Origin of the sequence: Chryseobacterium sp. G0162, from assembly GCF_003815715.1 — a bacterium.
Lineage (GTDB): Bacteria > Bacteroidota > Bacteroidia > Flavobacteriales > Weeksellaceae > Chryseobacterium.
In genome coordinates this window covers 1,834,042-1,887,500 of the sequence record NZ_CP033922.1, presented here as the reverse complement: position 1 = coordinate 1,887,500, position 53,459 = coordinate 1,834,042, and the positions used below count along the sequence as shown (strand labels likewise).

Genomic DNA, 53,459 nt, shown 5'->3' with positions numbered 1-53,459 from the left:
GTTGATAGGCTATAGGTGTAAAGACAGTAATGTCATAGCCGAGTAGTACTAATTACCCGTAGATTTATAGCCTGATATGGCGCACGAAAGTGCAGCAAGGTTAGCTCTTTGTGAAAGTTTTTATCGCTTAAAACAGATATCAGAGATTAGATCTCAGATATCAGACAAATTCGTCTGACATCTGATGTCTTGCATCTGACATCTTATATACAACCTTTAGGGTGGTTTTAGCGGTGGGGCTCACCTGTTCCCATTCCGAACACAGAAGTTAAGCCCACCAGCGCCGATGGTACTGCTAACGCGGGAGAGTAGGCCGCCGCCAGTTTTTATTTTATTTTTAAAAGTCTCATACAATTATGTATGAGACTTTTTTTTGCTCTATACTCCACAGCAAAACAAGAATCGATAAGTAATGGGTAATAAGCAATGAATGATGAGTAATGGGTAATCAGGACCATTATTAACGAATTGCTTTTAACAGTTCATTCTTTTCTATCATGTTGCATTTTATTCTTTCTGTCGAATATATTCCTGATACCATTACTTCTGATTATCTTACCGTATTTATTATCCTGTAAGGAGTTTTACCCATAACGTAAAAAGAGTTATAATACTTTTATTTTTAATAGTAAACATAGTAGTATAATAATTATGGATAATGCTCTTTTGGATCCCTGCAGAATGACAAAGGGAGAAAGTTGCTGATAAACTGAAGTATTATACTAATACTCATCATTTATTACTCATTATAGATTACTCATGATTCATGATAGAAGGCTTTCCATCAAAATTCAGTGTGATCTTCTTAAAATTCTTTGAAAAGTCTTCAATCATTGTCAGTTGATATTGTCTTTATTTTCTGTTAGCCTATAATACTTCTATTTAGAATTATTATAACGACTAGTTTCAGATATTTTCAATCACTCATTATTCACTATCCTTCATAGATATCATATTATCTCCAAATAATTTTTTACAAAATCACGTGTTTCCAGGTTCCAGGTATCCACCATATTATAAATCTGCATTTCGAATTTTAAATGTATAATGCGATATATGGTTTTATTCAGGTTTTCTTTTGGCAACTCCAGATTATCTATCCACATTGTGGATAAGTATAAACTTACATTTAAATACAAATAAACCAGTAAGTTAAACGGTATACTTATTCACAATTGCTTTATGGGTGTAAACTTTATGTTAAATAAACTTGCGTGAAATGGATGAAGTTTCTATCTTTGCCCCACTGAAAAACGAAAGGGATTCAGTAAGCGCAGAAGAGCTTTTAAATAAGCATAAACATTATACTTTACGAAAGAGACAGACGAAAAAAAAACTTTTAATTTTTAGGATTTAAAAGTTGCGAGTTAAAATAAAGTTTGTATCTTTGCAGTCCCAATTAAGGGAGCGCAGGAGTAGAGGGATTGAGGGTTAGGAAAGAGATTAAGGTTACTTAAAAAACTTTAAAATTTTCTTTCAAAACATTTGGTCGAATCAAAATAAAGTTTTACTTTTGCACTCGCAAATACGGAGCGACACTGACAGAAAGATTGCTTCGTTGAAAAGCGAAAGATATAAAGATCATTGACATACAATATAACAACCAAGTAAGGAAAAACTAAAGCGTTAAAAAACTTTGAGTGAGTCAGACAAACATACAATGGAGAGTTTGATCCTGGCTCAGGATGAACGCTAGCGGGAGGCCTAACACATGCAAGCTGAGCGGTAGAGATCTTTCGGGATCTTGAGAGCGGCGTACGGGTGCGGAACACGTGTGCAACCTGCCTTTATCAGGGGGATAGCCTTTCGAAAGGAAGATTAATACCCCATAATATAAGAGACGGCATCGTTTTTTATTGAAAACTCCGGTGGATAGAGATGGGCACGCGCAAGATTAGATAGTTGGTGAGGTAACGGCTCACCAAGTCTGCGATCTTTAGGGGGCCTGAGAGGGTGATCCCCCACACTGGTACTGAGACACGGACCAGACTCCTACGGGAGGCAGCAGTGAGGAATATTGGACAATGGGTTAGCGCCTGATCCAGCCATCCCGCGTGAAGGACGACGGCCCTATGGGTTGTAAACTTCTTTTGTATAGGGATAAACCTACTCTCGTGAGAGTAGCTGAAGGTACTATACGAATAAGCACCGGCTAACTCCGTGCCAGCAGCCGCGGTAATACGGAGGGTGCAAGCGTTATCCGGATTTATTGGGTTTAAAGGGTCCGTAGGCGGATCTGTAAGTCAGTGGTGAAATCTCACAGCTTAACTGTGAAACTGCCATTGATACTGCAGGTCTTGAGTGTTATTGAAGTAGCTGGAATAAGTAGTGTAGCGGTGAAATGCATAGATATTACTTAGAACACCAATTGCGAAGGCAGGTTACTAAGCAACAACTGACGCTGATGGACGAAAGCGTGGGGAGCGAACAGGATTAGATACCCTGGTAGTCCACGCCGTAAACGATGCTAACTCGTTTTTGGTTTTTCGGAATCAGAGACTAAGCGAAAGTGATAAGTTAGCCACCTGGGGAGTACGTTCGCAAGAATGAAACTCAAAGGAATTGACGGGGGCCCGCACAAGCGGTGGATTATGTGGTTTAATTCGATGATACGCGAGGAACCTTACCAAGGCTTAAATGGGAAATGACAGGTTTAGAAATAGACTTTTCTTCGGACATTTTTCAAGGTGCTGCATGGTTGTCGTCAGCTCGTGCCGTGAGGTGTTAGGTTAAGTCCTGCAACGAGCGCAACCCCTGTCACTAGTTGCCATCATTAAGTTGGGGACTCTAGTGAGACTGCCTACGCAAGTAGAGAGGAAGGTGGGGATGACGTCAAATCATCACGGCCCTTACGCCTTGGGCCACACACGTAATACAATGGCCGGTACAGAGGGCAGCTACACAGCGATGTGATGCAAATCTCGAAAGCCGGTCTCAGTTCGGATTGGAGTCTGCAACTCGACTCTATGAAGCTGGAATCGCTAGTAATCGCGCATCAGCCATGGCGCGGTGAATACGTTCCCGGGCCTTGTACACACCGCCCGTCAAGCCATGGAAGTCTGGGGTACCTGAAGTCGGTGACCGTAATAGGAGCTGCCTAGGGTAAAACAGGTAACTAGGGCTAAGTCGTAACAAGGTAGCCGTACCGGAAGGTGCGGCTGGAACATCTCATTTTAGAGCGTCGTTAGACGATAAAAAAAATAGTATCGCAAGATACAGAACTTACTTAAAGTTCAAGCTTTAGTTTTTTGTTTGGTTGATTATATTAAAAATACAAAACCCACTAGAAATTAGTAAAGGGATAGAGAGATTTTAGATTATAAATTATAGATTTTAGATTTAAAGAATCATTTAAAATTTTCAATTTAAAATTTAAAATTAATAATGAAGTCTCGTAGCTCAGCTGGTTAGAGCGCTACACTGATAATGTAGAGGTCGGCAGTTCGAGCCTGCCCGAGACTACTAATTATAAGACGGGAAGATATAAGACATCAGATGTCAGACAATAAAGTCTGTAATCTGAGATCTAAAATCTGAAGTCTACTAGAGGGGGAATTAGCTCAGCTGGCTAGAGCGCCTGCCTTGCACGCAGGAGGTCAAGGGTTCGACTCCCTTATTCTCCACATCGATGGTTTAATTTTAAAAAAGCAAATAGAGCCAAAAACAATATTTGCGAATTAGATCAGAAATAGATAAAGATCATTGACATTAACGGTAAAGACATCACAAAGAGATAACCGAGCACTTTCGAGTGCCGAGTTTATAAAAATATCGATAGACGAGAGTTTATCAAAAAATACTGAACTAATTTAATATTAGGAAAGAAATCGTTAAGGGCGTATGGCGGATGCCTAGGCTTTCAGAGGCGACGAAGGACGTGGTAAGCTGCGAAAAGCTGCGGGGATTGGCACACACGAATTGATCCGCAGATGTCCGAATGGGGCAACCCGGCTGGTTGAAGACCAGTCACCTCGTAAGAGGAGCAAACCCGGAGAACTGAAACATCTAAGTACCCGGAGGAAAAGAAATCGAAGAGATTCCGTAAGTAGTGGCGAGCGAAAGCGGATTAGCCCAAAAGCTTTTATATGTTTAATAGAATGTTCTGGAAAGAACAGCCGCAGCGGGTGATAGCCCCGTATATGAAAGGCATATTTAAGTGATAAATGAGTAGGGCGGGACACGTGAAATCCTGTCTGAATATGGGGGGACCATCCTCCAAGGCTAAATACTCCTGAAAGACCGATAGTGAACAAGTACTGTGAAGGAAAGGTGAAAAGCACTTCGAATAGAAGGGTGAAATAGAACCTGAAACCGTACGCCTACAAGCGGTCGGAGCAGCATTAAGCTGTGACGGCGTGCCTTTTGCATAATGAGCCTACGAGTTAATTTTACTAGCGAGGTTAAGGTATTAAGTACCGGAGCCGGAGCGAAAGCGAGTCTGAATAGGGCGCATAGTTAGTAGGATTAGACGCGAAACCTTGTGATCTACCCATGGGCAGGTTGAAGCTCTGGTAACACAGAGTGGAGGACCGAACCGGTTGACGTTGAAAAGTCTTCGGATGACCTGTGGGTAGGGGTGAAAGGCCAATCAAACTGGGAGATAGCTCGTACTCTCCGAAATGCATTTAGGTGCAGCGTCGTATATAAGTTTATTAGAGGTAGAGCTACTGATTGGATGCGGGGGTTTCATCGCCTACCAATTCCTGACAAACTCCGAATGCTAATAAATGTTCTACGGCAGTGAGGGCATGGGTGCTAAGGTCCATGTCCGAGAGGGAAAGAACCCAGACCAACAGCTAAGGTCCCCAAATATATGTTAAGTTGAAGCAACGCGGTTGGACTGCATTGACAGCTAGGATGTTGGCTTGGAAGCAGCCATTCATTTAAAGAGTGCGTAACAGCTCACTAGTCGAGCGGTCCGGCATGGATAATAATCGGGCATAAACATATTACCGAAGCTATGGATTTGTATTTTAGAATACATCTGGTAGGAGAGCATTCTATTTGCGCCGAAGCAGTACTGTGAGGTATTGTGGAGCGGATAGAAAAGAAAATGTAGGCATAAGTAACGATAAAGCGGGCGAGAAACCCGCTCACCGAAAGACTAAGGTTTCCTCAGCCATGCTAATCAGCTGAGGGTTAGTCGGGACCTAACGCGAACCCGAAAGGGGTAGTGGATGGACAATGGGTTAATATTCCCATACTTGCTCACACTAAAAAGGGGACGGAGTGCCGTACTTACTGGAGACTGACGGAATAGTCAAGGCCTAGCCTTCGGGCGAAGCTGCTGTAGGGAAAGTGCTTCCAAGAAAAGCCGAAGTGAAGCAACCCGTACCAAAACCGACACAGGTAGTCGAGGAGAGAATCCTAAGGTGCTAGAGTGAATCATGGTTAAGGAACTAGGCAAAATAGTCTCGTAACTTCGGGAGAAGAGACGCCATCAGCAATGGTGGCCGCAGTAAAGAGGCCCAGGCGACTGTTTATCAAAAACACAGGACTCTGCAAAATCGAAAGATGCAGTATAGGGTCTGACACCTGCCCGGTGCTGGAAGGTTAAGGAAGGTGCTTAGGGTTAAACCGAAGGCATTGACTGAAGCCCCAGTAAACGGCGGCCGTAACTATAACGGTCCTAAGGTAGCGAAATTCCTTGTCGGGTAAGTTCCGACCTGCACGAATGGTGTAACGATCTGGGCACTGTCTCAACCATGAGCTCTGTGAAATTGTAGTATCGGTGAAGATGCCGATTACCCGCAATGGGACGAAAAGACCCTGTGAACCTTTACTATAACTTCGTATTGACTTTGAGTAAGTAATGTGTAGGATAGGTGGGAGGCTATGAAGTGGGCACGCTAGTGTCTGTGGAGCCGACGTTGAAATACCACCCTTTACTTACTTGGAGCCTAACTTCTTTTAGAAGGACATTGCGTGGTGGGTAGTTTGACTGGGGTGGTCGCCTCCAAAAGAGTAACGGAGGCTTTCAAAGGTACCCTCAGCACGCTTGGTAACCGTGCGTAGAGTGTAATGGCATAAGGGTGCTTGACTGTGAGACCAACAAGTCGATCAGGTGCGAAAGCAGGACATAGTGATCCGGTGGTTCCGTATGGAAGGGCCATCGCTCATAGGATAAAAGGTACTCCGGGGATAACAGGCTAGTCTCCCCCAAGAGCTCACATCGACGGGGAGGTTCGGCACCTCGATGTCGGCTCGTCACATCCTGGGGCTGGAGAAGGTCCCAAGGGTTGGGCTGTTCGCCCATTAAAGTGGCACGCGAGCTGGGTTCAGAACGTCGTGAGACAGTTCGGTCTCTATCTATTGCGGGCGTTAGATGTTTGAGAGGGCTTGATTCTAGTACGAGAGGACCGAATTGAACAAACCTCTGGTGTATCAGTTGTACCGCCAGGTGCACTGCTGAGTAGCTACGTTTGGAAGAGATAAGCACTGAAAGCATATAAGTGCGAAACTCGCCTCAAGATGAGACATCTTTTAAGGGTCGTGGGAGATGACCACGTTGATAGGCTATAGGTGTAAAGACAGTAATGTCATAGCCGAGTAGTACTAATTACCCGTAGATTTATAGCCTGATATGGCGCACGAAAGTGCAGCAAGGTTAGCTCTTTGTGAAAGTTTTTATCGCTTAAAACAGATATCAGAGATTAGATCTCAGATATCAGACAAATTCGTCTGACATCTGATGTCTTGCATCTGACATCTTATATACAACCTTTAGGGTGGTTTTAGCGGTGGGGCTCACCTGTTCCCATTCCGAACACAGAAGTTAAGCCCACCAGCGCCGATGGTACTGCTAACGCGGGAGAGTAGGCCGCCGCCAGTTTTTATTTTATTTTTAAAAGTCTCATACAATTATGTATGAGACTTTTTTTTGCTCTATACCCAAATCCCAACAATAAATGAAATAAACAATTAGTGATAAGTAATGAGTAATAAGCAATGAGTAATATCCCCACTTCTATTGAATATTGGCTGTATAGAATACAAATAGTATTTAGTTTTACTCAATATATTGGTCATTATAGATTGTCCCATTATTGATTATTCATACCTCTTTCCTAGCCCTGATAGGAACGGTTACCCCACAGCATGAGTTGGCCCTTGGGTTAGGCGTAGGGTAAGGCATAGGCATAGGTGCGAGGAGTATGAGTGGAGAGCAGGATTAAGCTCCTGAAATACCTTAGAGTATTTACTAATTTCATACTAGATTCTACTTATTTGTAATTAACATTCTTTTATCATTTTGGTTTATTTGTTGTAAACTTTGTTTAAATGATTGTTTTTTTTTGTTTTTCTAATGGGTAAATTGTGTAACTTAGTCATATTAAAATGATTACGAATCTAAAATATACAATCTATGAAAAAACATTTATTCCCTCTATTTCTACTGTTGTTAGGTGTGAATGCACATGCTCAGCAGGATTTTTTTGCTATTACAGGAAAAGATACCGAAGCTATTAATTTCAGTGATTTCCGTGTAATGGATGTAATGAACGGGACTTCGGGTGAGAAGATTTTTACATCTGATTCCTCTACAAAAGTTATTTCACAAACAAGAAGAGGGCAAGTAACTGAGGATAAAAATTCCTTCAATAATTCCCAAGCAGTGACAATGGCAGCATTGGCTTATGATGCATCTAATAATAATCTGGTGTATATGCCTATGTTTTCGTCTAATATTTATGTTTTGAATCCTCAGACTAAAGAAATTACCTTAGTAGAAAATAATGTTGTCAGAGTAACATCATGTGATATTAATTCTCATATTACGAGAATGGCTACGGGCTATGATGGAAATATTTATGCTATTAATAATTCAGGAACACAGCTTTTACAAATTAGTAGAAAGGGAGGACAATATGTAGTTAATGATCTGGGAATCATAAAGGATGATCCTTCTAACGGTAAAAATTCATTTACCAGAATAGAAACAGGATTTGGAGGAGATATGGTTACTGATTCGGATAATAATTTCTATATTTTTGCTGCTTCAGGAAATGTTTTCAAGGTATCTCCTAAAGAATTAAAGGCGAAATTTGTTGGTAAGATTGCGGGGATTCCGGATAACTATTCTGTGAATGGTTCTGCAGTAAATGCGCAGGGAAAGGTAGTGATAGCAAGTGCTAAAGGAGCTCCTTTATATGAAGTGGATCTTGCTAATTTACAGGCCAAACAGCTACCTGGTGAAGAGAATCTACATATTTATGATTTGGCCAGTAAATATTTTGTGAATGACAGGGTTTCTTCAAATAATAAAGCATTAACGAACCTGGATATTTATCCTACCAGAGTAGATGAACAGTTTGTAAATGTTCATGTTAATAATAAGAATGTAAAAGGAAACATCAAAATGAATGTTTTTGATATGTCCGGTAAAAATGTAATGAGTCAAAGTTTGTCTGTGAAAGATGGGGCAATGGATCAGAAGGTTTATTTTAGAGGATTGATTAACGGAGCTTATATTATAAGTTTATCTGATGAATCAGGAAAAGTAATACTAAATAAGAAAATTCTTATCACTGAATAATTCACCCCAAAAGGTATCTATAAAATTAGACTTATTATAAAAACCTTTTCAATCTTCTTGAGAAGGTTTTTTAATGATTATTTGATATTCAACAAGTTTTATTTTTCGATATTAAAATGTACTTTTATAAAAAAATATAGATGAAGCTATACTTTAATGTAGGATATATTGTAAAAGCTGGAGAAAATCTGCAGTTGGTCATTCGTGAAGAAGGTGCTGCGGCTCATATCCATACGATGTTTTGTGCAGAGAATGGTTTGTGGAAATGTGAAGTTGATTATTTTTCAAAATCCATTTCCTATCAATACAGAGTTGTTAATGAAAAAGGAAATGTTTTAAGAGACGAGTTTGTTCAGCATCATCTTAATTTCCCGCATAACTATAAGGAGTTTATCATTTTTGATGAATGGAATAATAAAAACTTTCCAGAGAATTATTTAAATAATAAAATTCTTCACAACAAGTTACATGACTTTAGTCCGGAGAAATCCACAATCTTAAAAAAACATACTCATCTATTCAGACTGGAGGCTCCTATTTATAATAAGGATTGGAGAATCGTATTGTTTGGAAACACAGCTTCTTTAGGAAACTGGGATTATAATAGAGTTGTACCTTTGTATCAGACTGATTTTGGTTTGTGGGAAGTTTCTGTTGAAATTCCCGAGAATGAATTCATCCAGTTTAAATATTGTATTTATGATACGAAAGAAAATAGGGTAATAGATGTAGAAACCGGTGAAAACAGATTCACAATTGCTAATCCGCTGCCAGATGTTTTACAGATTGTATCCAACCATTATTTCAGGTTTAAAGGGTATCAGATGTATCACGATGCGGGAGTTGCCGTTCCTGTATTTTCTTTAAGAAGTGATGAAGGATTTGGAGTAGGAGAGTTCTCAGACATCAAAAAACTGGCAGACTGGACAAAGGAAACGGACCTTGGAATTATCCAGATTCTTCCTATTAATGATACTACAGCGAATTATTCGTGGACGGATTCTTATCCTTATGCAGCAGTGTCTGTATATGCTCTGCATCCCCAATATATTTCCTTAGAAAAACTTGATTTCTCTTTACCGAAAGAATTAGTTAAAGAGTATAACACTGATAAAGAGGCTTTAAACATTCTTGATCTTATCGATTATGAAAAAATGATCGAAGGGAAATGGAAATATCTGAAAGCTATTTTCCATGCAGAAAAAGAAAAGATTTATAAGGACAGAAACTTTAAGAAATTTATCAAAGATAATGAACACTGGTTGGTTCCTTATTCTGCATTCTGTGTTTTAAGGGATAAATACAAAACTCCTAATTTCAATGAGTGGAAAACTCATAAAAAATATATTGCTGGAAAAATCTCACAGTTTTTTACAACAAAAAGTAAAGACTATGATCTTTCAATGCTTCATGCATGGGTACAATACCAACTTCATGTACAACTGAAAGATGCTGTAGATTATACGCACAGTCTTGGAGTTTCTTTAAAAGGAGATCTTCCAATTGGAATTTACAGATATTCTGTTGAAGCATGGACGGAGCCTGAACTATTTGGTATGGATTTCCAGGCAGGAGCTCCACCGGATCAGTTTACAGAGCTTGGGCAAAACTGGGAATTCCCTACATATAATTGGGAAGCCATGAAGGCTGATGATTACAGATGGTGGAAAAACAGATTCAAGGCTTTGGAGCAGTATTTTGATGCTATGAGAATCGATCACATTTTAGGTTTCTTTAGAATATGGAGAATGCCTATTTCTGCCGTACAGGGAATTTTAGGATATTTTTATCCTGCTGTTCCTATCGTTGCGGATGAATTTAAGGCCTGGCAGATTCCATTTGAATTTGACAGGTACTGTAAGCCATTTATCAACAATGAAATTTTATGGAAATATTTTGCAGGAGATAGTGGAAAAGCTCTTGTATTTATGGATCGTAAAGAAGATGGAACCTATTTCTTTAAAGAAGAGTTTGATACCCAAAGAAAGCTGGTAGATTTCTTTAAGAAGAAACCACATGGTCCCCTGGAGGAAAAATTGATTTCTCTTTGTGCTAATGTTTTGTTTTTACCGGAAGAAAGAAAAGGAGTAACAGTATATCATCCAAGGTTTAATGTGTATAATACAGAGTCTTATCAATATCTTCCGGAATCTGAACAGAAAAGTATTTATGATCTGTACCACGACTATTTTTTCAGAAGACAGGATCATCTATGGTACGAAAAAGCAATGGAGAAACTCCCTGTTATCCTGAATGCTACAAAAATGCTGATTTGTGGTGAAGATTTAGGTATGGTTCCTGCCTGTGTGCCGATTGTAATGGATGAACTGGCTATTATTGCTCTGAAAGTTCAGCGTATGCCAGCAGAGAATATTCCATTCTACGATCCAAGATATGCTAGTTATATGAATGTGGTTACTGCTTCTTCCCATGACAGCTCTACCTTGAGGCAATGGTGGAAAGAAGATAAGGCTTTGACTCAAAAATATTTTAATCAACAATTAGTTCAATACGGAAAAGCTCCTGAAGAATTATCTCCAGAACTGGCTGAGATCATTATGAAGCAGCACTTATATAACGAATCTATGTTGGCTATTTTCCCGATTCAGGAATTTATGGCTACGGATGCAAGACTTACCAATCCTAAAATGGATAATGAAAGGATTAATAATCCTGCCGTATTTCCACATTATTGGCGTTATAGAATGCATATAAAGCTGGAAGACCTCAAGAACCAGAAAATGTTCAATGAAAAAATAGCCTACTGGATAAAAGATAGTGGCAGGATGTAAATTTAACTATTGATTTTCAATTAGTTATATGTATTTTAAAAAGAAGTTTAATCTTAGGATTTAACTTCTTTTTTTTATTTGCATCAAAAAGATAGAATTAAGATATTCTGCTATATATTAACCAATTAACGACTATAAAGATGAAAAAAATATTTTTGGGATTAACTTTTGGGTTGGGCGTTTTGACGTCTGCTCAACAGTATCCGAATAATGGTTGGGGTGATGATGGTTATTATCAGAATGGAAATGGCTATTACGGCGATGAAGATGACAGAAATTATTTCCCTGATGATTATTATTATAACTATCCTCAGGACTATTATCCAGGTGATTATTACCAAAGCTATTATAATGACTACAGAAACAGTATTATTAATATCGATTGGAACGGGTTCTTTGTTCAAAACAGATTAACCCGTTGGCAGGTAGATCAGATCATGAGACTGAATAATCTGTATGCGAGTTTTACAGCCTGGGATAATTTCTACAGATATAATCCGGACAGATGGTATTACGATAGATTCTATGCATTGGAAAGAATTATGGGGCCAAGGGTTTTCGTTGTTTTCCAGAATAATTATTACAGAGGAGCAAATCCAATTGTTTACTTCCAGAATTACAGAAGGACTTATTATGTTCCGAGATATGCTGTAATGCCAAGGTATCGAAATGTGAACATTAATATTTACAGAGTAGATCGCTCAAGGTTCAGAAGAGTTGATAATCCTACGTTTGATATTGTAAGAGGAAGCAGTAGACCTGATAATGGTTTCAGAAACTCAGGAGGATCCAACGGAGGCTTCAGAAATAATAATTCAGGAGGTTTTAGAGGAAACTCAGATAACGGAGGTTTCAGGAATAATAATTCAGGAGGCTTTAGAGAAAACTCAGATAACGGAGGTTTCAGAAATAATAATTCTGGTAGTTCCAGAGGAAACTCTGACAACAATGGAGGATTCAGAGGAAATTCTGATAAAGGCGGTTTTAGAAATAACTCCGGTGGATTTAGAGGAAATAATGAAGCAAAACGGGAAGCAGCTCCTGCACCATCAAGAGAAAATAATGGTGGATTCAGAGGAAACGGCGGTGGTTTCAGACAACAAAAATCTGAAAATTCTTCACCAAGTCGTGGTAACAGTGGAGGCTTTAGAGGAAGCTTGGTAAGGAATTAATTTTCATATATTATATTTAAGTGGTGTGAAGGGCAGGTTTTTATAATCTGTCCTTTTTTTTTGCATTATTATTAATTTATTTTAGTTAAAATTTAACATTATTTATGAATATGTTAATTTAACTTATGGTTTAATAGTGAATCAAAAAGGTATAATAACAATTAATTAAATTTTAAAAAGATGAAAAAATTAGTTTTAGCAATAGCATTTATCGGAATGGGTAGTTTTGCAATGGCACAACAGACAACTCCACAGGACAGGGAAGCAAAAAGAGCAGAAATGCAGCAGAAAATGCAACAAAAAGAACAGGAGCATCTTGCACAGATGCAAAAAGATCTTAACCTTAATGCTTCACAGGTAACGCAGGTAAAAGCATTACATGAAAAAAGAAAAGCAGAAATGAAAGCCGATTTTGCAAAAAATAAAGAGGCAAGACAGGCTAAAATGGAGGAAATGAAGGCCAAAAGAACACAAATGGATGCTGATATGAAGAAGATCCTAACTCCTGAACAATATGATAAATGGCAGGCTGACAGAAAAGCTAAAATGGAGCAGAAAAGAATGGCAATGAAGGATAGAAAGATGATGAAAAAGCCGATGAATACAGCTACTCCTGATGTAAAATAACCGTTTATAATTTTAATTTTTTAATGTGTAAAGGATGGAATTTTTTCCATCCTTTTTGTATTAATTTTCTGTAAAACTTTTGATTTCGGGCTTTTATTCCCTATTTTTGACTATAAATTTAATACTTATGGTTAGCGAAAAAATTGCAAAATTAATTAACGAACAAATTGCTCACGAACAATACGCCGCTCAATATTATCTTTCAATGTCTGCATGGTTTTCAGGAAAGGACCTGGATGGAATTGCAAATTACTTCAGAGTACAAAGCAAAGAAGAATTAATGCATGCCGATAAAATGTTTGATTATCTGAATGACGTTGGGGGAGAAATTATCATCGGAGAGATTCCAAAACCTCCACATGAGTTCGAAAACGCAACAGATATTTTTGAAAAGGCGTTGGCACATGAGAAAATTGTAACTAAAAGTATTTTCAATATTGTAAAAAATGCCAATGAAGAGGGTGATTTTGCGACAACATCATTCCTACAGTGGTTCATTAACGAACAGGTAGAAGAAGAAGCGAGTGCTTCTCAGTATGTAACAAAAATCAAAATGGTATGTGATAATCCATCTGCTTTATATCTTTTTGATCAGGAATTATCACAGAGAGTATTTACTCCTAATACAACTGCTTAAATCCCGAAAAGTTTTTAACAATATAAAACCGCTATTCTTTATGATAGCGGTTTTTATTTTTTAGTATAATGAAAGGCAAGTAGCTTTTATTGCATGACTACTGTTGATACTATATAATGAAAACAGGGAAGCAATACTCAGCAGATATAAAAGAGATAATAGAATCAATTTTTTACCATTCCCTTTTTCATGTCGGATCGAAAAGATCTGTACCAGTAAGAGTAAAGGATATACGAACGTAATGACTGCAAAGAAAGCGAAGAGCCAGGTCATAATTAAAGAGAATATACTTTGGAAATTAATGGTTTCAAGACTTCTGTTAAAATAAACATGAGCTGCCTTATCCCAATAATAAATAGCAGCTAAAGCAATGAAAATACTGAGGCTTATCCATTGAATATTGAATACAATCTTCCAGTTTTTAATGATACAATTTTTTAACATAAGCCTTTTGTGCTGTTTCTGATTTATAGAGGCTTATTTTTTCTGCCTTAATCTCTGTATTCTGATAGCTGTAATAAAAGCTATAGCTCCTATTATAAGACTAGAAAAAAAAGATTTTACTATACTTTCTGTAGGCATATACCTAAGACCATCCTTGGTTACAGGAGGATCAATATAATCTAGAATATTAAATATGACAATTCCGGATAAGGCCATCATAATGACGCTTATTAAAAATGAGATAAAATAAATTTTCATGGTTATATCATTAATACTTGTGTTAGTTTTTAAGGGTAAAGATTATTTTACATTTTCCAGCAGTTTTTTTATAGGGTGAAAGATACAGCTTAATCTATTGTTCCGGATATTTTAACGTATATTTTTAATGATATTTTATTGTAATTCAAAGAGATATTTGAAATAGAAGTAAATTTACAGATAAATGATCTGTGTTTTCAGAACTTTTTTACCCAACCTTTCAAGAATATTTTTGTATCCCTGTACCTGTTCTTCATCCTTGCCTTTCTCTTCACCGGTTTTAAAATCCACAATGATATAGCCTTCTTCACTTTTGAGAATACGGTCAGGTCTTGAAATATGGCTTTCCCCATTTTCAGAGATCATGATATCTTTTTCATTGATAACTTCCCACTTTTCATCAAAGAATTCAGAATATGTTTTTACAATTTCCTGTAAAGTGATCTGTATTTCGTTCTTCTCTTCTAGGGTAATCTGGCCTTCCAGAGCATAGCCATCCAATACTTTCGTAATATCTTTTTTAGTATTGATCTTAGATAAAAGTTCATGTACAAAAAGCCCGATCCTTACTTTCTCGTTTCGTACCTGATAATTTTTTGACGGAGTAGCAATTTTGATGGAAGTACTTTTTTCATTTACATTTTTCAGATTCTGAATATTCTGAGTTTTAAAAGAAGATGTCTTTGTCTTAGAATACTTTTTAAGCATTTCAGGTTTTACTTCATACAGATCAAATGAATCTGAATTTTCAGTGTTCTTGGTCTGAATAAATTCTAACAATTCGAGATTATTCGAAGTTTTATTAGCTTTTTGAAGATAGAAAAATAACTGCTCAACAGGTCTAGTGGTTGCTACATACTGTAAACACAACCTGTCAATCAAATTTTTATACGAATTCTTTTTATTGAATTTTTGAATTTCCTCATCATAAACTTCCAGGTTTTTACTGAACTGGTTAATGTTCACTGACTTTAAAGCATCACTCTCATTCGTTTCAAACCAATTGGTAAATTCACTATCCCGGTTTTTATTCATCATAGGAATGAAAACAATAGGGAACTCCAGCCCTTTAGATTTATGGATCGTCATAATCTGAATGGCATCAATATTTTCCGAAGCCTGAATGGTATAAGAAGATGCTTCTTCATCCCAGTATTTTAAAAACTCTTTGGTACTTGCCCCCGCATTTTGAGTAAAGTTGAAAAGCATTTCCAAAAAGTTCAACAGGAAGTCTGTTTCCTTATTTTCTACTGAAAACTCATTGATGTAATACTCAATAAAATTGTACAAATTGAATCTTGGAAAATGATCCTGCTTCAACTGTAGCGAATATTTCTGCTGGATAAACTGAAGTATTTCCTCATGACCTTCAATATCCAGAATTTCCTTCATTTCAAGCGTGAAATCTGCCATGTGAATTTTTCCTAATGTATTCAGATAATACATCATCATAATAAGACAAGGCTTATTTTTCGGATTGATTTCCCATCTTAAAAACTCAATGACCGCTTTCAAAGTATTAGAAAGCTCCAGGGTAAGACCTTTATCAGAAATGGTTTTAATATTGGTTTCCTCACCATGATAGGTTACTTTTAAGCTTCCCAGTTTTTGAGAATAGCTGAAAATATCAAAATTTCCTCGGCATAGAATTGTAATATCTGAGAACTTAAATCCATTATCCAGACATTCCTGAATATCTTTCCGCATGCTCTCTGAGGTATCATCATAAAACTCTTCGTTGGTAAGATTTTCGATCAGATTTACTTTTACCCGCCCGTCAATCTTCGATTTTGGTGTTTGTTCGGCATCCGTCCCGAAAATATTTTGATGCTCCTCTTCCAGTTCCAGAGAATGGTACTGATAGAGCTCATTATTAAAGTGTACAATATTTCTGGCACTTCTCCAGTTGTCTTTAAGAACAAGAAGATCCGCTTCCTTGGGGGAAAACTCCTTTTTATTGATAATATCCAGCATCAACTTACTTTCTCCGCCACGGAATCTGTAGATACTCTGTTTAGGATCTCCTACCAGAGTAAAAGAAGTATATTCGGTGGAAACACTATGATCTCTTAGTGGAACAAAGTTTTGCCATTGTAATTCTGACGTATCCTGAAACTCATCAAAGAAATAATGCTGAAATTGTGCCCCTACTTTTTCATAGATAAAGGCCGACGGCTCGTTTTTAAGATTTTCATTGATAAGGATATTAAATTTTGAAAGAAGAACAAGATCATTCTCTTCCTCAATCTTTTTAAGTTCATCCTGAATATCCTTATTGACTTTTAAAGGAAGCAGCGCAGATAAAATCTTTTCCTTCTTCTGGGTTTCAATGTACAGAAGAATTAGCTTCATCCTGTTTTCAATAAGCCGGTCCAGAATCTCAAAAATTTCAGATTCTTTGTGTTTGGACTTTGAAGAGGCTCCTTTTCTGTAATTATTGATGACCGATTCTTCCGCTGTAGTAGGAAAAGGAAACCCAGCTCTTTTCTGTTGGTAAAAATCAATAACCTTGGTAAAGAAGCCTCCAATTCCGTTTTTTCCCTGTGCAAAATCTTCAATCTCAATATTTCTTGATTTAAATAACTCAATAGAATTGGTAGCAAGCTCTGCAGCCTGTTTCTTATTAAGGACAATCTCTTTACGAAGTGCATTTTTAATGTCTTCATAATTCGTATCATCAAAACTCTGATTGCTTTTCAGATGCTCATAGTGAATATCCTTTACAAACTCTTTTGCCGAATCATAAAGGTTCTTGTTAAGATTAATCCTTTCATTATTCTCAAGGCTGTAATCCACATAATCCATAAAAGAATGAGAGATCGTATCATTCTCTCCAATCTGATCCAACATTTTATCAACCGCTTCAATGAGAAATGGTTCTGCTTCAATTTCCAGGTTGAAATTTTTTGCCAATCCCAATTCATAGGAAAAGCTTCTTACCAACCTTGAGTTGAAGCGGTCAATCGTTCCGATATTCAAAGTGGAATAGTTATGAAGAATATGATCCAGTAGCCTTTTTGAACGATGATGCAAATCATCAATAGTAATTTTTAATCCCTGCTCTTCAAAAGCTTTCTGAATGTTTTTAAGATCAGCATTCCCTGCATAATCGCTGGCAGCAAAATTTCCAAGCCAGGACAAAATTCTTTCCTTCATCTCATTGGCAGCCTTATTGGTAAAGGTCAAAGCGAGAATATTCCTGATCGATTGCTGTTGATTAGGATAGCGGAGACAGATCATCAGAAGTCGCTGAACCAGGGCATATGTTTTCCCGGATCCGGCTGAAGCATTGATAACTGTATAAGAATTTTGCATTGTTGAAGGAGAATTGAGACTGCAAGTTAGCTAAAATTTAAAAGAAAATTTAACAATTCAATCTGCCTATTTAACAGTTTCGCGACCAAAAGGCAGCAAGAAATACTAAAAGGCGTTAACGGTGGTTAAACTTATGTTTCAATACAAAAATAATTTTAGCTTTGCTCTATAAAAAATAATCCGTGAAATTCAAACTACTCCTTTTTCTATCTCTGATTTTCTTCATACATTCCAATGCTCAAAGCTATATTTTTGGAAAGGTGGTTTCTGAGAGCGGTGCAGAAATGAAAGATGTCACTGTCGTAAATATCAGAACTGATGAAATGGCATTCTCAAACGAAGATGGTCATTTCATGATTTCCGGGAGACCAGGTGATGAATTACGATTTATAAAAGCCGGATATGACAGAGTTGTGAAAAATGTTTCTCAGGAAAATGTACAGTCTCCGATGAACATCAGCCTTATTCGATCAACCATTCAGATTCCTGAAGTGGAGGTTAAGCAGGGGCTTACCGGGAATTTAAAAATAGATTCAAGAAGTTACAATAAACCTAAAAAAGTTCAAAAGCTGGAGATAGAGATGAGCCGCTATATTGCACAAAAATCAGATCCGAGAATCCTTGCTGCAAAACCTGGGGAATTTGTACAACCGAAAGGAGAAGGATTTTTCATTGGGAAAGTTAATGACAAATGGGATGATATTGATTTAATGAATTATATTCATGCAAGTCTTGGAGATAATTATTTCACCAATCTTAAAATAGAAAAACCATTGATTAATCATTTCATTTCTTATGTTTTAGCAGGTGGTTTTGAAAGGAAAAAAATCCTCAAATATGGATTTTGCAGTGATGCTGACCTGAACAGGTTCCAACGTTTTGTTCTGACAAGAATTTCTTCTTATCGCGCTCCACAGCCTCAAAGATAATCTATGGAAAACATATTCAAAACCAGTCTGTGTGTTATCCTTTCTCTCCTATCAGGAATATTGTTCTCACAGCAAAAAGTAACGGGATTTGTTACTGATAACACTCATAACAATATTAATCCGGTATTAATCATTAATGTTTCGAAAAATATTTCTGTACTGAGCGATTCTTCAGGGAAATTTGTAATAGATGCCGATGAAAATGATGAAATAAGATCTGTAAAAGAAGGATATTATCGTGCCAGTAAGAAGGTCTTAAAAGAAGATTTCAATACTCCTGTGCTAATGGTGCTCTCAAAAGCGGAGATTCAAATTCCGGAAGTACAAATTGCTTTCAAGCCTACAGGAAACCTGGAAAAGGATAGTAAGCGCCTTAATGAGTCTCAAAAATTAAGGTCTTTAAAATCGGATATGTCAAAATATATGAAAAGTCCTTTAGCAGAGCCCTTGCCTGATAAATCTATTTCCAAAACCTTTACCGGACATGATTTTAAAGCAGGGCAAGTAGATGTCTTAGGTATTATTGGTAAAGCAATAAATCTGTTTACGAATGCAACAAAACCTAAAATTACAAAGGCAAACTATCTGGAATTTCAGGATTTCATGGTACAACTTAAAAATGACGTTAATTTAGATTTCCTGAGAAAATATGGGATGGAAGATGAGCAGATTGATGCATTTCTCATTTATGCGGAAAATACGAGAGAACTTTCCAAAAAATTCAGAAAAGATTTCAATAAGGAGGTATTGGCATTTGAATTAAAAACTGCCTTTGTAGAATATCGTAAGTTGAATAAGCTTGATGCCAAATAAAATATTGGTATTTTTAAATGATAAAAGAACAATTGGATCATAACCTAAAAAATATTGTAAGTGTATATTGGAAAAAAAGTTTTCTTTTCCTTGTCATATTGTGCAGTAATCTTTTGTTTTCCCAGCAGACCGTAACGGGGCGGATTATTGATGACAACGGAGGAAATTTAAATGCAGTAACTATTGTCAATATGTCTACAGATAAAAAAGTATATTCCAATTCAGAGGGAATGTTTTCTATTGAAGCTAATCCTAATGACGAATTGAGGTTTGTAAAAGAAGATTTCACGAGAGTTTCCAGAAGAGTTCTTACAGATGGAATTAATGCTCAATTACTGATAACACTTTTCCAGATACCCAAAGATGTTGGCGAGGTAAAAATTATAAAAAAACTATCAGGTGATCTCGAGCAGGATTCAAGAGTTGTCGCTAAAGTAGATAAAGGAGAGCAGGTGAAACAATCCGTGGGACTTCCGCAGCCCGTTGGAAAGATGCGGGAAAAGCCGGCAGAAGTGAAAAGTGTTCTTTTACCTATATTATTAGGAAACCTCAATGTACAGGGAGTGTACGACCTAATCAGTGGAAAAGCCAGAAAACAGAAAAGACAATATAGATATGATGACCTCCAGGAACATATTGCCTGGGTTCGGAGCAGGGTAGAGGACGATTATTTTGTTAAGGCTGGAATACCTGCTGATAAAATTTCGGAGTTTATAGAATTTTCATTTGTAGCCAAGCCTCAGGTTCGTACGTATGTAAAAGCCCGAAATTTGTCCGGTGTTATGTTGAGAATGGAAGAGGTGATCCCACTTTTCATTGAAAGACTAAAGAATAGTCATCGATAACTCAATTTTTTTTAATGTTAAATAAATCTTAAAATATTGGAATGGAAATTGATGCAATAAACTCATAATCAAATCAAATTCACATATTTTATGAATAAAAATATTATTGCAGTTGCAATAGGCGCTTTAGGATTTGTTCTTGGCCTGGGATTTTTGGGAAATGCAATCAAAAACAGGAATAAATCTGAAAATACGATCTCCGTAACAGGATTAGGATCCAAACAGTTTACTTCTGACCTGATTACTTGGTCAGGAAGTTTTTCTAAAAATAATTCTGATCTGAAATCAGCTTATGATCAGTTGGCGCAGGATAGAAAAGTCATCAATGATTATTTGATTTCAAAGGGAATAAAACAGAATGAGATTGTATTTTCCTCTGTGGACATTCAAAAACAGTTCAGGAGTTATAATGATTCCAATGGAAATTATGTACAAGGAGAATTTTCCGGTTACAACCTATCTCAAAATGTCTCTATTGAAAGTAAGGAAGTCGGTAAAATTGAAAATCTTTCCAGAAATATTACTGAAATTATCAACCGTGGAATTGAATTCACTTCTTCTTCACCGTCTTATTTTTACACCAAACTAGCTACGGTAAAGCAGGAAATGATTGCCAGTGCTACAAAAGATGCTAAAGAACGGGCTGAAAAAATTGCAGAAAATTCGGGAAGTAGTTTGGGCAATCTTAAAAAAGCGACAATGGGTGTCATTCAGATCACAGCTCCCAATTCAAACGAAGATTATTCATATGGAGGAACATTTAATACCTCTTCCAAAGAAAAAGAAGCCAGTATTACCATAAAACTGGAGTATGAAGTAAATTAGATACTAATTTTAGCAGAAAAGTAAAGCGCAAACATCTGTGGAAATTTGTGCAATCTCCTCAATAAAAAATAAACGCCGGAAATACTCCGGCGTTTTATATTAAGGATAAACAATATCGCAAATTTCATTTTTAAGCTCTTCCACATTTTCAGGAGAATAATTGGCCAGAAGCCATAGGTTTAGAGATTGTTTCCCTTCTCCATAACTTGGTTGTACATAAGTAGTATCAATGAGTCCGAAACTATTTCTCTGATAGAAAGAATAACGTCTTTTAGCATCTTCATTCAGATCTTCAGGCTCAATTTCCAGGATAATTCTTGGATAGTTTTCCAGTAAGTGCTGCATAATATGAGATCCTAGTTTCTTGCTTCTGAAAGCCTCAAACACTTCAAAATGTTCTACAAAAACAAAAGAACTCAGCTCCCATAAGATGAGATACCCTATGGCCTCTGATTCATGTACTATAGACATAAAACTGACTTTAGGATTTGAAAATAAATCCAGAAACTGTTTTTTATCTCTTTGTTCGTCTACAGGAAAAGTGCTGGTATAAGAAGAATAGATTCCCTGAACTCTATGATCTTCAGCAGTAGTAATTGGTAAAAATTCCATAATTATAAATCAAAGACACTTGGTCTTCTGGTGATAAAAATATCTTTAATCCACAAAGTAAATGCCAAGCCCAGATAAATCAGAAAGAAAAAACCGGCGGTAGCAAAAGTAGAGTAGATGAAAAAGATCCTTAATTTGGATACGGGAATTCCAAGTTTGGCACCCATTCTTGTCAGTACACCAAACCATTCTCTTTCCATTTTATGACGGATATTACTCAGCATTTCAAGATTCTTTTAAAAGTTTAAATCCAATACTGCAAGTTAAGCAATTTTTTTCTTCACATGAGTTTTTGTAGTGATAAATCAGGCTCTGGCTTTCCAGAGCATTGGTAGCTGACACACCAAGGTTTTTCCAGCTTTGGACTACTGAGTTCTTTTCAGCTGGAATATTTTGATAGAATTCTATCATCTTATCCGCAATTTCTTCACTATGGTATTTATGATAAGTATACTTTAAAGGAAGAATAGTATTTAGAATGATGAGGTTAATAAAATCCTTACTTAAAGTTTTAGGCTGTACTTTTGAGATCGTTCCGAAATTGAAATGACAATCCCAATACTCAGAAGCTTTTACTGATTTAAATAGATCATAGAGTTCTTCAGTACTTTCTGCATCCATTACTTTTGAAAATAAATTCTGATGCTGGTAAAGATCTGCCAGCTGAGACAGACGGATGGTAGGAAAATTAGGAGGTCGTAGTCTCAAAAATTTAGGATGAAACAGGAGGTTTGGAAGGGTAAACTTTGCTTTAATAAATTCGAATTCCCGCTTCCATATTTTCATTTGTCCGTCTTCTGGAGTCGTAAGCCAGCCCGAAATTCCGAATAATAAAGCTTCAAGTTGCAGTGGATTCTGACGGATCTTATTAATAATACTGTAATCAATACTTTCTGCAATCTGCCTGAAAATATGAGCATTTACTTTTAATCCGAAAGAATAAGCAAGGCTGTGGAATAAAACCGCTTCAAAATTATTTTTATAAAAAATTAAACTTTGCTCAAGTTCAATAGATTTTTCCTCCAGTTTTTTCAGAATATTTCCTTCATGAAAGTGGACTGGAATTTTATCTTTATTAAAAATATTTTCACAGGCAATAAATTGATTACCATTGACTAATCTTTCGTACTTCCATATTATACCTTCATCAATATAATGTTTCAGTTCAAGGGTAGGAACTTTCTGATGGGTAAGCTCACTAATCTCAGTATCGTGTTGAAAAACTACATGAAGAATAATGTTCTGGTAATTGGGGTCTTGAGAATGATTGTGGAAAATCCAGTCCGAGGAACGAACATGCAGTTCTATATTTCCGGCAAGAACTACATTATTGATTTTGATTTTAGAATCGAGAAAATCCGGGCCGGCATCTTTGTTCCATTTCCCGAATTGGATAATTTCAACGGAATTTCCTTCAATATCCTTGAAGTCAAAATATTTGAAAACCTTATAGTTCCAAAGATATTGAAGTAATTTTTCCGTCATAGTGTGACGATAAATATAATAGAAATATTATACTTTCGTCAACTCCTTTTTAAAATTTTCTATAGTCGTTCTATACATTTTCTCATAGATAGGAAGAATATTTTTCAAATCGAATTTTATAGCTTGTTCTTTCGCATTTTCTTTCATTTTGGTTAAAAGTTCTTCATTGCTTAACAGCTTAATGGTGTAGTTGCTCATCGCTTCTACATTTCCGATCTCTGCTAAATATCCGGTTTCTCCCTGAATATTTACCTCAGGAATTCCACCTGCATTCGAGCTGATAACCGGAGTATAAGCGGCCATTGCTTCCAATGCTGCCAAACCGAAGCTTTCCTGCTCTGATGGAAGTAAAAATACGTCAGAAAGCTGCAGGATCTTATAAAGGTCATTTACTTTTCCTAAAAGACGGATTTTTGAGATAAGATCAGGATTTTCTTCAAGGAATTGGTTCACCTTTTCCATATCCGGGCCTTCACCAATGATAATAAGTTTAGATTTTACCTTCTTCTCAACGTTTTTAAAGATTTGCAATACTTCATCCACACGTTTTACCGGACGAAGATTCGATACGTGGATCAGAATTTTCTCATCAGGATTCGCAAACTGAGTTCTTTGACATTCCGTACAGTCGTCAAATTCAGAATTATCAATAAAGTTAGTAATCACCTGGATTTCTTTTTTGATATTGAAAAACTGAAGGGTATCCTTTTTCAGGCTTTCAGACACCGAAGTAATGGCATCTGACTGGTTGATGGAAAATTCTACTGCATGTTTATAACTTGGATGCTGACCTACAAGAGTAATATCCGTACCGTGAAGAGTGGTCACTAGAGGAATATCATTATTATCTTCCTGTAGCATCTGCTTAGCTGTAAATGCTGCATACGCATAAGGAATGGCATAATGAGCATGGAGTAGATCCAGTTTATAGAGATTCACAACTCTGTAGATCATAGAACTTAATGCAATATCATAAGGCTGATATTGGAAAAGCGGATAGGTCTGAACATTTACCCTGTGAAAGAAAATATTCGGATTAGTGATGTCTAATCTTGCAGGAAGAGCAGAGCTGATGAAGTGTACTTCATATCCTTTATTGGCAAGGGACATTCCCAGTTCTGTTGCTACAATTCCGCTTCCACCATAGGTTGGATAGCAAAGTATGCCTATTTTCATTAGATTATTGTTGTTTTGATGTTGTTTTATTTTGTGTTCATTGGGGAAATAGGATTCAGATCAATCCCCATTCCTGCTTTTAGCTGATCGTTAACCAATACAGGAAGTCTGCCCCAGATTTTTGTTTTCCCATTTAAAGCATCTGCTGTAGCATTCATAGAATCATCATTATTCTCATAAGATACCAGAACTGTTGAAACTTTTGATAGATCAATGTCTTTCAAAGCATAGGCGCTTCCGAATACATTCAGAAGTACATTCTGATTTTTAGTAAGGTCAGCAAGAACTTTTTTAGATTCTGAAGATATTTTATATGGTTTATAAGCTGTTGAATTATCCTTGTGGAAACCAACAATTACTGTAGAACCAGTTGGAATTGTACTGATCTCATTTGCTTTTTTAAGAATAATATTAGACCCAATTCTATTAGCAAATGTCTGATAAGGAGCTTCCTCTAACGGAACATAATACACTTGTTTTCCTGATAGAGGTAGTAGCTTTTTCTCATCTTTTAATAAAGTTAATGCGTTAGAATAAAGATTCTGAACCAAAATCTTGTGAGAATCATTATTCAGGTCAGCATCGATGTTGTCCGGATTTTTTGGAGCGTATTGTGTAAGTCCTAAGAAATATTTTGTTAATAAAATTTTCTTTACACTTTCTTCTACTCTGGATTGAGAGATTTCTTTGCTATCAATGGCCTTCTGAATCAGTTTTTTCCCTTCAGAAACCCCCTGAGAGAAAAGCATGATGTCATTTCCAGCTTTGAATGCCATAGCATCCAACTCTCCCGGTTTGTACTTGTTGGCAACGGCGCCCATATTTAAGGCATCTGTGATAATTAAACCTTTATAGCCAAGTTTATCCTTTAATAATCCTGTGATGATATTTTTAGAAATAGAAGCAGGAATACCTTTTCCAGATTCTAAGCTAGGAACATATAAGTGAGCTACCATAACGCCACCAATTCCTTTATCCATTAAAGCTTTAAATGGAGCAATTTCTATTGAATTCAATCTATCTAAATTGTGGGAAACCACAGGAAGATCAAGATGTGAATCTGTACTAGTATCCCCGTGACCAGGGAAATGTTTGATTGCTGCTAAAATATTGTTATCCTGAAGTCCATTAGAGTAGGATAGAGCAGAGTTAATTACATTATCCACCTCAGAGCCGAAACTTCTGTTACCGATAATAGGATTGTTCGGATTGGTGTTTACATCCACTACCGGAGCAAAATCCCAGTTGATTCCCATTCTGTGGCAATCTTCTGCAATTTTAGCAGACATTTGATACACTAGATTCTTATCCTGAATAGCACCTAAAGTCATTGCCCAAGGAAATTTATGTGCTGTTGCAATTCTTTGGAATAAACCCCATTCAGCATCCATTCCAATCATTAAAGGAATTTTGGATTTTTGCTGGAACTCGTTGACCAGGTTGATTTCTCTTGCTGCATCATCCTGCATCAGGATCAAACCTCCGATCTTATCGTTAGAAACAATATTTCTTACTTGATTAATATAGTCTTCTCCTTTATTTGTATAAAGAGCAACAATAAAAAGCTGCCCTAGTTTTTCATCCTGTGAAAGATTTTTATACGTTTTTTCAACCCATTTCTGAGCCTTTTTTATATCTTCTTTCGACGTGTTTTTTGGCTGATACTGGGCATTAATCCTAGGACTAATGAATGCTGCAATAAAGAGTGAAGTATATAATAATTTCCTCATGACTTTTTGAATAAGAACAAAAATACAATTAAAAAAATTGACAAAAACAAAGATTTTGAAATTTTTGGTATATGATTTGAATACGCAATATAAATAATAACTAAACATTTATAGAAATGAAAAAAATTCTTCCACTTATATTATTAGCCGGTGTCGGATTTTTAACATATAGTTGTGATAATAGCAATGATGATCCGGTTGTGGTAAATCCTGGAAAAGATAATGATACATTTCCAATCATGAAAGACTTAACTGGTACATTTGTAGCAGATAAGTACGTATTGAATGCAGATATCGATATTTTAACAACTGATGTAGTATTGGTGTATAGAAAAGCAGGAAATGCTTGGCAGCAGATTCCAAAGACGGTATATGTAGATGCATCCACTTCTATCTCACCAAGAAAATTTGATTATAACTTTGTCTTTGATAATAAAACCGTTCAGATTAGAATTGATGACGCTAACTTTAATCTTGGAACGATGTCTCAGGCAGAAGTAAATAATTATTTGGCAAATCAAACTTTCAGAATTGTACTTGTACCTGCAGATCCTGCGAAAAAGACTGCAAAAGTAAGCAACAGTGTTGATTTTGGAGACTATAATGCTGTAGTTAAGTATTATAACATTGATGAATCTAAGGTTAAAACCATCAATGCACACTAATTAAGAAATATCTTTTCAGTTTTTTATAATTAAAAAAGCTTCGGGAGTTATCTTCCGGGGCTTTTGATTTTTTATATGATATGAATAGGAGAGACTGGATAAGCAATGAGTCATTAACAATGGATAATGGTGAACTCATTGATCGTTTAGGACTAATAAAGCTGTCTTATAAACAATGATAAGGTCTAATAAATATGGATTGAAATAGAAGGGAATTTAATGAATTCTGATAGCTTTATAGTGAAAGTTGATAGTGGAATTGAGAAGTGATGAGGTGTCAGAACATAATAAAAAAACTTCAGAATTTATTCTGAAGCTTTTTTTATCTAGTTATCATTGTCATCGAGTAGATGTCCAAAGAAATCTTTTTTCGTTTGTAAATAGCCTTTACTTATCTCATTGGCCGGAATCTGTAATGGTATCCTTGAATTAAGATGTACATTACTATCTACCACATATTTTACCTTTTCAGGGTTATTGGTCAAAAGATTGACATCTTTTACATCCAACAGATTAAGGATTTCAATAGCTACACCAAAGTTCCTGTCATCAGCAGGAAGTCCCAGTTCAAGATTGGCCTGTACCGTATCAAGTCCTTTTTCCTGTAATGAATATGCCTTTAATTTATTGATGATCCCAATATTACGGCCTTCCTGACGAAGATAAATAATAATACCTCCGTTTTCGTGGATGTATTTCATTGCAGCATCCAACTGCTGCCCACATTCACATTTTTTTGAATGGAAAACTTCCCCGGTAATACATTCTGAATGGAAACGGACATTTACAGGTTTTGAAAAATCTGTATTGTCTGCGATGATTGCCATGTGAGGCATCCAGTCATTTTCGTTTTCGGAGAAAGCAATCATTCGGAAATTGCCGTGCTCTGTAGGAACATTGGCTTCCGCCTGAATTTTAATCATTGATAGTTCAATTAGTTTTTAACTTCCTGGTAAAGTATCTTCAATGACAGAAATATTGGTTTTTAAACGAACCAAATATCTGTTAAGAACTTCATCATCATCCTTGTCAAGACTTTGTCTTTGCTTTTGAATTTTTTTGTATGATTTTTCGAAGCTTTTTAGCGCTCTGCTTTTACCAGCTGAATTATTGGCGTCAATAGCATATAAATAATTCTGAAGGCTGTATTTCAAACTTGTAACCTCATCATTCAGCCCATTGTTTTTAAACTTAGGAAAAGTGGAGATGATATTTGAAATCTCAGAAGCGTTTACGTTTTCCTTGATATTGATATTAAAACTCTTCTTTGAGCCTCTATCAGAATCAGATCCTTTTGTATCGCTATAAAAATTATTTGACAGCGGAGAAAGGTTAAGCTTTTCCGTTGCGCAGGAAGATGTTAATAGTATTAGTACTCCAAAAAAAACTAGTCTTTTCATTTCTGTTGCCCTTTTTGATAAAGGATTGGGTTAAGACTTTCATCGTTATACATTTTCATTTGTTTGTATACTTTCATCTTAACGTTACCGTTCTCAATATCAGCAAGCAACTGATTTATAGAAGTAGATAGATCTTCCCTCTGAGTAAGCAGAACATCCAGTTTAGCCTGGCAATTATTTCTGTGTTCTTCAGAAGCGGATTCTCTATTGGCTTCTAATGACATATGATAAACCTTTAATGCAAGAATTGATAATCTGTCTACTGCCCAAGCGGGAGTCTCCGTATTTATCTTTGCCTCAGGTTTAGGAGTTATATTTTCAAACTTATTAAGGAACCAGCTGTCAATATACTCAACCAGATCAGTTCTTTTCTGATTGGAGGCGTCTATTGTTCTCTTTAATTGAAGAGCTTCAGCCGGATCAATATTTTCATCTCTAATAATATCTTCCAGATGCCATTGAACGGTATCAATCCAGTTCTTTGCATACAAAATCCGTTCCAAACTATCTTTTTCAAACGGGTTATTAATTAGAGTGTTAACGTCATCAGACACGTGATAGTCTTCAATAGATTGATTGAAGACTTTCCATGCAGTCTCAGTAAATTTCATTAATTCTAAGGAATTTTAGTTACTTGAAGAATTATTGTTTGTAGAAGACGACTTATTTTCAGAACCTGGTTTGTCTTCTTCTTTTACCGCATCTTTAAATTCTTTGATACCTGAACCAACTCCTCTCATTAGTTCCGGAATTTTCTTTCCTCCAAAAAGCAGCACTAAAAGTATTGCTACGATAAGGATATGTTGCCAAGATAAGGCAAGTATTGTTAGTGTATTCATCTCTTAAAATTTTTACAAAGTTACACTTTTTTTAATATGAAATCCAACCTAGTGGATCAACTGGTGTACTTCCATTCCATACTTGGAAATCAAGGGTATAGGCACCATCAAAATCCTGAGCTACAGTTCCTACTGGAGTTCCTGCAGAAACCTGCTGTCCTTTGGAAACACTTACACTTCCTAAGTTGGAATATATAGTAAAATAACTTCCGTGTTTAATGATTACGGTTTTTGTACCGTCATTGTTCGCAAGTACTGAAGAGACAGATCCCGGATATACAGACTTTGCACGAGTACCTGAAGGTACGGAAAGTTTAATCCCATTATTTTCTTCTGTAATATTTTTGAAAACAGGGTGTGGCTGTCTTCCGAAACGGTGAGTAATTTGCCCGGCTCTGTCTGCAGGATATCCTAATCTTCCTCTGTTTTCCGCAAAACTGCTTCCTGTGGAAGTAGTCACTCCGTAACTTGTCATTGCTTTAGACTCTGCCGCTTTTTTCTCTTCTTCTTTTTTCTTGGCTAGTGCTGCTTCTGCTGCTCTTGCTGCGGCTAACTTATCTGCTGCTGCTTTTGCATTAGCTGCTGCTTCATCTGAAGCTTTTTTCGCGGCTAATTTTCTTGCTTCATCTCTTGAATTGGCTTCTGCTTTTGCAGCTTCTTCATTACGCTTTCTTTCCTCCTCCGCTCTTTTTGCTGCTAATTCGGCTGCTCTTTTTGCTTCGGCTTCAGCAATTCTTCTTTCTCTTTCTAACGCTTCAGCTCTTGCTTTCGCTTCCGCTTCGATTCTTGCTTTTTCTCTTTCAGCGGCAAGTTTTGCTAAACGTATTTTTTCGGCTTCTGCTTTTCTTCTTGCTTCTTCTTCAGCTTTCGCAATTCTGATCTCTTCAGCAATAATTGCTCTGATCTGCCCTTCAAGAGCCTTGGATTGAACCTGTTTTTGTTTCAGTTCAGCAGTAAGCTTCGATTCATTCTTTTTAAAATCAGCTACCAGTTGCTCTTTTTGGGCTCTTTCCGTATTAATCGTAGCTAAATCCTTCTGTTGATTTACCAGAAGGTTTTCTTTTTCTTTTACAGAGTTCTGTCTTTGTGTAATGGTTTTTTTGATCTGATTGGCAGCATCAGTAATTTCAGCTGCTTTTTTATCCTGATAGTCTGAATACTGCTTTAAATATTGTACTCTTCGGATAGCCTCGCCCATGTTTTTAGCTGAAAGGATGAAGGTTACTTTATTCTGTACCCCTTTATTTTTATAAGCATTTACCAAAACTTCAGCATAGTTCTTTCTCAGAACAGCCAGTTCTTTATTCTGACGGTTGATCTCAAGCTGCTTCAGATAGATATCATCTTCAATAAATCTCTTTTCTTTTTGAGTGTTATTGTAGACTTTTTCTCTTAAGACTAACTTTTGATTAACGCTGGTAAGATAGGCTATGGAAAGTTTAGATTCGCTCCTTGTTTTAGCTAAATCTGTATTTATTTGTGCAATTTGTTTTTTAAGTTCGGCATTCTGTTTTTGTAACTGTTCTTTTTTCTGCTGCCCCTGGTGCAGCCCGAACATAAGAACACCTATTAAAAAGCTAAATTTTTTAATCATTTAATCTCAATTTTCTTATAACTGGATGGTACAGAATAAGGTGTTTCCATCCTCGAAAAGTCAAATTTCGTGTTTTCCAGTAAAATTTGACTAGATTTTGAGCCTTTTATAATTATTTTAACATTTTGCGGCAAGCGGATTCCATTGTATTCATTCCAATTACTGTAAGATATTTCTAACTCATCCGGAGATAAGACATCTTTTAAGTTGACAGTCAGTAAATCATAATTGGTATCATATTGCAATGCAATTTTGTACTCTCTCTGTTTTTCATCACTTACAATTTTCTGGTTGACATTAGAAACCATTTTGTATCCCTGTGCATTTTGAGTGAGTGTAAACTGAGAATCATTAATCTTTATAAAGGTTCTTCCCAACAGGATTCTTTCGAGAGCTTCATAATCAATGAAGTTAACGTTCAGTAGATTATTAAGATAATCAAAATCGGAATCAATATATGTTTTGCTTGTCTTATCCTGCCCTTTTATTCCTTCCGGAGTAGCTATACCTCTGGCCACATTAAGGAAAAGGGCTCTCAGGTTCATCCAAACTTTTTTATCATTTTCAATATAAATGGTTGCATCCAGTGTTGGAATAAAGCTGCCGGTTTCTACCCGTACCTTACTGTCAATTTTGATCTGCTCGAATTTTAGTGGGATTAGTACATGTTCGTAAAAGGAGAATTTATCCCTTACCGGTTGGTTTACATCTTTTGGATTTCTGTTATCTTCTGTTGTTTTGATACTGTCTTGGGGAGTACCTGTGCCACTTTTTACAGCATTACGGGTTTTACAGGATGATAAAGCAAGAAGCAATAAAAAAAACGGGATCCAATTTTTCATGTATTTATCTTTTCAATTAAAAAAATACGGTGCAATATTAACGCCAAACCACACAAAACATTTTGTGTGGTTTGGTTTTATCTTATTTAAGTTAAAGAATTTCTAATCTTATTTACTTGGAAAGAAAATCTAATACTGAATAATCTCCCAGAGAAATTTCTCTTGCCACTCCAAAATACTGAGCAGAATTACCAATCATAGAATTGGAAAGATTTCCGTGGTTGATTCTTGTGTTTTCCTGAATGAGAGAGTTTTCAATATTGGAATTGACAATAATGGTGTTATTTCCTAATGAAACTCCAGGACCTACTTTAGAGTTGGATATTTTTACATTTTCCCCAATAAAGCATGGCTGAATGATCAATGAATTCTCAATGACTGCAGAAGCAGGATAATGGCTCATTTCCTCTTTTTCATATTCAAGGATTTTGCTGTTGGTTTCTACTGTAGCATTTTTGTTACCGCAGTCCATCCAGTCATTTACTTTACCCAAAGTGAATTTAGCGCCCTTAGCTCTAAGGTTCTCCAAGGCCATCGTCAGCTGGTATTCTCCACCGTTTTTAATATCATTGTCCATGATATAGTTGATTTCATCCATTAGCTTTTCGGCACTATTGAAGTAGTAAATTCCAATGATGGCAAGGTCAGAGACAAATGTCTGTGGTTTTTCTACGAAGTCTGTAATGAAACCATAGTTATCTAATTTTACAACTCCAAAAGCAGATGGATCTTCTACACTTTTTACCCATATTACTCCGTCAGAATTTTTATCCAGCTGGAAGTCTGCACGGAAAAGAGTATCAGCGAAAGCAATAACAACATCTCCTGTCATTGACTGTTCTGCACATTTAATCGCATGGGCTGTTCCAAGTGGATCATTTTGATAATATAAACTTCCTTTTGCTCCTAGTTTTTCGGTAATCTGAAGAAGTGATCTTTCGATCTCAGGACCAAAGTCTCCGATGATAAAAGCTACCTCTTCAATTTTTTCTCCTGCAACCTTAGCAATATCTTCCACTAATCTCTGTACGATAGGTTTCCCTGCGATAGGAATAAGTGGTTTTGGAACGGTTAATGTATGTGGACGTAATCTGGAACCACGTCCAGCCATTGGAACAATAATTTTCATAGATGATATAACGATGTTTTTTGTTTAAATGTAATGTATTTTGGGCTAAATGTAATGATTAAAACATTTTTAAAAAGTAATATTTATCACATTTAACGCATTGTTTAGTTTTTAAAGCTTAATAGTTATCAAAAGAGAGACCAAAGTTTAATTCTTCCTGATTCTTGATAAAATCATATTTTTCTCAGAATAGATCAAAATTCCTAAGAAGATTAAGAATAATAAATTACTTGTTAAAATATTATAGTTAAGATATTTTACAATGATAAAACTGAAAACTCCAAGTAATAGTAAGAAGAAACTCATCTTCTTCATTCTATAAGGAATTGGGTAATATTTTTGTCCCAGCAAGTATGATACAATCATCATAATTGCATATGCCCCGAATGTAGCCCAAGCAGAACCAATCATACTGTGGTAGTAGGATAAGGCTAAGTAGTTTAAAACAATATTAATACCTGCTCCAATCCATGAAATTACGGTTCCAACACTCGTTCTGTCCGTTACTTTATACCAGGTGGAAAAGTTATAATATATTCCGAAGCAAAGGTTAGCTACTACAATAATTGGGATAATGTCTATTGCAATCCAATAAGATTTATTAGGAATAAAAACACTCTTTAACCATGAAATATTGGCGATGATTCCCAGAGCTACAGCACAGGCAAAAAAAGCAAAGTATTCTGCTACTTTAGCATAGGTCTTTTTAGCATCCCCTTTATCCATTTGCTTAAAAAAGAATGGCTCAATACCCATTCGGTAAGCTGTAACAAATAAAGTCATCAGGACGGCTAGTTTATAACAGCCTCCATAAGCACCGGCTTCCTCATCTGAAATATGATTTCTCTGTATAGATTTATCAAAGTTTTCATTCACCATAAAAGCAAGACCTGCCAGCATCAATGGAAATGAATACTTGATCATACGCTTAAATAAAGAGGTGATGAATTGGAATCTTACTTTTAATATAATAGGAAGTAACAAGAGGAAACCTAAAGCACTTCCTGCCAGATTACTGAAGAAAGGATAATCTACATTTTGATTTAGACCAAAACCTTTTGATACACTTTCTGGAATCCAAAAGAATAGAGCTGCTGTAAAAACTGCCTGAAATATGGACTGAAAGATTCTCACTGCTGAGTATTTAATAGGCTTATTGTGGAAACGCAGCCATGCAAAAGGAATCACCAATAGATTGTCAAAAAAAGCAATTAATGCAAACCATTTAATATATTGAGGATTATCATGATATCCTAAATAATCGGCAATAGGTTGATTGAATAAATAGCATAATGCCAGGAATAGGGTAGAGGTTGAAAATAAAAACCAGAATGAAGTATTGAAGGTTTTTTTCTCATTATCATCTTCCGCAGAGAATCGGAAATAGGCTGTTTCAAAACCAAATGAAAGGATAATGTTCACAAATGAAATCCACGCATAAAGCTGTGTGAAAATTGCAAAACCTTCATTGGGAATTTTATAGATCAACAGTGGATTAAGGATGAATAAAATAATTCTTGGCGCGATAGCCCCCACTCCATAAATAATTGTCTGCCCTAATAATTTCTTATACAATTCGAAAAATTTTATGCAAATGTAAATATTTAGAAATTGATTTATTACGAGTGATATAAAAATTCATTCATAAACCTTAATTTTGCTTTTTAGAGAAGTTAAAAGCAGGATGTTATCAATTCATGATTGTATGTATTCATAAGACTTCATTGTTAACTTACCCATTTTTAACCTCTCATTTCTAATCTAATTTCTAAAAAGTAAAATGAAGACCCTAATCAAAAATGTAAATATTGTCAATGAAGGAAGAATCTTTGAAAGCGATATCTTAATAGAAAATGACTTGATTTCTAAAATAGCTTCCGGTATTTCTGAAGATGCAGATCAGATTATTGATGGCTCAGGAAAATATCTTCTTCCTGGTGTGATTGATGATCAGGTACATTTCCGTGATCCTGGTTTAACTCACAAAGGAGATATTGAAACGGAATCAAGAGCTGCTATTGCCGGAGGAGTGACCAGTTTTATCGATCAGCCTAATACAGTTCCCAACGCTGTTACTCAGGATTTATTAGCGGATAAATATGAAATAGCTTCTCAGAAAGCATATGCCAACTATGGTTTTATGATGGGAGGAACAAATGATAACCTTGAGGAAGTTTTAAAAACAAATCCGAGAAATGTTCCGGGTATCAAATTATTTTTAGGGTCATCTACTGGAAATATGCTGGTTGATAATCCAGAAACATTGGAAAATATTTTCAGTAATACAACCATGCTGATCGCTGTTCACTGTGAAGATGAGGCCACTATCAGAGCCAATACTCAACAATATATGGATGAATATGGAGAAGATATTCCGGTGAAGTTCCATCACTTGATCAGAAGTGAAGAGGCTTGCTATAAATCCTCTTCAAAAGCAATTGAACTGGCTCAGAAAACAGGAGCAAGACTTCATGTCTTTCACCTTTCTACGGCTAAGGAAATGGAGCTATTCAGAAATGATATTCCACTAAAAGATAAAAAGATTACTGCTGAGGTATGTGTTCACCACCTTACCTTTACGAATGAGGACTACGAAACAAAAGGAGGTCTCATCAAGTGGAATCCGGCTGTAAAAACACAAAAGGATAAAGATGCTCTTTGGGAAGCATTGCTGGATGACAGAATTGATGTGATTGCAACGGACCACGCACCTCATACCGCAGAAGAAAAGGATAATGTGTATACAAAATGCCCGTCGGGAGCACCATTGGTTCAGCATTCATTAGTCGTGATGCTGGAAAACTATAAAAACGGTAAAATCTCCCTAGAGAAAATTGTTGAAAAAATGAGCCACAATCCTGCAATTCTTTTCAGAGTAGAAAAGAGAGGTTTTGTAAAAGAAGGATATAAGGCAGATCTTGTTTTGGTAGATTTAAATGAAGACTGGACGGTATCCAAAGATAACTTATTATACAAATGTGGATGGAGTCCTCTTGAAGGAATGAACTTTCACTCTAAAGTTACCCACACTTTTGTCAATGGAAACCTGGTTTATGATAATGGAAAAATTGCTGAAGAGAAATTTGGGGAGAGACTACTTTTCGAGGTGAAAGAATAATAAAAGTTATTATAACAATTCAATAGAAGCGGGCTTTAGCCCGCTTTTTTATTTCAAAAATTCCATTGGCTTTAGCCAAAACCTATTTTTTAGCCTTATTGCCCATATAAAAAGTAAGTTTTCCTCCATTCATAATCTCAGAATGCTTTAATGTGAAATTTTTAACCTCTTTTCCATTTAAAAGAACCTTTTGTACATATACATTTTGTGGGCTTTGATTGATGGCTTCAATTTCAAAAGTTTTTCCGTTTTCTAAATTTAAAACAGCATTGTCAATGGCCGGACTTCCTATTGAATAGTTGTCTGAACCGGGAGCTACAGGATAAAAACCTAATGAACTTAGAATATACCACGCGCTCATTTGTCCTGTATCATCATTTCCTCCTAATCCGTCCGGTGTTGCTTTATATTGCATTTCAAGAATATGACGGATCTGTGATTGGGTTTTCCAAGGCTGTCCTGCCCAGTTATAGAGATAAGCAACATGATGTGCCGGTTCGTTTCCGTGAACATATCCACCGATAATCCCTTCTCTGGTAATATCTTCAGTATCTGCGAAAAATTCATCGGGTAGGTGCATTGAAAACAGTTCATCCAGCTTTGATGCAAATTTCTTTTTTCCGCCCATCATTGTTATCAGCTCATCTGGATTTTGCGGAACAAAAAAGCTATAGTTCCATGAGTTCCCTTCAATGAATCCCTGTCCGTGGGTACTTAAAACATCGAAATCTTTTTTAAAACTTCCATCAGCAAGGCGCGGACGCATAAATCCGATGGTTTTGTCAAAATTATTCTTCCAATTTTGAGAACGTTTGATGAATTGATTATAGATTTCTGTTTCTCCTAAATGTTTAGCCAACTGAGCAATGGCCCAGTCATCATAAGTATATTCCAGAGTATTTGAAACTGAAGTTCCGTTTTTTTCAGCAGGAATATATCCTAGATCAATATATTGACCAATCCCTTCATAGTCTCTTTTGTTGGCTGTTTCTACACATGCTTTCAGGGCTTCTTTAGCATCACCATTATAATTTCCTTTGATAATAGCATCGGCAACAACACTTACGCTGTGATAACCACTCATGCACCAGTTGTCATTGGCATAATGTGACCATATGGGTAACATTTTCATTGAAAACTGATTATAATGAGCCATCATTGATCTCACCATGTCATTATTACGTTTAGGTTGAATAATATTAAAGAAAGGATGAAGAGCCCGATACGTATCCCATAAAGAGAATGTAGTATAGTTGATGAAATTTTCTGCTTTGTGAATATTTTGATCCAATCCTTTGTATTCTCCGTTTACATCCATATAAACTGTGGGGTTAATGAATGTATGATACATCGCAGTATAAAAATTGGTCTTTTGGGTTTCAGAACCTTCAATAACAATTTTATTTAATTCCTTGTCCCAATCTCTTTGCGCATTTGCCTTAACCTGATCGAACGTTAAATTTCCGGCTTCCTTCTCAAGGTTTTCCAAAGCATTAGCTTGGCTTACAGGAGAAATTGCAAGTTTGATCTCAATAGATTCACCTTCATTCGTGTCAAAATCAAAATACATTTTTAAATTTTTTCCAGCGATTTCCGGGAAGTTTTTTGTTTGATCGAACTTTCTCCAAAATCCTTTGTAAATCTGCTTTTCATCATAATTTTTCTGACCGTAGGATTTGAAAGGTTTTGAAAATGTCATCGCAAAATAAACCGTTCTTGTTCTTGCCCAGCCATTGGTTTGCCTATATCCTGTAATGGTGTTACCATCTTCTTTGCGGACATAGGTCCAGACATTTTTTCCGTCATAGTTATAGATGCCCGCCATCAGATCTAAAATAATATGAGCCTGATCAGATTTGGGAAAAGTATAACGATGGACTCCCACCCTTGGAGTAGCGGTTAATTCTGCAAGGATATTATAATCATCAAGCTTAACCTGATAATATCCTGCAGCGGCCTTTTCGTTCTGATGTGAAAATCTGCTTCTGTATCCATTTTCAGGATGTGTAGCCGTTCCGGGATTAAGCTGAAGCTTCCCAACAGTAGGCATTATCAAAAAATCCCCAAGGTCAGAATGCCCCGTACCACTAAAATGAGTAGAGCTAAAGCCTGTAATGGTTTTGTCTTCATAACGATAGCCTGCGCAATATTTATAAACTTCACCATTGTATTTTCCGTTAAGTTCATAGGAAATGCTGTCAGTTTCCGGACTTAATTGTATGGCTCCAAAGGGAACAGTAGCTCCGGGATAGGTATGCCCCATTTTTTCAGTTCCGATGAGTGGATTTACATATTGATATAATCTTTCAAATTTTTGAGCTTTAAAGTAAAGACTTAAAAATAATAGAAACAGAAAAACAATGGCTCTGTGATTTTTCATTAATAACAAATTTTCAAAGGTTAAAATTAATTAAAATCATCATTTGCTGTTTTACTTTATAAGAATTCGTTCAATATTTATTTTTTTCGGAAAAACGGAACCCTATTCCGTGCAGATTTTCAATTAAAATATCCTGTTCCGCAGCTAGCACTTTTCGCAACCGGGAAATAAATACGTCCAGACTTCTCCCCATGAAATAATCATCATCTCCCCAGATGGCCTTTAGGATATCCTGTCTTTTCACAACGGTATTTTTGTGATTGAGAAAATAATGAAGAAGTTCAGACTCTCTTTGAGTAAGAGTGATGTTGTTTTCTATGCCTTGCAGGGTGTAGTTTTTAGGGTCAAAATCATATTTCCCGACTTTGTATTTTACAGGAGTGGGATTGGTTTTCTTTGTACGTTTCAGGAAAACTTCTATTTTCAGCATCAGTTCTTCAATACTGAATGGTTTTACCAGATAATCATCGGCTCCTATTTTTAACCCTTTGATTCTGTCTTCCTTTAAAGCTTTTGCAGAAATAAAAATAATCGGGATCTCAGAGTTTTTACTACGAATCTGCTGGGCTACTTCAAATCCGTTCATGCCAGGCATCATAATATCCAGCAGACAAATATCATAATCCTTACTGTTAAATGCTTCCAATGCAGATTCTCCGTCCGAATAGCAGCTGATATCATAATAACTTTCTAAGCTGTCTTCAACCAGGAATGCTATTGTTTTGTCGTCTTCGGCATATAAAATTTTAGATTTCTCCATACTTACACATGATTAAATTGAAAACGGAAAAAAGAGAGTGGTGGTAATTCCTTTGTCTTCATTATTCTCTACAGAAATTTTCCAGAGATGCTGTTGCACTACTTTCTTTACATAAAATAGTCCCAGCCCAAAACCGTTTACTTCCTCACTTCTTTTGGTAGGTACCCTATAAAATTTTTCAAAAATATGAGGAATATTTTTAGCAGGAATACCCAATCCGTTGTCTTTAAACTTTAAATATAAACCTTTTGAATCTTTATAGGATGAAATGTTAATAACCGGGTTTGTTTCACAATACTTGATGGAGTTGTCTAAAATATTATAAATGATATTGGTAAAGTGAAATTCATCAGCCATGATTGACGTGCTGTTTTCAATATCTATCTCGATGCTGAGGTCTGCATTTTTATGCTGTATGGTATCTGCAATTTCCTGAATAAAAGGAAGCAGGACGATTTTTTGAGGCTTTAATGACAAGCCGGAAGCATCGTTCTTTGCAATATTCAGTATTTTTTCAATATGATTATTAAGCTTGTGGCTTTGATTGATAATAATAGAGGTGTAGGTCTGTAGTTTAGAGTTTTCCTGCACCAGATCCTGCTTATTGAGAGCTTCGGATGCTAAAAGTATGGAAGATAAAGGTGTTTTGAACTCATGCGTCATATTATTGATGAAATCTCTTTGCAGTTCTGAGAATTTCTTTTGTTGAATGATGGTATAAATAGAATAAACATAGACCAAAAGAATAATAATAAGGGCAAAAGTGAGCACATACCAGAATCTTAATGAGCTGATCAGATAAGTTGTTTTATCAGGAAACCGGATTGAAAAGTAATAGGTAAGGTTTTTGTGCTTGGGAAAATTAATCACTTTGTTACTTGGGCTTTCCTGATGAGAAGTCATAAATTTTCCGTACACCATTTTATCACTATGACAGTTATATAATGCATATACATAATCTGTATTGATTTGAAATCGGGTGAATTCTGTTTTGAGATAATATTCAAGAACTATGGGATGAAATTCATTATTAATATTGACTACATAATAGTCATTGGCGATATTCTGAACAGGATTTTCCGTATAGGAAGTTTTTCCGCCGGATAATTTTTCCGCAACTTCCATTAAGGCAATATTTACCTTTTGGTTAAACTTTTTATCCTCAAGATTATAAGCTTGGCGGGTCCACATCAGTTGAGCTATTAAAATTCCGATAATAGCGATGAACCCCAGCGTTATGATGATATTGAGTTTTTTTATTTTCATTTCCTGAAACAATATTATCCAAAAATATCTATTTATCTTTTACCATTAACAACTTGTTAACAAATGTTTGACAGCGGTTAACAAGTTGTAATCATAGTCTGTTTTACATTTGTTACATCGAAAAAGATAATCCGTTTTTAAATAATAAAATTTATACTCATGAAAAAACTAAAAATTACCGCTCTTTTGGCTGTGTTGGCATTCTCTCCTTTTTATGCTAACGTTCTTACTTCAGACGCTCCATCCATTGTAAAAATGGTTGCAGATGCTATTAAATGGAAATCAGAATCTATAGATGTAGGAAATATTCCTCAGGGAAAACCAAAATTGATCAGATTTGAATTTACCAATACAAGTTCAAAACCAATCATTATACAAAATGTGGCCCCTTCATGCGGATGTACTACCGCTGATTATACAAAAACGCCTATCCAGCCAGGAAAGAAAGGTTTTGTAGAAGCTAGTTATAATGCGGCAGCAGTAGGTCCATTTATGAAAACTGTAAATGTTACTACAAGTGAGAGTAAAACGCCTAAAACGCTTTCATTCAAAGGAGTTGTTGCTTCTTAATAGATCGTCTTGAAACAATAAAAATAGTTTGGTAATTATTACCAGACTATTTTCTTTTGGAGTATTTGATGTATTTTTTTTAATAATATTATGAGGAATAATTATTTGTAGCATTATTTATCGACCTATTTTAAAGGATTGCATTTCAATATTTATTATTTTTAAGAAAAAATATTTTATGAGTCTATATACACAACCGATGTTGCGCGAAGGTGCACTGAAAGATAAAGTAGCGATTGTAACAGGAGGTGGAAGCGGTCTTGGAAAAGCAATGACTAAATATTTTCTTGAACTGGGAGCCAATGTGGTGATCACCTCCAGAAATCTGGAGAAATTACAGGCTACAGCAAAAGAACTGGAAGAAGAATTGCGAAGCAATCGCGAACGCCAAAGCGAAAATAAAAATGATAGTGAACAAACAGGCGGAAAAATTCTTTGTGTAGCTTGTGATGTAAGAAACTGGGATGAGGTGGAAGCCATGAAAGAAGCAACGCTGAAAGAATTCGGGAAAATTGATATTTTATTGAATAATGCCGCCGGAAATTTTATTTCTCCAACAGAAAAACTGACTCATTCCGCTTTTGACTCTATTTTAGATATTGTTTTAAAAGGAACAAAAAACTGTACACTTTCTATAGGTAAACATTGGATAGACTCTAAGACTCCTGGAACTGTTCTGAATATTGTTACAACGTATGCATGGACAGGTTCAGCCTATGTTGTGCCATCTGCGTGCGCAAAAGCAGGTGTTTTGGCCATGACAAGATCACTGGCGGTAGAGTGGGCAAAATATGGAATTCGTTTCAATGCGATTGCTCCGGGACCTTTCCCTACAAAAGGAGCATGGGACAGACTTCTTCCCGGAGATTTGCAGGAAAAATTTGATATGAAGAAAAAAGTTCCGTTAAGAAGAGTAGGAGAACATCAGGAGTTAGCTAATCTTGCTGCATATCTTGTATCAGATTATTCTGCTTATATGAATGGTGAGGTAGTGACTATTGATGGTGGAGAATGGCTTCAGGGAGCAGGAGAGTTTAATATGCTTGAAGCAATCCCGGGCGAAATGTGGGATGCATTGGAAGCCATGATTAAAGCAAAAAAATCAAACTAACTTAATTTATTTAAAAAAGTAGCCCGGATTTGTAACAATTCCGGGCATTTTTTTTACCTATGCATTACATTAGTAATAATTTTTTCAAATGAATTTAAAACTTCCAACCCTTGTTTCAGCTATTACAGTTTTCTTTTTCTCAGGATCTGTAGTAGCACAGGAAACCCCAAAATATGATTATGTAGAAGCATTTAAGCCATTCTTCTATCCTCAGACAGGTACGGAAACCCGTTCTGCAAGCGGACAACCGGGACATGCCTATTGGCAGAATTCAGCGGATTATCATTTAAATGTCAGCTTGAATGAAAGTAAAAAAGAGATTACAGGTACCGCTGAAATTAAATATACCAATAATAGTCCTGATAAACTTAGCTTTCTTTGGCTGCAGCTTGATCAGAACCTCTTTGCAAAAGATTCCCGTGGAAATGCGGTTGTTCCTTTATCTGGAAGCAGAAACGGAGCTCATGGAGAGGCTTTTGAGGGTGGTTACACCATTAAATCAGTAAAAATTGATGGTAAAGAGGTAAAATATACCATTACGGATACCAGGATGCAGATTGATCTTTCTGGAGAATTAAAAGCAAGGGGTGGCGTGGCAAAAATTGCTATCGAATATTCCTTTATTTCCCCTGAATATGGTTCAGACAGAATGGGAATACAGGATACCAAAAATGGTAAAATATTTACCATGGCACAATGGTATCCGAGAATGTGTGTATATGATGATGTTATGGGATGGAATACGCTTCCTTACGTAGGAGCTTCCGAATTTTATCTTGAATATGGAGATATTACTGCAAATATTACGGTACCAGCCAATCATTGTGTTGTAGCATCTGGAGAACTTTTGAATGAAAATGAAGTCTACAGTAAGGAAGAAATCAACAGGTGGAACCAGGCAAGAAACAGTGATAAAACTGTAATGATACGTCCGGAATCTGAAATCGGTAAAAACAAATCTTCAGGAACAAAAACCTGGAAGTTTAAAATTACACAGGCCCGTGATTTTGCGTGGGCATCATCTGCCGGCTTCATTTTGGATGCGGCGAGAATTAATCTTCCGAATGGTAAAAAATCATTGGCTATTTCTGCTTATCCTGTGGAGAGCGCAGGAGAAAGAGCATGGGGAAGATCTACAGAATATACAAAAGCAGCTATAGAACATTACTCAAAGAAATGGTATGGGTATACGTATCCTGCTGCAACCAACGTAGCCGGAAATGAAGGCGGAATGGAGTATCCGGGAATTGTTTTTTGTCACATGGATTCTAAAGGAGAGGAGCTTTGGGGAGTTACGGATCATGAGTTTGGGCACAACTGGTTTCCTATGATCGTAGGTTCTAATGAGAGATTATTCGCATGGATGGATGAAGGGTTTAATACATTTATTAACGAAATTTCCACAGAAGCTTTTAATAAAGGGGAGTATTACAGGAAAAAGAATTTAGGGCAAGCAGGAAATTTTTTTATGAATGATAACCTGGAACCTGTTATGGTGGGACCAGATAATATGAAAGAAAGAAGTATTGCTGCTTTGGCCTATTACAAGCCTGGTGCCGGATTATCTATTTTACGAGAATCAATTTTAGGGCCTGAAAAATTTGATAAAGCTTTCAGAACTTATATAGATCGCTGGGCGTTTAAACATCCTACTCCATGGGATTTCTTTCATAGTATGGAAAATGTTTCAGGAGAAGAATTAACCTGGTTCTGGAGAGGGTGGTTTTTCAATAAATGGAAAATTGATCAGGCAGTGAAGAGTGCTAAATATATTGATGGAGATTTTAAAAAAGGGGTTCAGGTTACAATTGAAAATATTGGACAATTACCGGTTCCTACTACGGTTCAATTGGTATTTAAAGACGGAACAACAAAAAATGTCAAAATACCTATCGAAGTCTGGAAGAGAAATACCGAATGGACTTTCAAGGTGGATTCTAACAAGGAAATAAACGGGGTTAAGCTAGATCCGGATTCCAAAATACCTGATACTAATTTAAATAATAACAGTTTGGTATTGTAGTATTCATCATTATTCTTAAAATAAATAATTTAACATTATTATCATATAAATTGGACTTCTCTGTCATAGAGAAGTCTTATTTTTGTCTCAAATTGATAAAATAATTATGAATTTCAGATTTTCAATGATACTCTTGATGCTTTTTGCACTAGGATTTTCGCAGGACCTTACCGTAATGAGTTTTAATATCAGATTAAATGTAGCTTCAGACAAAGAAAATGCATGGCCGGAAAGAAAACAGGATGTAACGGATCTTTTAACCTATTATCATCCCGATTATTTTGGTGTTCAGGAAGCACTTCCTGAACAGATGAAAGATATTAAAAATGGGTTGAAGAATTACGATTATATTGGAGTAGGAAGAGATGATGGTAAAGAAAAAGGAGAGTTTTCTGCTATTTTTTATGATACCCAAAGACTGGATGTGATAAAATCAGGGACGTTCTGGTTGTCTGAAACTCCTGAGAAACCTTCAAAAGGCTGGGATGCTGCATTGAACAGAATTTGTACCTATGCTGTTTTTAAGGATAAAAAATCGAAAAAAGAATTCCTTGCGATGAATCTTCACTTCGATCATATTGGAAATGTAGCCAGAGTAAAGTCTTCAGAATTGATTTTGAAAAAGATCAAGGAGCTTAATCCAAAGAATTTGCCGGTAACGGTGAGTGGAGATTTTAATCTTACAGATGATACGGAGCCTGTTAAAATTCTTTCCCAAAATATGGAGGATACTTTTTATCATTCTGAAACGAAACATTATGGACCTGCAGGAACCTTTACCGCTTTTAATGTAAATGAAGTACCTAAAGACAGAATCGATTATATTTTTACAAAAGACTTTAAGATAAGATCTCACCGTCACATCAATGACAGAAGAGAGAACCTTCTTTATCCATCGGATCATTTTCCGGTTATCGTGAAACTTTCTTTTTAAAAAATTAGCGGGTTGGAAAATCAATTTCAAATCCAATTCCTCTCAGGGATTGGATTTTTACGTTCGGGTCATTGCTGAAATACTTTCGTAACCTACTGATAAATACATCAAGGCTTCTTCCTGTAAAATAATCATTGGTTTCCCATAGGTTATCCAGGATATTGTTCCTTGTGATAGTAGAATGGTTATGCTTCAAAAGATATAATAGTAATTCTTGTTCACGAACCGTCATCCGCACATTACCGTTAGGATGGGCTAAGAGAAGCTTCTGGGTATCTAAAGAGTAGTCTCCGATTTGAATCTGGGGTTCTATAAGTGGCGGAGATGTTCTTTTCAGAATGTTTTTTATTCTCAATACCAGTTCTTCAGGATCGCATGGTTTGGAAATATAGTCGTCTGCCCCTATTTTTAATCCGGTTAAACGATCAATTTTCTGATTCTTTGCGGTTAAAAATAAAAGAGGAAAGTTATTTTTCTCTTTTAATATCATTTTTGCAAGGGAGAAACCATCAATATTAGGCATCATCACATCCAGAATTCCGATCTGAAAAGGAAAATCAGCAGAAATTAAGGGGATAATGTCTTCAGGATTCTGATACCAGCTGATATCAAAATCTTCCAGTTCAAGATATTGTTTAAGGATGGTTCCGAAATCGGAATCATCTTCTGCCAGCAGGATTTTAGTTTTCATATGGAATGGTTATTTTAAAAGTACTTCCAACACCTGGTTGACTGGATACATCAACTTTTCCGTGATAGGAGGTAATAATTTCTTTTACAAAATAGAGCCCAAGCCCAAGTCCTTTACTGTTATGGATATTATTGGCTTGTATTCTGTAGAATTTTTCAAAAATGTTCTTCAATTCTTTACTCTCCATACCTTGGCCATTATCGGAAACCTCAATTTTTAGACTCTGAGCAGAATTACTGGTATTAACTGTCACAACGGAAGCTCCATATTTTATACTGTTTTCACAAAGATTTTTTACAACAGTTTCCATAAGGTTTTTATCAAAAGGAAGCTGTCCTGAGATCTTGTTTTCAAACTTAAAATCTATTTGTGGATAAGTAAAAGCCAGATCCTGAATAAAGAAATCCCAGTTTTCAGACTGTATCGCAGTCATTTCCTCAGGCGTTTCATCTTTATGAAGCTGTAGCATGAGGTTCTCCAATCTTGTGATCTGCCGGTCAATCAATGGAAGAGTATCAGGATTCCAACCTTTTTTCAATGTTTTGGATGCTATTTTTAAGGTAGCAATTGGAGTTTTAAACTCATGTGAAATGTTATCCACAACAGTGTGGAGAACTTTTACCTGTTTTTGTTGTTTGATGAGATTTTTGATGGTGAAAATATACAAAACAAGGACGCTCGCAAGAAGGGCAATACAACAGATGATTAATAGAAAGATTTCTTTGAAAACAAGACTTTGTATATTTTCAATTTCAATCTCCGTCTGGGTACTAACATAGAATGAATCCACATCATTGACCGGGTCTTTTCCTGTAGTTTCTTGAACGGAAGAGGTTCTCCATGTTCCAACGCTGGTAATGCTTGGTTTTATCACCTTATCTTTTGTTTCGTAAATAGTAACAGGCTGCTGTATCAGTTTGATGCTGTCAGGAAGATGGAGGATCAAAGAATATTGAATTCTTACACAAATTATATATCCGTCTTTTTTTCGGCGATCATTAATGTAAGTTGTTAAATTTTTCCCGGATTTTTTTTTGTTATCTACTAAGTATTTTAAAAAGTCCTCTTTATTGAGCTTTTTGTGATAATATCTGATAATATTCTTTTGCAGAGAATCGCTTTTCGAATCCTTAGAAGAATGATTGTTCACTACTTGATCGGTATAGACTGAAATACCCTGATCTATGGATCTGTATATTTCCCTTTCTTTCACCTGATAGGTCTTATACATGAAATAAACCTGAATTCCCAACAAGAAGAGGAATAACGTGGCAAAAATATAAATCAGGTTTTTGTTATTAGATATCATCGAAACAAAGATAAAACTTTCGCATCTCACCGAAATTGAATTTTTATTATTAACCTTTCATTAACCTTATAATTTGTATGGTTTTTCTTATTTTTAAAGGATTAACAGACTATTCCATGAAAAAACAGATGATCCTTTTGATGGTATTGATTGGAGGTGTGGTAAATGCACAGACTCATCGATTCATCTACGAACTCCAATACAGGCCGGATCCTAATGATGCAGCTTATGATAAAGAAGAAATGGTGCTGGATATTAATCCTGAAGAAGTAAAATTCTATGAATTTGAATTTCTAGTGAATGATTCTCTTAACATTCTTCATGGCGGAATGTCATCTCAGCATACCAGCCAATCTGAGCAAACAATCATTAGAAAAAGAAACTCCAATAAAAATAAAAACTATTTCCAGATCAGAATGATGCCTTATTATTATGTTTTTGAGACAGAGGATAATATTCAATGGAAAATAGAGACTGAAACGAAGAAAATCAATAATTATAATTTGCAGAAGGCAACAGCAAGATTTGGCGGGAGAAATTGGACTGTATGGTTTACAACGGATGTTAATATTCCTGAAGGCCCTTATAAATTCAGGGGCTTGCCGGGGCTTGTTCTATATGCAGAAGATGATAAAAAAGATTTTATTTATTCTTTATCCCGAAATATTAACCTTCCGAAAACATATAATACAAAAGGTTTTCTCGAAAGACATTACTCATTAGATCCCATTACTATTGATTTTAAGAAATGGATAAAACTAAACCTTGAATTTTATAATGATCCCTATGCTAGAATGAGAACAGAGTTTCAACCGGATTGGAATGTAAAGATTGAAGGGCAGCAGATCAAAAGTAAAGAGGAATTTGCCGGTTTAACTAAACAAACACAAGCTAATATTAAAAAATACTATAATCCTATAGAGCTGGATAAAGCAATTCCTTATCCATAAAAATATCCCTTATTAATTTTAAAAGCCTGAATTTTCTGATTCAGGCTTTCTCATTTTAAAGCAAAAAAGACGTTAACCCATCATTAACCTTTCGTTAACCGAAATTCTCCCTACCAATATGGAATTTTGTCCTGTAAAAACAAGCCGTAGTACTGTTTTACATCATTCTTAAAAATGTAATCATGAACAAAACTCTTCTTTTTCTGTGTCTTCCCATAATGATGCTGGCTCAAAAACAAAAAATTGCAGGAACGGTAATGAATACCGAAAACGAAAAACTTTCTGCAATAAATATCAACCTGTACAATTCCAGAAATGAGTTAATCAAAGAGTTAAAGACTGATGGCAATGGAGGCTTTATTCTGGAGGGTGTCAAGGAGCAAAATGTAAAATTGGTCGTGAAGAACAACGGATATTCTCTATTTGAAAAAAATCTGGACCTGGAAAATCCGGACGCTTTACAAATTATTCTCAGAAAGGAATCTCAGGAAATAGAAGGAGTGGTGATGACCCAACGGAAACCATTGGTGAAAAGGAAAATAGATCGACTGGAGTTTAATGTGGAAAATAGCAATATTTCATCACTCAATGCATGGGAGATTTTAAAGAATACACCCAGTGTTACTGTCAATAATAATGTGCTTACGGTAAAAGGAAGTACAGGAATTTTGGTCACCATTAATGATAAAAAAGTAATACTGACAGGTGATGAACTTAAAAATCTCTTGGAAAACACACAGGGAGATGAGGTGAAATCTATAGAAGTGATTACCAATCCACCAGCAAAATATGAAGCTTCAGGAAGCGCTGTACTGAATATTGTGATGAAAAAGAACAAGATTGAGGGCTATCGTGGAATTCTGTCTTCAAAATATATTCAAACACAATATGCGAAGGCCGTTTTTGGACTGTCTCAATATTATAAGAAGGATAAACTTTCCATTATGGCAAGCTATTATAAAGGGATGGGTACTTATTTCCGTGAAGGATCTGACTATGTCCGTTATCCCGAAAGCCAGACCACATGGATAAGTACGATGAACAGGAAGGATAAAAACACTAACCAGAATACCCTGAATTTTAATGTAGAATATGAGTTGGACAGTTTGACTAGCTTAAGCCTCAACTATTCAGGGTATTTTTCTCCAAAGTCTTATGGAATTTATGATGTACCCACATTAATCTACAACAATCAGGATATTGTAGAATCAAATTATAGAACTCTGAACGATCATGAATCAAGTTCCAATAATAGTTCAGTTAGCTTTCAGATAGACCGAAAACTGAATAAAAAAAGCAGTCTCTCCTGGATTAATTATTTTACAGGAAACAATGCTGATAAGTACCAAAATGTAACGACTCACCTGGATTTTGCAGGTCAGACTCCAAGAGGTGAGAATTTTGTAACGCAGAATAAGGCTGATGTTCAGCTGTATTCTACCCAATTGGATTATCAGTGGAAAGGAGATAAGTTGGAGCTGGAATCCGGCGCGAAGTATAGTTTTGTAAAAACAAACAGCAAACTTGATTTCTCGGATAATGAAAATGGAGTGATGGAATTCAGGCCTGAAAAAAGCAGTGATTTTAATTATAAAGAATATAATTTTGCTTTATATTCCTCATTATCATACAATATGGGAAAGTGGAATTTTAAAGGAGGTCTTCGTGCAGAAATGACAGATCTTGAAGGAATTGTTTCTGAACCTTATAACCGTAATAAAAATAATTACTGGAGTTTTTTCCCAACCTTTTATGCCCAATATACTACAGAAAATAAGCATGAATTTGGATTTTCTTATGGAAAAAGAATCAGCAGACCTTCTTATTCATGGCTGAATCCTGCAAAATCTTATTATAATCTGTTTTCATACTTCCAGGGAGATCCTCAATTAAAGGCAACTATTATTCATAATCTTAATCTTTCATATTCCTGGAAAGACTGGCATCTTGATCTGTACTACCGAAAAGAGTTGTATCCTTCTATGGAAATTTCATATCAGGTACCAGAAACGAACAATGTGGTGTATAATTTCACCAATATTGAAAAAGGACAGGCATTTGGGTTAAGTTTATATAAAAATTTCCAGATAAAGCCTTGGTGGAATGTCATTATGTCTGAAAATCTTGAACACAATGAAAATTATTTCAATGGAGTAGATGGAATGCTGTATCAAAATAAAGTCTGGAATTGGATGTCTAACATTTCTACCAGCTTTATACTGGATAAAAGTACTGATTGGAAAATGGAAATGGGACATCGATATTTCTCTCCGGGAATACAAGGGCCATTCACAATTTCAAGTAATTGGTCTGCCTATTTTGTGATGAACAGGAAGTTTTTCAATAAAAAACTGGAAGCGGCATTTGTAGTAAATGATATTTTTAAAACCACCCGCCAGAAGGTTGTTACCCGATATGCCAATCAGGATAATTATTTTCTGGATTACACAGACACTCAAGGGTTCACTCTAACTTTGAAGTACAATTTTGGAAATCAATCTGTGAAGAATGCGAAAACAATCAAAAAGACATCTGAGCAGGAAAGACTTTAGAATATTTTAAATAAAATACTAATTACCATAAAACATTATTATAAAAGAAATTATCACTTGGTGTTACATTTTCGCTATTTTTGATACTTATCTAAAAAAGAGATTATTATGAAGAGATTTTTTTCCGGAATGTTGGTTGTAGTTTCATTGTTACAACTCTCTGCTCAGGAATTGTATATGCCGAGAAATATTAAAAGAGCTTATGAAAAAGGAACCCGTGATATTTCTGGTGCACCGGGCAAAAACTACTGGCAGAATAAAGGAATATATAATGTTGATGTAAAAGTAGATGCCAATACAAAAACTGTTTCCGGAAAAGAAACAATTGTTTATACCAATAACAGCCCGGATAACCTTAATGAATTGGCAATAAGATTTGTAAATAATCTGCATAAACCACAATCTCCAAGATCAGGATCGGTCTCCAAAGATTTTTTATCCACTGGACTTAAGATCAAATCATTCATTGTAAATGGTGAAAAATATGACATCAATAGTGAGGATTGGGGAACCGTTGAAAAAGTAAAATTGAAATCAGTTTTAAAATCAAAATCAAAAGCTGAGGTTAAAATTGAATGGGAATATCCGCTTTCTGTGCAAAGTGGTAGAGAAGGGCAGATTGATCCTGAGACGTTCTATGTAGCATATTCTTTCCCAAGAATTTCTGTTTATGATGATTATAACGGATGGGACATGCTTCCGCATTCCGACAGACAGGAGTTTTATAATGATTTTAATGATTATAGCTTTGCGATTACCGCTCCAAAGAATTATGTGGTGTGGGCAACCGGAGATTTCCTAAATCCCGAAGCCGTTCTTCAGCCGGAATATTTAAAACGATATAAAGCTTCATTGAAAAGTGATAAACTGATGCATATTGCCACTGAGCAGGAAATGAAGTCAGGGAAAGTCACCCAGCAAAATAAATGGAATGTCTGGAAGTTTAAAGCCAATCATATTACGGATTTCTGTTTTGCATTGAGTAACCATTATGTGTGGGATGCAGCCAGTGTTCAGCTTAAAACCAAAAGAGCAAGCGTTCAGGCAGGATATAAAGCAGGAGCAAAAGATTTTGAACATTATGTAGACTGGATGCGTTATAACCTGGATTGGTTTTCCAAAAACTGGCCGGGAGTAGAATATCCTTATAATGTAATGACAGCTATTCAGGGATATGCAGATATGGAATATCCGATGATGATTAATGATACCAGTATTCCGGATGACCTTCAGGATGCGAGGCTTACAGCAGATCATGAAATTGCACATACTTATTTCCCTTTCTATATGGGAATTAACGAAACGAGATATGCCTTTATGGACGAAGGGTGGGCAACTACCTTAGAATATTTAATTGGAATTGATGAAAATGGGGAAGCTAAAGCGAAAGAATTTTACAAAAACTTTCGGGTCAAAAAATGGATCAATGATCCTTCAGCAGAACAGGACCAGCCGATCATTACAATGAGTACACAGGTAAGTGGTTCCGGGTACGGAAACAATTCGTATGTGAAAGCATCCCTATCTTATCTTGCCTTAAAGGATTATTTGGGAGATGAACTATTCAAGAAAGCATTACATCATTATATGAATAACTGGAACGGAAAACATCCGGTTCCATGGGATTATTTCAATTCTATGAATACTGGTTCCGGGAAAAATCTGAACTGGTTCTTCCAAAATTGGTTTTACACGAATAATTATATTGATTTAAAAGCAGCAGGAGCTTCACAGATGAATGATTTGCTTACAGTGAATGTGGTGAATGTAGGTGGATTTGCCATTCCGTTTGATGCTGTATTATCCTACGAGGATGGGACCACAGAGAAATTACATTTTTCACCTTCTGTTTGGGAAAAAGATCAAAAATTAACCGATCTGGTGATTCCTATTAAGAAAAAAGTGAAATCTGTATTGCTGGACGGAGATCTTTTCATGGATTATACACCGGGAGATAACAGTAGAACTTTATAAAAAGTAAAAGCCTTCATATTTTGAAGGCTTTTTTTTATTTTAAAAATAGGCCGTTAATCGTAAACCTAATGTAATATAATTGATTTTTTCTTTAGTAATCAGGTTGTTTAATTCCTGATCCAACTCGGCGCTTTCCTTAATCTCATCACTGAAGTGATAACGGATCGTAGAGTTGATCTGATTATAATCTGTATAGAAAGTAAGCCCAAGTCCTGGGTTGAACTTATAAGTCATAGAAGCACCTGTATTCCATCGGAAAGCTGGTTTAGGTTTGTATCGGGCAATCTGAAGCTCGTGATTAGGAGTGTCTATATCGTTTCCTTTTACAAATACTTTTCCACTGGCAGTAGCAGCATATCCACCGGTTATTTTTAACATAAGTTGCCATTTATCTGAGAATTCATGAGAAAAATAAGGTCCAATCCCTGCGGCCAGGAAGCCCATAGATTGTGTTTTAACTTCATGGTCACCAAAATCTTGTCCATCATCAAAGGTTATTCTTTGAGACTTAATAGGGAAGCTGCTGAAAGTGATATCTGCTCCCACACCCCATTTTTTTGAAAAGAAATAAGCCCCTTCCAATCCACCTTCAAAACCAACTTGTTTTTTGTCATCCAGTTCCGATTCTTTCAGGAAGTTGGTCGTCCCTAATGCTGTCCCCATCTTTAGGGAAAGGAAAGAAGGATAATCGTTTCCTTCTATTCTGGATAAGAGACTTAAATTATCTCCTTTGTTCTTATAAATTTTATCAATAAAGAAATACCCAAGTTCTGTTGATATAATTCCAATCCCAGCACCGGCTAGGATATCCGGAACCCAGTGTCTGTTATTTAAGTTTCTCCCAAGCCCGGTAATGGTAGCAGAACCATATCCTGCAATACTATAGGCTGGATTTACCATTCCATATTCTTTGTGAAGAAAACTGGCATTGGTAAAAGCCATTGCTGCATGTCCTGATGGGAAAGAGTTATTTTTAGATCCATCCGGCCGCTCTACTTTTGCAGTATATTTGATAGAATTTACCAGTATTCCCATAATTACTAAGCTGGCACCGTAAGATAATGTGGCTCTTCCAATACTATTTCTTCCTTTCACACCTCCCAGTTTTAAACCGTAAACCGCTAAAGCAGGAGCGTATTGCAGATAATCATCATAT

General features: G+C 36.0%; 39 protein-coding genes, 2 tRNA genes and 5 rRNA genes (2 of these 46 only partly in view). 25 read left to right on the top strand and 21 right to left on the bottom strand.

All coding sequences use genetic code 11. The annotated features are described in order from the left end of the window. The 12 genes from EG344_RS08680 to EG344_RS08625 all read left to right on the top strand — a co-directional run. Positions 1-72 (top strand): 23S ribosomal RNA (locus EG344_RS08680) (it extends 2,687 nt beyond the left edge of the window). A 145-nt stretch (positions 73-217) separates the two neighbouring features. Beyond that, positions 218-325, top strand: a 5S ribosomal RNA gene (rrf, locus tag EG344_RS08675). A gap of 1,332 nt (positions 326-1,657) precedes the next feature. Then, positions 1,658-3,174, top strand: a 16S ribosomal RNA gene (locus EG344_RS08670). Positions 3,175-3,388: 214 nt separating this feature from the next. Beyond that, positions 3,389-3,462, top strand: a tRNA-Ile gene (locus EG344_RS08665). A gap of 87 nt (positions 3,463-3,549) precedes the next feature. After that, positions 3,550-3,623 (top strand) — tRNA-Ala (locus EG344_RS08660). A gap of 197 nt (positions 3,624-3,820) precedes the next feature. Then, a 23S ribosomal RNA gene (locus EG344_RS08655) occupies positions 3,821-6,579 on the top strand. A 145-nt stretch (positions 6,580-6,724) separates the two neighbouring features. Then, positions 6,725-6,832: ribosomal RNA gene (gene rrf, locus EG344_RS08650) — 5S ribosomal RNA — on the top strand. The 16S, 23S and 5S rRNA genes sit together here with 2 tRNA genes alongside, the layout of an rRNA operon. Before the next feature lie 534 nt (positions 6,833-7,366). Further along, positions 7,367-8,536, top strand: a complete 1,170-nt coding sequence (locus EG344_RS08645) for a T9SS type A sorting domain-containing protein (protein WP_123909112.1) — start codon at positions 7,367-7,369, stop codon at positions 8,534-8,536. A gap of 140 nt (positions 8,537-8,676) precedes the next feature. Continuing rightward, positions 8,677-11,328, top strand: a complete 2,652-nt coding sequence (locus tag EG344_RS08640) for a 4-alpha-glucanotransferase (protein ID WP_123909111.1) — start codon at positions 8,677-8,679, stop codon at positions 11,326-11,328. 140 nt (positions 11,329-11,468) lie between these two features. Beyond that, positions 11,469-12,500: a hypothetical protein gene (locus EG344_RS08635; RefSeq protein ID WP_123909110.1), complete on the top strand. Its 1,032-nt coding sequence runs from the start codon at positions 11,469-11,471 to the stop codon at positions 12,498-12,500. A 180-nt stretch (positions 12,501-12,680) separates the two neighbouring features. After that, positions 12,681-13,127 carry a hypothetical protein gene (locus tag EG344_RS08630; protein ID WP_123909109.1) on the top strand — a complete coding sequence of 149 codons (447 nt, stop codon included), beginning with the start codon at positions 12,681-12,683 and terminating at the stop codon, positions 13,125-13,127. A gap of 127 nt (positions 13,128-13,254) precedes the next feature. Beyond that, the gene (locus EG344_RS08625) at positions 13,255-13,764 is read left to right on the top strand and encodes a ferritin (protein WP_105704292.1); all 510 of its coding nucleotides are present in this window, start codon (positions 13,255-13,257) and stop codon (positions 13,762-13,764) included. Positions 13,765-13,824: 60 nt separating this feature from the next. On the opposite strand, the gene EG344_RS08620 is transcribed toward EG344_RS08625, so the two are convergent. Beyond that, entirely contained in the window at positions 13,825-14,208 is a 384-nt protein-coding gene (locus EG344_RS08620; RefSeq protein WP_123909108.1) for a hypothetical protein, read from the bottom strand. Between the two features lie 432 nt (positions 14,209-14,640). Next, complete coding sequence (locus tag EG344_RS08615; protein ID WP_123909107.1) at positions 14,641-17,781, bottom strand: UvrD-helicase domain-containing protein; 3,141 nt, start codon at positions 17,779-17,781, stop codon at positions 14,641-14,643. A 182-nt stretch (positions 17,782-17,963) separates the two neighbouring features. Here EG344_RS08615 and EG344_RS08610 point away from each other — a divergent pair, with 182 nt between their 5' ends. The 4 genes from EG344_RS08610 to EG344_RS08595 all read left to right on the top strand — a co-directional run bounded on the left by EG344_RS08610 (position 17,964) and on the right by EG344_RS08595 (position 21,193). After that, entirely contained in the window at positions 17,964-18,710 is a 747-nt protein-coding gene (locus tag EG344_RS08610) for a carboxypeptidase-like regulatory domain-containing protein (protein ID WP_123909106.1), read from the top strand. A 3-nt stretch (positions 18,711-18,713) separates the two neighbouring features. Then, on the top strand, positions 18,714-19,523 hold the full coding sequence (locus tag EG344_RS08605) for a hypothetical protein (protein ID WP_123858882.1): 810 nt from the start codon (positions 18,714-18,716) through the stop codon (positions 19,521-19,523). 17 nt (positions 19,524-19,540) lie between these two features. Then, positions 19,541-20,368 carry a carboxypeptidase regulatory-like domain-containing protein gene (locus EG344_RS08600; RefSeq protein ID WP_123909105.1) on the top strand — a complete coding sequence of 276 codons (828 nt, stop codon included), beginning with the start codon at positions 19,541-19,543 and terminating at the stop codon, positions 20,366-20,368. A 90-nt stretch (positions 20,369-20,458) separates the two neighbouring features. Beyond that, positions 20,459-21,193: an SIMPL domain-containing protein gene (locus tag EG344_RS08595; protein WP_123909104.1), complete on the top strand. Its 735-nt coding sequence runs from the start codon at positions 20,459-20,461 to the stop codon at positions 21,191-21,193. A 99-nt stretch (positions 21,194-21,292) separates the two neighbouring features. Here EG344_RS08595 and EG344_RS08590 read toward each other — a convergent pair whose 3' ends face one another. Genes EG344_RS08590 through EG344_RS08570 form a run of 5 tightly spaced genes read right to left on the bottom strand, consistent with a single transcriptional unit; the run spans position 21,293 to position 26,196 of the window. Beyond that, the gene (locus EG344_RS08590; protein ID WP_123909103.1) at positions 21,293-21,805 is read right to left on the bottom strand and encodes a GNAT family N-acetyltransferase; all 513 of its coding nucleotides are present in this window, start codon (positions 21,803-21,805) and stop codon (positions 21,293-21,295) included. A 2-nt stretch (positions 21,806-21,807) separates the two neighbouring features. Next, positions 21,808-22,029 carry a PspC family transcriptional regulator gene (locus tag EG344_RS08585; protein ID WP_027373948.1) on the bottom strand — a complete coding sequence of 74 codons (222 nt, stop codon included), beginning with the start codon at positions 22,027-22,029 and terminating at the stop codon, positions 21,808-21,810. Position 22,030: 1 nt separating this feature from the next. After that, positions 22,031-23,290, bottom strand: coding sequence for a DUF2851 family protein (locus EG344_RS08580; RefSeq protein ID WP_123909102.1), 1,260 nt, complete (start codon positions 23,288-23,290; stop codon positions 22,031-22,033). Positions 23,291-23,317: 27 nt separating this feature from the next. Further along, entirely contained in the window at positions 23,318-24,466 is a 1,149-nt protein-coding gene (gene bshA / locus EG344_RS08575; RefSeq protein WP_089739560.1) for an N-acetyl-alpha-D-glucosaminyl L-malate synthase BshA, read from the bottom strand. A 26-nt stretch (positions 24,467-24,492) separates the two neighbouring features. Then, the gene (locus tag EG344_RS08570; protein WP_123909101.1) at positions 24,493-26,196 is read right to left on the bottom strand and encodes a glycoside hydrolase family 3 protein; all 1,704 of its coding nucleotides are present in this window, start codon (positions 26,194-26,196) and stop codon (positions 24,493-24,495) included. 116 nt (positions 26,197-26,312) lie between these two features. On the opposite strand from EG344_RS08570, the gene EG344_RS08565 reads away from it, so the two are divergent. Further along, positions 26,313-26,861 (top strand): hypothetical protein, encoded by a 549-nt coding sequence (locus EG344_RS08565; protein ID WP_123909100.1) that lies wholly within the window; start codon positions 26,313-26,315, stop codon positions 26,859-26,861. A 326-nt stretch (positions 26,862-27,187) separates the two neighbouring features. Here EG344_RS08565 and ribA read toward each other — a convergent pair whose 3' ends face one another. From ribA to EG344_RS08525, 8 genes are all read right to left on the bottom strand, one after another. Further along, the gene (ribA, locus tag EG344_RS08560) at positions 27,188-27,784 is read right to left on the bottom strand and encodes a GTP cyclohydrolase II (RefSeq protein ID WP_089739566.1); all 597 of its coding nucleotides are present in this window, start codon (positions 27,782-27,784) and stop codon (positions 27,188-27,190) included. A gap of 18 nt (positions 27,785-27,802) precedes the next feature. Continuing rightward, positions 27,803-28,261, bottom strand: coding sequence for a hypothetical protein (locus EG344_RS08555; RefSeq protein WP_123909099.1), 459 nt, complete (start codon positions 28,259-28,261; stop codon positions 27,803-27,805). Next, positions 28,258-28,872, bottom strand: coding sequence for a DUF4254 domain-containing protein (locus tag EG344_RS08550; RefSeq protein ID WP_123909098.1), 615 nt, complete (start codon positions 28,870-28,872; stop codon positions 28,258-28,260). The genes EG344_RS08555 and EG344_RS08550 overlap by 4 nt, the downstream gene beginning before the upstream one ends. 15 nt (positions 28,873-28,887) lie before the next feature. Continuing rightward, positions 28,888-29,100, bottom strand: a complete 213-nt coding sequence (locus EG344_RS08545) for a twin-arginine translocase TatA/TatE family subunit (protein ID WP_066699604.1) — start codon at positions 29,098-29,100, stop codon at positions 28,888-28,890. A 31-nt stretch (positions 29,101-29,131) separates the two neighbouring features. After that, a complete protein-coding gene (locus tag EG344_RS08540) occupies positions 29,132-30,694 on the bottom strand; it encodes a M23 family metallopeptidase (RefSeq protein WP_123909097.1) in 1,563 nt (520 codons plus the stop codon). Next, on the bottom strand, positions 30,691-31,536 hold the full coding sequence (locus EG344_RS08535) for a DUF4292 domain-containing protein (RefSeq protein ID WP_123909096.1): 846 nt from the start codon (positions 31,534-31,536) through the stop codon (positions 30,691-30,693). The genes EG344_RS08540 and EG344_RS08535 overlap by 4 nt, the downstream gene beginning before the upstream one ends. A gap of 112 nt (positions 31,537-31,648) precedes the next feature. Further along, entirely contained in the window at positions 31,649-32,665 is a 1,017-nt protein-coding gene (locus tag EG344_RS08530) for a sugar phosphate nucleotidyltransferase (RefSeq protein ID WP_123909095.1), read from the bottom strand. 147 nt (positions 32,666-32,812) lie between these two features. After that, positions 32,813-34,240 carry a lipopolysaccharide biosynthesis protein gene (locus tag EG344_RS08525; RefSeq protein WP_123909094.1) on the bottom strand — a complete coding sequence of 476 codons (1,428 nt, stop codon included), beginning with the start codon at positions 34,238-34,240 and terminating at the stop codon, positions 32,813-32,815. 205 nt (positions 34,241-34,445) lie between these two features. On the opposite strand from EG344_RS08525, the gene EG344_RS08520 reads away from it, so the two are divergent. Continuing rightward, on the top strand, positions 34,446-35,783 hold the full coding sequence (locus tag EG344_RS08520; protein ID WP_123909093.1) for a dihydroorotase: 1,338 nt from the start codon (positions 34,446-34,448) through the stop codon (positions 35,781-35,783). A gap of 82 nt (positions 35,784-35,865) precedes the next feature. On the opposite strand, the gene EG344_RS08515 is transcribed toward EG344_RS08520, so the two are convergent. The 3 genes from EG344_RS08515 to EG344_RS08505 all read right to left on the bottom strand — a co-directional run bounded on the left by EG344_RS08515 (position 35,866) and on the right by EG344_RS08505 (position 40,189). After that, positions 35,866-38,163: a GH92 family glycosyl hydrolase gene (locus tag EG344_RS08515; protein ID WP_123909092.1), complete on the bottom strand. Its 2,298-nt coding sequence runs from the start codon at positions 38,161-38,163 to the stop codon at positions 35,866-35,868. A 70-nt stretch (positions 38,164-38,233) separates the two neighbouring features. Beyond that, positions 38,234-38,923, bottom strand: coding sequence for a response regulator transcription factor (locus EG344_RS08510; protein ID WP_123909091.1), 690 nt, complete (start codon positions 38,921-38,923; stop codon positions 38,234-38,236). A 12-nt stretch (positions 38,924-38,935) separates the two neighbouring features. After that, positions 38,936-40,189, bottom strand: coding sequence for a sensor histidine kinase (locus tag EG344_RS08505; RefSeq protein WP_123909090.1), 1,254 nt, complete (start codon positions 40,187-40,189; stop codon positions 38,936-38,938). Positions 40,190-40,348: 159 nt separating this feature from the next. On the opposite strand from EG344_RS08505, the gene EG344_RS08500 reads away from it, so the two are divergent. The 4 genes from EG344_RS08500 to EG344_RS08485 all read left to right on the top strand — a co-directional run bounded on the left by EG344_RS08500 (position 40,349) and on the right by EG344_RS08485 (position 44,827). Beyond that, on the top strand, positions 40,349-40,759 hold the full coding sequence (locus tag EG344_RS08500) for a DUF1573 domain-containing protein (protein ID WP_123909089.1): 411 nt from the start codon (positions 40,349-40,351) through the stop codon (positions 40,757-40,759). A 178-nt stretch (positions 40,760-40,937) separates the two neighbouring features. Further along, positions 40,938-41,870, top strand: a complete 933-nt coding sequence (locus tag EG344_RS08495; RefSeq protein WP_123909088.1) for an SDR family oxidoreductase — start codon at positions 40,938-40,940, stop codon at positions 41,868-41,870. Between the two features lie 88 nt (positions 41,871-41,958). Beyond that, positions 41,959-43,893 carry a M1 family metallopeptidase gene (locus EG344_RS08490; protein ID WP_123909087.1) on the top strand — a complete coding sequence of 645 codons (1,935 nt, stop codon included), beginning with the start codon at positions 41,959-41,961 and terminating at the stop codon, positions 43,891-43,893. 106 nt (positions 43,894-43,999) lie between these two features. Then, a complete protein-coding gene (locus EG344_RS08485; RefSeq protein ID WP_164464411.1) occupies positions 44,000-44,827 on the top strand; it encodes an endonuclease/exonuclease/phosphatase family protein in 828 nt (275 codons plus the stop codon). A gap of 4 nt (positions 44,828-44,831) precedes the next feature. On the opposite strand, the gene EG344_RS08480 is transcribed toward EG344_RS08485, so the two are convergent. Together EG344_RS08480 and EG344_RS08475 are read right to left on the bottom strand one after the other, a co-directional pair. After that, positions 44,832-45,518: a response regulator transcription factor gene (locus tag EG344_RS08480; RefSeq protein ID WP_123909086.1), complete on the bottom strand. Its 687-nt coding sequence runs from the start codon at positions 45,516-45,518 to the stop codon at positions 44,832-44,834. Continuing rightward, positions 45,508-46,827 (bottom strand): sensor histidine kinase, encoded by a 1,320-nt coding sequence (locus EG344_RS08475; protein WP_123909085.1) that lies wholly within the window; start codon positions 46,825-46,827, stop codon positions 45,508-45,510. Before EG344_RS08475 ends, EG344_RS08480 begins: the two co-directional genes overlap by 11 nt. A gap of 116 nt (positions 46,828-46,943) precedes the next feature. Here EG344_RS08475 and EG344_RS08470 point away from each other — a divergent pair, with 116 nt between their 5' ends. From EG344_RS08470 to EG344_RS08460, 3 genes are all read left to right on the top strand, one after another. After that, entirely contained in the window at positions 46,944-47,777 is an 834-nt protein-coding gene (locus EG344_RS08470; RefSeq protein ID WP_164464410.1) for a GLPGLI family protein, read from the top strand. A 182-nt stretch (positions 47,778-47,959) separates the two neighbouring features. Continuing rightward, on the top strand, positions 47,960-50,329 hold the full coding sequence (locus EG344_RS08465) for an outer membrane beta-barrel family protein (RefSeq protein WP_123909083.1): 2,370 nt from the start codon (positions 47,960-47,962) through the stop codon (positions 50,327-50,329). 108 nt (positions 50,330-50,437) lie between these two features. Next, positions 50,438-52,303: a M1 family metallopeptidase gene (locus EG344_RS08460; protein ID WP_123909082.1), complete on the top strand. Its 1,866-nt coding sequence runs from the start codon at positions 50,438-50,440 to the stop codon at positions 52,301-52,303. Positions 52,304-52,342: 39 nt separating this feature from the next. Here EG344_RS08460 and EG344_RS08455 read toward each other — a convergent pair whose 3' ends face one another. Further along, positions 52,343-53,459, bottom strand: partial view of a phosphatase PAP2 family protein gene (locus tag EG344_RS08455; RefSeq protein ID WP_185145601.1) — the 3' portion only. The gene runs 269 nt beyond the window's last position; the window shows 1,117 of its 1,386 coding nt (coding positions 270-1,386); its start codon lies beyond the right edge, outside the window — the gene reads right to left on this strand; it ends in the stop codon at positions 52,343-52,345.

Bases quoted from the DNA above. Each gene is read 5' to 3' on its own strand.
- EG344_RS08615 (WP_123909107.1), bottom strand. From the start codon at position 17,781: ATGCAAAATTCTTATACAGTTATCAATGCTTCAGCCGGATCCGGGAAA.
- EG344_RS08485 (WP_164464411.1), top strand. From the start codon at position 44,000: ATGAATTTCAGATTTTCAATGATACTCTTGATGCTTTTTGCACTAGGA.
- EG344_RS08510 (WP_123909091.1), bottom strand. From the start codon at position 38,923: ATGGAGAAATCTAAAATTTTATATGCCGAAGACGACAAAACAATAGCA.
- EG344_RS08585 (WP_027373948.1), bottom strand. From the start codon at position 22,029: ATGCTGAGTAATATCCGTCATAAAATGGAAAGAGAATGGTTTGGTGTA.
- EG344_RS08470 (WP_164464410.1), top strand. From the start codon at position 46,944: ATGAAAAAACAGATGATCCTTTTGATGGTATTGATTGGAGGTGTGGTA.
- EG344_RS08565 (WP_123909100.1), top strand. From the start codon at position 26,313: ATGAAAAAAATTCTTCCACTTATATTATTAGCCGGTGTCGGATTTTTA.
- EG344_RS08645 (WP_123909112.1), top strand. From the start codon at position 7,367: ATGAAAAAACATTTATTCCCTCTATTTCTACTGTTGTTAGGTGTGAAT.
- EG344_RS08535 (WP_123909096.1), bottom strand. From the start codon at position 31,536: ATGAAAAATTGGATCCCGTTTTTTTTATTGCTTCTTGCTTTATCATCC.
- EG344_RS08635 (WP_123909110.1), top strand. From the start codon at position 11,469: ATGAAAAAAATATTTTTGGGATTAACTTTTGGGTTGGGCGTTTTGACG.
- EG344_RS08625 (WP_105704292.1), top strand. From the start codon at position 13,255: ATGGTTAGCGAAAAAATTGCAAAATTAATTAACGAACAAATTGCTCAC.
- EG344_RS08620 (WP_123909108.1), bottom strand. From the start codon at position 14,208: ATGTTAAAAAATTGTATCATTAAAAACTGGAAGATTGTATTCAATATT.
- EG344_RS08520 (WP_123909093.1), top strand. From the start codon at position 34,446: ATGAAGACCCTAATCAAAAATGTAAATATTGTCAATGAAGGAAGAATC.
- ribA (WP_089739566.1), bottom strand. From the start codon at position 27,784: ATGATTAAAATTCAGGCGGAAGCCAATGTTCCTACAGAGCACGGCAAT.
- EG344_RS08600 (WP_123909105.1), top strand. From the start codon at position 19,541: ATGATAAAAGAACAATTGGATCATAACCTAAAAAATATTGTAAGTGTA.
- EG344_RS08550 (WP_123909098.1), bottom strand. From the start codon at position 28,872: ATGAAATTTACTGAGACTGCATGGAAAGTCTTCAATCAATCTATTGAA.
- EG344_RS08630 (WP_123909109.1), top strand. From the start codon at position 12,681: ATGAAAAAATTAGTTTTAGCAATAGCATTTATCGGAATGGGTAGTTTT.
- EG344_RS08515 (WP_123909092.1), bottom strand. From the start codon at position 38,163: ATGAAAAATCACAGAGCCATTGTTTTTCTGTTTCTATTATTTTTAAGT.
- EG344_RS08495 (WP_123909088.1), top strand. From the start codon at position 40,938: ATGAGTCTATATACACAACCGATGTTGCGCGAAGGTGCACTGAAAGAT.
- EG344_RS08490 (WP_123909087.1), top strand. From the start codon at position 41,959: ATGAATTTAAAACTTCCAACCCTTGTTTCAGCTATTACAGTTTTCTTT.
- bshA (WP_089739560.1), bottom strand. From the start codon at position 24,466: ATGAAAATAGGCATACTTTGCTATCCAACCTATGGTGGAAGCGGAATT.
- EG344_RS08460 (WP_123909082.1), top strand. From the start codon at position 50,438: ATGAAGAGATTTTTTTCCGGAATGTTGGTTGTAGTTTCATTGTTACAA.
- EG344_RS08640 (WP_123909111.1), top strand. From the start codon at position 8,677: ATGAAGCTATACTTTAATGTAGGATATATTGTAAAAGCTGGAGAAAAT.
- EG344_RS08505 (WP_123909090.1), bottom strand. From the start codon at position 40,189: ATGAAAATAAAAAAACTCAATATCATCATAACGCTGGGGTTCATCGCT.
- EG344_RS08540 (WP_123909097.1), bottom strand. From the start codon at position 30,694: ATGATTAAAAAATTTAGCTTTTTAATAGGTGTTCTTATGTTCGGGCTG.
- EG344_RS08500 (WP_123909089.1), top strand. From the start codon at position 40,349: ATGAAAAAACTAAAAATTACCGCTCTTTTGGCTGTGTTGGCATTCTCT.
- EG344_RS08570 (WP_123909101.1), bottom strand. From the start codon at position 26,196: ATGAGGAAATTATTATATACTTCACTCTTTATTGCAGCATTCATTAGT.
- EG344_RS08545 (WP_066699604.1), bottom strand. From the start codon at position 29,100: ATGAATACACTAACAATACTTGCCTTATCTTGGCAACATATCCTTATC.
- EG344_RS08555 (WP_123909099.1), bottom strand. From the start codon at position 28,261: ATGAAAAGACTAGTTTTTTTTGGAGTACTAATACTATTAACATCTTCC.
- EG344_RS08475 (WP_123909085.1), bottom strand. From the start codon at position 46,827: ATGATATCTAATAACAAAAACCTGATTTATATTTTTGCCACGTTATTC.
- EG344_RS08465 (WP_123909083.1), top strand. From the start codon at position 47,960: ATGAACAAAACTCTTCTTTTTCTGTGTCTTCCCATAATGATGCTGGCT.
- EG344_RS08605 (WP_123858882.1), top strand. From the start codon at position 18,714: ATGGAAAACATATTCAAAACCAGTCTGTGTGTTATCCTTTCTCTCCTA.
- EG344_RS08530 (WP_123909095.1), bottom strand. From the start codon at position 32,665: ATGAAAATTATTGTTCCAATGGCTGGACGTGGTTCCAGATTACGTCCA.
- EG344_RS08595 (WP_123909104.1), top strand. From the start codon at position 20,459: ATGAATAAAAATATTATTGCAGTTGCAATAGGCGCTTTAGGATTTGTT.
- EG344_RS08480 (WP_123909086.1), bottom strand. From the start codon at position 45,518: ATGAAAACTAAAATCCTGCTGGCAGAAGATGATTCCGATTTCGGAACC.
- EG344_RS08580 (WP_123909102.1), bottom strand. From the start codon at position 23,290: ATGACGGAAAAATTACTTCAATATCTTTGGAACTATAAGGTTTTCAAA.
- EG344_RS08590 (WP_123909103.1), bottom strand. From the start codon at position 21,805: ATGGAATTTTTACCAATTACTACTGCTGAAGATCATAGAGTTCAGGGA.